This is a genomic window from Pseudomonas sp. J380, from assembly GCF_009827115.1.
GTDB lineage: Bacteria > Pseudomonadota > Gammaproteobacteria > Pseudomonadales > Pseudomonadaceae > Aquipseudomonas > Aquipseudomonas paracarnis.
Genome location: NZ_CP043060.1, coordinates 1,429,888 through 1,487,558 on the forward strand (window position 1 = coordinate 1,429,888; position 57,671 = coordinate 1,487,558).

At 60.5% G+C, this 57,671-nt stretch carries 49 protein-coding genes (2 of these 49 only partly in view); 23 read left to right on the forward strand and 26 right to left on the reverse strand.

Going from position 1 to position 57,671, the window contains the following annotated elements:
* Together FXO12_RS06450 and rpiB are read right to left on the reverse strand one after the other, a co-directional pair.
* On the reverse strand, window positions 1-100 hold the beginning of the coding sequence (locus FXO12_RS06450; RefSeq protein ID WP_054918572.1) for a sugar-binding transcriptional regulator. 881 nt of this gene lie to the left of the window's left edge; 100 of the gene's 981 nt are visible here — the first part of the coding sequence; its start codon is at window positions 98-100; the stop codon falls past the left edge of the window.
* A gap of 63 nt (window positions 101-163) precedes the next feature.
* A complete protein-coding gene (rpiB, locus tag FXO12_RS06455; protein WP_034125746.1) occupies window positions 164-625 on the reverse strand; it encodes a ribose 5-phosphate isomerase B in 462 nt (153 codons plus the stop codon).
* A gap of 262 nt (window positions 626-887) precedes the next feature.
* On the opposite strand from rpiB, the gene FXO12_RS06460 reads away from it, so the two are divergent.
* The 7 genes from FXO12_RS06460 (at window position 888) to dhaL (ending at window position 8,157) form a co-directional block, all read left to right on the forward strand.
* On the forward strand, window positions 888-2,375 hold the full coding sequence (locus tag FXO12_RS06460) for a sugar ABC transporter ATP-binding protein (RefSeq protein WP_057977439.1): 1,488 nt from the start codon (window positions 888-890) through the stop codon (window positions 2,373-2,375).
* Window positions 2,372-3,349, forward strand: coding sequence for an ABC transporter permease (locus FXO12_RS06465; RefSeq protein WP_014718193.1), 978 nt, complete (start codon window positions 2,372-2,374; stop codon window positions 3,347-3,349). Before FXO12_RS06460 ends, FXO12_RS06465 begins: the two co-directional genes overlap by 4 nt.
* Before the next feature lie 34 nt (window positions 3,350-3,383).
* A complete protein-coding gene (locus FXO12_RS06470) occupies window positions 3,384-4,391 on the forward strand; it encodes a substrate-binding domain-containing protein (protein WP_034125748.1) in 1,008 nt (335 codons plus the stop codon).
* Between the two features lie 121 nt (window positions 4,392-4,512).
* Entirely contained in the window at window positions 4,513-5,268 is a 756-nt protein-coding gene (locus FXO12_RS06475; RefSeq protein WP_054918576.1) for an SDR family oxidoreductase, read from the forward strand.
* A gap of 27 nt (window positions 5,269-5,295) precedes the next feature.
* A complete protein-coding gene (locus tag FXO12_RS06480) occupies window positions 5,296-6,411 on the forward strand; it encodes an erythritol/L-threitol dehydrogenase (RefSeq protein WP_019817618.1) in 1,116 nt (371 codons plus the stop codon).
* Window positions 6,412-6,507: 96 nt separating this feature from the next.
* Complete coding sequence (locus FXO12_RS06485; RefSeq protein ID WP_057977187.1) at window positions 6,508-7,509, forward strand: dihydroxyacetone kinase subunit DhaK; 1,002 nt, start codon at window positions 6,508-6,510, stop codon at window positions 7,507-7,509.
* A 3-nt stretch (window positions 7,510-7,512) separates the two neighbouring features.
* The gene (dhaL, locus tag FXO12_RS06490; protein WP_057977185.1) at window positions 7,513-8,157 is read left to right on the forward strand and encodes a dihydroxyacetone kinase subunit DhaL; all 645 of its coding nucleotides are present in this window, start codon (window positions 7,513-7,515) and stop codon (window positions 8,155-8,157) included.
* Between the two features lie 148 nt (window positions 8,158-8,305).
* Here the strand turns inward: dhaL and sohB are convergent, their stop codons facing one another.
* On the reverse strand, window positions 8,306-9,331 hold the full coding sequence (gene sohB / locus FXO12_RS06495) for a protease SohB (protein ID WP_057977182.1): 1,026 nt from the start codon (window positions 9,329-9,331) through the stop codon (window positions 8,306-8,308).
* Between the two features lie 194 nt (window positions 9,332-9,525).
* Between sohB and FXO12_RS06500 the strand changes: the two genes are divergently transcribed.
* Window positions 9,526-10,236: a histidine phosphatase family protein gene (locus FXO12_RS06500; RefSeq protein WP_034135852.1), complete on the forward strand. Its 711-nt coding sequence runs from the start codon at window positions 9,526-9,528 to the stop codon at window positions 10,234-10,236.
* Between the two features lie 56 nt (window positions 10,237-10,292).
* The gene (locus FXO12_RS06505) at window positions 10,293-10,607 is read left to right on the forward strand and encodes an SCP2 sterol-binding domain-containing protein (protein ID WP_034125754.1); all 315 of its coding nucleotides are present in this window, start codon (window positions 10,293-10,295) and stop codon (window positions 10,605-10,607) included.
* Window positions 10,608-10,799: 192 nt separating this feature from the next.
* On the opposite strand, the gene FXO12_RS06510 is transcribed toward FXO12_RS06505, so the two are convergent.
* On the reverse strand, window positions 10,800-13,436 hold the full coding sequence (locus FXO12_RS06510) for a hypothetical protein (RefSeq protein ID WP_057977180.1): 2,637 nt from the start codon (window positions 13,434-13,436) through the stop codon (window positions 10,800-10,802).
* Between the two features lie 198 nt (window positions 13,437-13,634).
* On the opposite strand from FXO12_RS06510, the gene FXO12_RS06515 reads away from it, so the two are divergent.
* Window positions 13,635-15,011, forward strand: a complete 1,377-nt coding sequence (locus tag FXO12_RS06515) for a VOC family protein (RefSeq protein ID WP_054918586.1) — start codon at window positions 13,635-13,637, stop codon at window positions 15,009-15,011.
* A 511-nt stretch (window positions 15,012-15,522) separates the two neighbouring features.
* Here FXO12_RS06515 and FXO12_RS06520 read toward each other — a convergent pair.
* The 3 genes from FXO12_RS06520 to FXO12_RS06525 form a co-directional block, all read right to left on the reverse strand.
* Window positions 15,523-16,365 (reverse strand): IS3 family transposase, encoded by an 843-nt coding sequence (locus FXO12_RS06520; protein WP_057978989.1) that lies wholly within the window; start codon window positions 16,363-16,365, stop codon window positions 15,523-15,525.
* Window positions 16,362-16,670 carry a transposase gene (locus FXO12_RS28925; RefSeq protein WP_057978987.1) on the reverse strand — a complete coding sequence of 103 codons (309 nt, stop codon included), beginning with the start codon at window positions 16,668-16,670 and terminating at the stop codon, window positions 16,362-16,364. Before FXO12_RS28925 ends, FXO12_RS06520 begins: the two co-directional genes overlap by 4 nt.
* 369 nt (window positions 16,671-17,039) lie before the next feature.
* Window positions 17,040-17,264 carry a YdcH family protein gene (locus FXO12_RS06525; protein WP_034125758.1) on the reverse strand — a complete coding sequence of 75 codons (225 nt, stop codon included), beginning with the start codon at window positions 17,262-17,264 and terminating at the stop codon, window positions 17,040-17,042.
* A 175-nt stretch (window positions 17,265-17,439) separates the two neighbouring features.
* Here FXO12_RS06525 and tkt point away from each other — a divergent pair, with 175 nt between their 5' ends.
* On the forward strand, window positions 17,440-19,494 hold the full coding sequence (gene tkt / locus FXO12_RS06530; protein WP_057977178.1) for a transketolase: 2,055 nt from the start codon (window positions 17,440-17,442) through the stop codon (window positions 19,492-19,494).
* A gap of 30 nt (window positions 19,495-19,524) precedes the next feature.
* Here the strand turns inward: tkt and FXO12_RS06535 are convergent, their stop codons facing one another.
* Window positions 19,525-20,436 (reverse strand): LysR substrate-binding domain-containing protein, encoded by a 912-nt coding sequence (locus tag FXO12_RS06535; RefSeq protein ID WP_057977176.1) that lies wholly within the window; start codon window positions 20,434-20,436, stop codon window positions 19,525-19,527.
* 250 nt (window positions 20,437-20,686) lie between these two features.
* Here FXO12_RS06535 and FXO12_RS06540 point away from each other — a divergent pair, with 250 nt between their 5' ends.
* Window positions 20,687-22,114, forward strand: coding sequence for a cytosine permease (locus tag FXO12_RS06540; RefSeq protein WP_060772657.1), 1,428 nt, complete (start codon window positions 20,687-20,689; stop codon window positions 22,112-22,114).
* A gap of 117 nt (window positions 22,115-22,231) precedes the next feature.
* On the opposite strand, the gene FXO12_RS06545 is transcribed toward FXO12_RS06540, so the two are convergent.
* Window positions 22,232-24,769, reverse strand: coding sequence for an ATP-binding protein (locus FXO12_RS06545; protein ID WP_087716107.1), 2,538 nt, complete (start codon window positions 24,767-24,769; stop codon window positions 22,232-22,234).
* 169 nt (window positions 24,770-24,938) lie between these two features.
* Window positions 24,939-25,385 (reverse strand): hypothetical protein, encoded by a 447-nt coding sequence (locus FXO12_RS06550; protein ID WP_057977170.1) that lies wholly within the window; start codon window positions 25,383-25,385, stop codon window positions 24,939-24,941.
* Between the two features lie 436 nt (window positions 25,386-25,821).
* On the opposite strand from FXO12_RS06550, the gene FXO12_RS06555 reads away from it, so the two are divergent.
* Both FXO12_RS06555 and FXO12_RS06560 read left to right on the forward strand, forming a co-directional pair.
* Window positions 25,822-26,115: a hypothetical protein gene (locus FXO12_RS06555; protein ID WP_057977168.1), complete on the forward strand. Its 294-nt coding sequence runs from the start codon at window positions 25,822-25,824 to the stop codon at window positions 26,113-26,115.
* Window positions 26,116-27,011: 896 nt separating this feature from the next.
* Window positions 27,012-27,503, forward strand: a complete 492-nt coding sequence (locus FXO12_RS06560) for a GNAT family N-acetyltransferase (protein ID WP_057977166.1) — start codon at window positions 27,012-27,014, stop codon at window positions 27,501-27,503.
* Window positions 27,504-27,547: 44 nt separating this feature from the next.
* Here the strand turns inward: FXO12_RS06560 and FXO12_RS06565 are convergent, their stop codons facing one another.
* Window positions 27,548-28,741, reverse strand: a complete 1,194-nt coding sequence (locus FXO12_RS06565; protein ID WP_057977164.1) for a YgcG family protein — start codon at window positions 28,739-28,741, stop codon at window positions 27,548-27,550.
* Between the two features lie 132 nt (window positions 28,742-28,873).
* Between FXO12_RS06565 and FXO12_RS06570 the strand changes: the two genes are divergently transcribed.
* Both FXO12_RS06570 and FXO12_RS06575 read left to right on the forward strand, forming a co-directional pair.
* Entirely contained in the window at window positions 28,874-29,689 is an 816-nt protein-coding gene (locus tag FXO12_RS06570) for an alpha/beta fold hydrolase (protein ID WP_054918600.1), read from the forward strand.
* On the forward strand, window positions 29,679-30,815 hold the full coding sequence (locus FXO12_RS06575) for a PAS domain-containing sensor histidine kinase (protein WP_034125767.1): 1,137 nt from the start codon (window positions 29,679-29,681) through the stop codon (window positions 30,813-30,815). Before FXO12_RS06570 ends, FXO12_RS06575 begins: the two co-directional genes overlap by 11 nt.
* Here FXO12_RS06575 and dapF read toward each other — a convergent pair.
* Window positions 30,812-31,615 (reverse strand): diaminopimelate epimerase, encoded by an 804-nt coding sequence (gene dapF, locus FXO12_RS06580; protein ID WP_054918602.1) that lies wholly within the window; start codon window positions 31,613-31,615, stop codon window positions 30,812-30,814. The two genes, FXO12_RS06575 and dapF, sit on opposite strands and share 4 nt — an antisense overlap.
* A 161-nt stretch (window positions 31,616-31,776) precedes the next feature.
* Between dapF and FXO12_RS06585 the strand changes: the two genes are divergently transcribed.
* On the forward strand, window positions 31,777-32,274 hold the full coding sequence (locus FXO12_RS06585; RefSeq protein WP_054918604.1) for an AAA family ATPase: 498 nt from the start codon (window positions 31,777-31,779) through the stop codon (window positions 32,272-32,274).
* A 145-nt stretch (window positions 32,275-32,419) separates the two neighbouring features.
* Here the strand turns inward: FXO12_RS06585 and FXO12_RS06590 are convergent, their stop codons facing one another.
* From FXO12_RS06590 to FXO12_RS06600, 3 genes are read right to left on the reverse strand one after another with little or no spacing between them, the layout of a single operon-like run.
* Entirely contained in the window at window positions 32,420-32,830 is a 411-nt protein-coding gene (locus FXO12_RS06590) for an SRPBCC family protein (RefSeq protein WP_054918606.1), read from the reverse strand.
* Between the two features lie 25 nt (window positions 32,831-32,855).
* Complete coding sequence (locus tag FXO12_RS06595) at window positions 32,856-33,653, reverse strand: SDR family NAD(P)-dependent oxidoreductase (protein ID WP_020301857.1); 798 nt, start codon at window positions 33,651-33,653, stop codon at window positions 32,856-32,858.
* Window positions 33,654-33,664: 11 nt separating this feature from the next.
* The gene (locus FXO12_RS06600) at window positions 33,665-34,675 is read right to left on the reverse strand and encodes an aldo/keto reductase (protein WP_054918610.1); all 1,011 of its coding nucleotides are present in this window, start codon (window positions 34,673-34,675) and stop codon (window positions 33,665-33,667) included.
* A gap of 112 nt (window positions 34,676-34,787) precedes the next feature.
* Between FXO12_RS06600 and FXO12_RS06605 the strand changes: the two genes are divergently transcribed.
* The gene (locus FXO12_RS06605) at window positions 34,788-35,672 is read left to right on the forward strand and encodes a LysR substrate-binding domain-containing protein (protein ID WP_054918612.1); all 885 of its coding nucleotides are present in this window, start codon (window positions 34,788-34,790) and stop codon (window positions 35,670-35,672) included.
* Between the two features lie 130 nt (window positions 35,673-35,802).
* On the opposite strand, the gene FXO12_RS06610 is transcribed toward FXO12_RS06605, so the two are convergent.
* From FXO12_RS06610 to FXO12_RS06620, 3 genes are read right to left on the reverse strand one after another with little or no spacing between them, the layout of a single operon-like run.
* Window positions 35,803-37,095, reverse strand: a complete 1,293-nt coding sequence (locus FXO12_RS06610) for an FAD-binding oxidoreductase (RefSeq protein WP_034125775.1) — start codon at window positions 37,093-37,095, stop codon at window positions 35,803-35,805.
* Window positions 37,092-38,180, reverse strand: coding sequence for a polyamine ABC transporter substrate-binding protein (locus FXO12_RS06615; RefSeq protein WP_054896568.1), 1,089 nt, complete (start codon window positions 38,178-38,180; stop codon window positions 37,092-37,094). Before FXO12_RS06615 ends, FXO12_RS06610 begins: the two co-directional genes overlap by 4 nt.
* 25 nt (window positions 38,181-38,205) lie before the next feature.
* Entirely contained in the window at window positions 38,206-39,564 is a 1,359-nt protein-coding gene (locus tag FXO12_RS06620; RefSeq protein WP_014718136.1) for a glutamine synthetase family protein, read from the reverse strand.
* 137 nt (window positions 39,565-39,701) lie between these two features.
* Between FXO12_RS06620 and FXO12_RS06625 the strand changes: the two genes are divergently transcribed.
* The gene (locus FXO12_RS06625) at window positions 39,702-40,598 is read left to right on the forward strand and encodes a helix-turn-helix domain-containing protein (RefSeq protein ID WP_057977162.1); all 897 of its coding nucleotides are present in this window, start codon (window positions 39,702-39,704) and stop codon (window positions 40,596-40,598) included.
* A 59-nt stretch (window positions 40,599-40,657) separates the two neighbouring features.
* On the opposite strand, the gene FXO12_RS06630 is transcribed toward FXO12_RS06625, so the two are convergent.
* Genes FXO12_RS06630 through FXO12_RS06640 form a run of 3 tightly spaced genes read right to left on the reverse strand, consistent with a single transcriptional unit; the run spans window position 40,658 to window position 43,792 of the window.
* Window positions 40,658-41,761, reverse strand: coding sequence for an acetoin dehydrogenase dihydrolipoyllysine-residue acetyltransferase subunit (locus tag FXO12_RS06630; protein WP_057977159.1), 1,104 nt, complete (start codon window positions 41,759-41,761; stop codon window positions 40,658-40,660).
* Entirely contained in the window at window positions 41,758-42,777 is a 1,020-nt protein-coding gene (locus tag FXO12_RS06635) for an alpha-ketoacid dehydrogenase subunit beta (protein WP_057977157.1), read from the reverse strand. The genes FXO12_RS06630 and FXO12_RS06635 overlap by 4 nt, the downstream gene beginning before the upstream one ends.
* Window positions 42,778-42,814: 37 nt before the next feature.
* Complete coding sequence (locus FXO12_RS06640; protein WP_057977155.1) at window positions 42,815-43,792, reverse strand: thiamine pyrophosphate-dependent dehydrogenase E1 component subunit alpha; 978 nt, start codon at window positions 43,790-43,792, stop codon at window positions 42,815-42,817.
* A 307-nt stretch (window positions 43,793-44,099) separates the two neighbouring features.
* Between FXO12_RS06640 and FXO12_RS06645 the strand changes: the two genes are divergently transcribed.
* The gene (locus FXO12_RS06645; RefSeq protein WP_054896573.1) at window positions 44,100-45,962 is read left to right on the forward strand and encodes a sigma-54-dependent Fis family transcriptional regulator; all 1,863 of its coding nucleotides are present in this window, start codon (window positions 44,100-44,102) and stop codon (window positions 45,960-45,962) included.
* Window positions 45,963-46,004: 42 nt separating this feature from the next.
* On the opposite strand, the gene FXO12_RS06650 is transcribed toward FXO12_RS06645, so the two are convergent.
* Window positions 46,005-46,784, reverse strand: a complete 780-nt coding sequence (locus tag FXO12_RS06650) for an acetoin reductase (protein ID WP_054896574.1) — start codon at window positions 46,782-46,784, stop codon at window positions 46,005-46,007.
* A gap of 191 nt (window positions 46,785-46,975) precedes the next feature.
* Between FXO12_RS06650 and FXO12_RS06655 the strand changes: the two genes are divergently transcribed.
* A complete protein-coding gene (locus FXO12_RS06655) occupies window positions 46,976-49,138 on the forward strand; it encodes a TonB-dependent siderophore receptor (RefSeq protein ID WP_054918621.1) in 2,163 nt (720 codons plus the stop codon).
* A 128-nt stretch (window positions 49,139-49,266) separates the two neighbouring features.
* On the opposite strand, the gene FXO12_RS06660 is transcribed toward FXO12_RS06655, so the two are convergent.
* The 4 genes from FXO12_RS06660 to FXO12_RS06675 form a co-directional block, all read right to left on the reverse strand.
* Entirely contained in the window at window positions 49,267-49,704 is a 438-nt protein-coding gene (locus tag FXO12_RS06660; RefSeq protein WP_054896576.1) for a carboxymuconolactone decarboxylase family protein, read from the reverse strand.
* A gap of 93 nt (window positions 49,705-49,797) precedes the next feature.
* Window positions 49,798-51,243 (reverse strand): mechanosensitive ion channel family protein, encoded by a 1,446-nt coding sequence (locus FXO12_RS06665; RefSeq protein WP_057977153.1) that lies wholly within the window; start codon window positions 51,241-51,243, stop codon window positions 49,798-49,800.
* Window positions 51,244-51,409: 166 nt separating this feature from the next.
* Window positions 51,410-52,276, reverse strand: coding sequence for a pirin family protein (locus FXO12_RS06670; protein ID WP_057977150.1), 867 nt, complete (start codon window positions 52,274-52,276; stop codon window positions 51,410-51,412).
* Window positions 52,277-52,352: 76 nt separating this feature from the next.
* Entirely contained in the window at window positions 52,353-53,558 is a 1,206-nt protein-coding gene (locus tag FXO12_RS06675) for a multidrug effflux MFS transporter (RefSeq protein WP_054918624.1), read from the reverse strand.
* 100 nt (window positions 53,559-53,658) lie between these two features.
* Here FXO12_RS06675 and FXO12_RS06680 point away from each other — a divergent pair, with 100 nt between their 5' ends.
* Window positions 53,659-54,765: an efflux RND transporter periplasmic adaptor subunit gene (locus tag FXO12_RS06680; protein WP_057977191.1), complete on the forward strand. Its 1,107-nt coding sequence runs from the start codon at window positions 53,659-53,661 to the stop codon at window positions 54,763-54,765.
* Between the two features lie 2 nt (window positions 54,766-54,767).
* Window positions 54,768-57,671, forward strand: partial view of an efflux RND transporter permease subunit gene (locus FXO12_RS06685; protein WP_057977148.1) — the 5' portion only. 171 nt of this gene lie beyond the right edge of the window; the window shows 2,904 of its 3,075 coding nt (coding positions 1-2,904); it begins with the start codon at window positions 54,768-54,770; its stop codon lies off the right edge, out of view.

Here is a 57,671-nt window from a genome sequence, read left to right on the forward strand (position 1 = left end):
TGGCAATGGCCTCCTGAGTGACGTTCTCAAGGTAATAGAGCATCGCCACTTCGGTCATCTGATCGATATCACTGGCCATGCGCTGGGTACTGTCACTCATTGGGACGGGCTTCCGTTTCGGCGTCAAAGGCGCATTCTCCCGACTCTTGCCCCGCGCCGTCCACTACTGATGCCCATCGCGCTCGATCGCATTGATGCGCTCGACCTTGGCCCCGGACCGCGCCGCTTCGAACTCCGAGGCCAAAAACGCACTGACGATGCTTTTGGCCAACTCCGCGCCGATGACCCGCGCACCGATGGAGAGGATTTGCGCATCGTTGCTCTTGCGCGCCCGCTCCGCCGAGTAGGTGTCATGGGCCTGGGCCGCACGGATGCCCAGCACCTTGTTGGCCGAGATGGCCATGCCTATGCCGGTGCCGCATACCAGCACGCCGAGGCGCTGTTGCCCGGCATTGATGGCGGTGGCCACGGCCAGGGCGATGTCCGGGTACAGCACCGGCACCGTTGAATGCGTACCGAAGTCGGTCACCGGGTATCCCAACGCCTCGATATGGCGCTTCAACAACTCTTTGAGCTCAAAACCCGCTTCATCACATCCGATAGCCACCGGGAAAGGTGTGTTCATGGCGCCAAACTCCACTGATCAAATGATCACTTAGTGAAATATCTCTCACCCATTTCGCAAGCATTCACCCCTTACTGTCAAGCGAGATTTAACTGACCTGCCAGTCAAAGCCCTATACCAAGGCAATAACCGCGTCAAAGATGAGAATCACACCTTTTAAGTGAAAGAGATTGACTGATCAGAATTTCATTTGATACACATATGATCACAGCGAAACATGACTGTGCGACCTAATAAGAATTCACAGCACGAGGACACGCCGATGGCCACGCCATTACTGCTCCAGGCTGAACACGTCGCCAAGGCTTACGCCGGGGTACCAGCCCTGCGCGACGGGCGCCTTTCTCTGCGCGCCGGCAGCGTCCACGCCCTGTGCGGCGGCAACGGTGCCGGCAAGTCAACCTTCCTGAGCATCCTGATGGGCATCACCCAGCGTGACGCCGGCAGCATTCTGCTCAACGGCGCACCGGTGCAGTTCAATCGCCCGAGTGAAGCCTTGGCGGCGGGGATCGCAATGATCACCCAGGAGCTCGAACCCATCCCCTACATGACCGTCGCCGAAAACATCTGGCTGGGCCGCGAACCGCGCCGCGCCGGTTGCATCGTCGACAGCAAGGCCCTCAACCGCCGCACCCGCGAACTGCTCGAAAGCCTGGAGTTCGACGTCGACGCCACCAGCCCCATGCACCGCTTGAGCGTGGCGCAGATGCAATTGGTGGAAATCGCCAAGGCGTTCAGCCATGACTGCCAAGTGATGATCATGGACGAGCCCACCTCGGCCATCGGCGAGCGCGAGGCCGAAACCCTGTTCAAGGCGATTCGCCGCCTTACCGCACGCGGTGCCGGCATCGTGTACGTGTCCCATCGACTGAGCGAACTGGCGCAGATCGCCGATGACTACAGCATCTTCCGTGATGGCGCCTTTGTCGAAAGCGGGCGCATGGCCGATATCGACCGCGACCACCTGGTGCGCGGCATTGTCGGCCAGGAACTGACGCGCATCGACCACAAGGTGGGCCGCGAATGCGCGGCCAGCACCTGCCTGCAGGTCGACAACCTGAGCCGCAACGGTGAGTTCCACGACATCAGCCTGCAGCTGCGCCGTGGCGAGATCCTCGGCATTTATGGGTTGATGGGCTCCGGGCGCAGTGAATTCCTCAATTGCATCTACGGCCTGACCGTGGCGGATGCCGGCAGCGTTACCTTGCAAGGCAAGCCCATGCCCATCGGGCAGCCCAAGGCGACCATCGACGCCGGCATGTCGCTGGTCACCGAAGACCGCAAGGACAGCGGCCTGGTGCTGACCGGCAGCATCCTGTCGAACATTGCACTGTCGGCCTATAAGCGCTTGTCGAGTTGGTCGCTGATCAACGCACGTAAAGAAGCGCAACTGGCCGAGGAGATGGTCAAGCGCTTGCAGATCAAGACCAGCTCCCTGGAGCTGCCGGTAGCATCAATGAGCGGCGGCAACCAGCAAAAGGTGGTGCTCGCCAAATGCCTGTCCACCGAGCCGGTATGCCTGCTCTGCGATGAACCCACCCGCGGCATCGACGAAGGCGCCAAACAGGAGATCTACCACCTGCTCGACCAGTTCGTGCGCGCCGGTGGCGCAGCCATTGTGGTGTCGTCGGAAGCACCGGAACTGCTGCACTTGAGCGACCGCATCGCCGTCTTCAAAGGCGGCCGGCTGGTCACTATCAGCACCGACACCGCCCTTTCCCAGGAAGCCTTGTTGAGTCTTGCCTCATGAATGCCAAAACCATCGTTGCCCCCGTTACCGCCGCGCCGCGCAACCGCCTGCGCCTGTCCCTCGACCGCTTCGGCCTGCCGCTGGTGTTTATCCTGCTGTGCGTGGTGATGGCGTTTTCCAGTGAGTACTTCATGACCTGGCGCAACTGGATGGACATCCTGCGCCAGACCTCCATCAACGGCATTCTCGCCGTGGGCATGACCTATGTGATCCTGACCAAGGGCATCGACCTGTCGGTGGGGTCGATCCTGGCCTTCGCCGGGTTGTGCAGCGCCATGGTCGCCACCCAGGGTTATGGCCTGTTGGCGGCGGTCAGCGCGGGGATGTTTGCCGGCGCGATGCTCGGGGTGGTCAATGGTTTCATGATCGCCAACCTGTCGATCCCGCCGTTCGTGGCCACCCTCGGCATGCTCAGCATCGCGCGGGGCATGACCTTTATTCTCAACGACGGCAGCCCGATCACCGACCTGCCCGACGCCTACCTGGCCTTGGGCATCGGCAAGGTCGGCCCGGTGGGCGTGCCGATCATCATCTTCGCAGTGGTCGCGCTTATTTTCTGGATGGTGCTGCGCTACACCACCTACGGCCGTTATGTGTACGCGGTGGGCGGCAATGAAAAAAGCGCGCGCACATCGGGCATTGGCGTGCGCAAGGTGATGTTCTCGGTGTACGTGGTCTCGGGCCTGCTCGCCGGGTTGGCCGGCGTGGTGCTGTCGGCACGCACCACCTCTGCCCTGCCCCAGGCCGGGGTTTCCTACGAGCTGGACGCGATTGCCGCAGTGGTGATCGGTGGCACCAGTTTGTCCGGCGGTACCGGCAGCATTGTCGGCACCTTGTTCGGGGCACTGTTGATCGGCGTGATCAATAACGGCCTGAACCTGCTCGGCGTGTCCTCCTATTACCAGCAGGTCGCCAAGGGCCTGATCATCGTGTTTGCAGTACTGATCGACGTGTGGCGCAAGAAGAAACGCTGAAGAACGACCCATAACAATAACTGGAGTTCTACTTATGAAACTGGGTACCACCCTGGCCGCTGCGGCGGCCCTCTCCCTGCTCGCCAGCAGTATCGCCCTGGCCGCCGACGGCAAGACCTACAAGATCGGCGCAGCCGTCTATGGCCTCAAGGGTCAGTTCATGCAGAACTGGGTCCGCGAGCTCAAGGAACATCCGGCCGTCAAGGATGGCACCGTGCAGTTGACCGTGTTCGACGGCAACTACGACGCCCTGACCCAGAACAACCAGATCGAAAACATGGTGACCCAACGCTACGACGCGATTCTGTTCGTACCGATTGATACCAAGGCCGGCGTCGGTACCGTCAAGGCCGCCATGAGCAACGACGTGGTGGTCATCGCCTCCAATACGAAAGTAGCCGATGCCAGCGTGCCGTATGTGGGCAACGACGACGTGGAAGGCGGCCGCCTGCAGGCCCAGGCCATGGTCGACAAGCTCAATGGCAAGGGCAATGTGGTGATCATCCAGGGCCCGATTGGCCAGTCGGCGCAGATCGACCGGGAAAAAGGCGAGCTGGAAGTGCTGGGCAAACACCCGGACATCAAGATCATCGAAAAGAAAACCGCCAACTGGGACCGCGCCCAGGCCATGACGCTCACCGAAGACTGGCTCAACGCCCACCCCAAGGGCATCAATGGCGTGATCGCCCAGAATGACGACATGGCCCTGGGCGCCGTGCAGGCGCTGAAGTCCCATGGCCTCACCTCCAAGGATGTGCCTGTGACCTCTATCGACGGCATGCCGGATGCGATCCAGGCGGCGAAAAAGGACGAAGTCACCACCTTCCTACAGGATGCCCAGGCCCAGTCCCAAGGCGCGCTGGACGTAGCGTTGCGTGCCTTGGCCGGCAAGGACTACAAGCCGCAATCGGTGATTTGGGAGCGCTATGCCAAAGACGTGAAATGGGGTGACGGCACGGCCAAGAATTACATTCTGCCCTGGGTGCCGGTGACCAATGCCAATGCGGACGCGCTGTACAAGCAAGTCAGCGGCGGTAAGTAGTTTGATCGTTCCCACGCTCCGCGTGGGAACGCATCCCGTGACGCTCCGCGTCACTTAACATCGGAACGCAGAGCGTTCCACGCGGCATTCCCACGCAGAGCGTGAGAACGAGGAGTCATTCATGTCTGGTTTCTGGAACCAAGCCTTCGACCTCAGCGGCCGTTGCGCGGTGATCACCGGTGGCGCCGCCGGCATCGGCCTGGCCTGCGCCACCTTGCTGGCGGAACGCGGCGCAAGGGTGGCGCTGCTGGACCGCGACCCGGCCGTGGTCGAGGCGGCCGCCAGCCTGGGTGCCGGGCACCTTGGCATTGCCGTCGACCTCGGGAGGATCGACCAGATACAACCGACCGTCGACAAGGTGTTCGCGCATTTCCAGCGCCTGGATTACCTGATCAACAGTGCAGGCGTGGTGCTGCTGGACAAGGCCATCGAGGTCAGCGAAAGCGCCTGGGACACCACCCTGGACATCAACCTCAAGGCCAGTTTTTTCATGGCTCAGGCCTGCGCCAGGCACATGATCGCCCAGGGCGGCGGGCGCATCGTCAACCTGGCGTCCCAGGCCGCCGTGATTGGCCTGGACCGTCACGTCGCCTACTGCGCCAGCAAGGCCGCCATCGTCGGCATGACCAAGGTATTGGCCATGGAGTGGGCGCCGCAGATCAACGTCAACGCCATCTCTCCGACCATCGTCGAAACCGCCCTGGGCAAAAAAGCCTGGGCGGGCGAGGTGGGTGAGCGGGCCAAATTGCAGATTCCAGCAGGTCGCTTTGCCCAGCCGGAAGAAATCGCCGGGCTGGCGCTGTACCTGCTCAGCGACGCCGCACAGATGATCACCGGTGCCAACATGGTGATCGACGGCGGCTACAGCATTCAGTAATTCATCGTTATGTCGTGAGGTTTTGTCATGTCCACCGTCACCGAACGCACACCTGAACAACTCGCCCCGAGCATCCCGAAAACCATGCAGGCTGTGGTCTGCCACGGCCCGGAAGATTACCGCCTGGAAACCGTCGACGTGCCCACACCCGGCCCCGACGAGATCCTGACCAAAGTCGAGCTGTGCGGCATTTGTATGGGCGATATCAAGACCTATCGCGGCGCGCCGTCGTTCTGGGGCGATGCCGAGCAACCGCGCTACGTGAAGCCGCCGATGATCCCCGGGCATGAGTTCGTGTGCCGCGTAGTCGCCCTTGGCCCAGGCGCCGAGAAACGCGGCGTGGCCGTGGGCGACCGCGTGATCTCCGAGCAGATCGTGCCATGCTGGGGCTGCCGCTTCTGCAACCACGGCCAGTACTGGATGTGCCAGAAGCACGACCTGTATGGCTTCCAGAACAATGTGCAGGGCGCCATGGCGCAATACATGATCTTCACCAAGGAAGGCATCATCCACAAAGTGCCGGAATCCATCGCCCCCGATGAAGCGATCCTGATCGAACCCCTGGCCTGCTCGCTACACGCGGCGGAACGCGCCAACGTCGACCATGACGATATCGTGGTGGTCGCCGGCGCCGGCACCCTGGGCCTGGGCATCATCGGCGCGGTGCGGTTGCGCAACCCGAAAAAACTCATCGTGCTGGACATGAAACCCGAACGCGCCGCCCTCGCCCTGCGCCTAGGCGCCGATGAAGTGTGGAACCCGGCCGAGGTGGATGTGTTGGCGAAGATCCGCGAAATCACCGATGGCTACGGCTGCGACATTTATATCGAGGCGACCGGGCATCACAAGGCGGTGAACCAAGGCCTGGCGATGCTGCGCAAGCTGGGACGCTTTGTGGAATTCAGCGTGTTCAATGACGAGGCCACGGTGGATTGGTCGATCATCGGTGACCGCAAGGAGCTGGATATCCTCGGCTCGCACCTGGGGCCGTATATGTACCCAAGGGCCATAGACTTTATCGGCAACCGCAAGATCGATATGCGCGACGTGGTGACCCACAAGTTTGCGCTGGCGGACTTCAAGGAAGCCTTTGCAGTCATGGAACGCGGCGATAAATCGCTGAAGGTTGTGCTCGAACCCTGATCTCAGTAACAACACAAAACCCTGTGGGAGCCGGCTTGCCTGCTCCCACAATGGAAGGGTGTCGCCCCTTAGAACAAGAACACAGGAACCCGCGTTATGAGTCGAGTCATCAACGATCCCGACCAAGTGGTCGAAGACATGCTGCGCGGCATCCTGGTCGCGCACCCCGAACTGCGCCAGTACGAAAGCAACCCACGGGTCATTGTCAGGGCCAGACCGTCCGCCCAGGGCCGCGTCGGCATTGTCACCGGCGGCGGCTCCGGGCATGAACCGGCGTTCCTCGGCTATGTTGGCCCGGGCCTGGTGGATGCGGTGGCCGTCGGCGAGATTTTTTCCTCGCCCACCGCCAAAAGCTTTTTCGACGCCTTCCGCGCCGCCGACCATGGCGCAGGCGTGGCCTGCCTGTATGGCAACTACGCGGGCGACAACATGAACGTGAAGCTGGCAATGAAAATGGCCGCCAGCAAAGACATGCGCATCCGCACCGTGGTCGCCAACGACGACGTGGCCTCCGCGCCCAAGGCCGATATTGCCAAGCGTCGCGGCGTGGCCGGGGAGATCTTCATGTGGAAGATCGGCGGTGCCGCCGCTGCCCAGCATTACGACCTGGACGGCGTGATTCGGGTGGCGCAGAAAACCGTCGACCACTGCCGCTCGATTGGTATCGGCCTTACGCCCTGCACGATCGCTGCCGTGGGCAAGCCGAACTTCCAGATTCCCGACGGCCAGATGGAGCTGGGTATCGGCCATCATGGCGAACCGGGCATCGAAGTCATCCCGATTGAACCGGCCGCCGCCATGGCCGAGCGCATGCTGGCGCCGATCCTCGCCGACCGCGATTTCAGCCAGGACGACAGCGTGGTGGTGCTGGTCTCAGGCCTGGGCGCCACCCCGGTGATGGAGTTGTATATTTTCTACGCAGAGGTGGAAAAACAGCTCAAGGCCAAAGGTTTGAAGATTCACCGTTGCTACGTGGGCAACTACTTCACGTCCCTGGAGATGATGGGCGTGACCTTGACCCTGCTCGGCCTCGACGCCGAGCTGAAAACCCTGATCGACCAACCCTGCCGCTCCATCGGCATGACCCAGGCGGAGTGAACCATGAGCCAGCATTTTTCCACCCATGACGGTAGCGCCATTGTCGCCGACCTGGTCAGCGTGATCGTGGCAAACCGGGAGTACCTCAGCGAAGTCGACGGCGCTATAGGCGATGGCGACCATGGCATCAACATGGCCAAGGGCTTTGCCCATTGCGGCCGCACGATCGAAGGCCGCCAACTGACCCTGGCCGAAGCCCTGGATGAACTGACCCTGAGCCTGATGGAAGGCATCGGCGGCTCCATGGGACCCTTGTATGGCAGCCTGTTTATCGGCATGGCCGACGAAGTGCGCGGCAGTGAAGACATCGACGCCGCCACCTTCGCCCACCTGCTGCGCGGCGGCTTGACCTCGTTGCAGGACATCACCGAAGCGGGCGTGGGCGACAAGTGCTTGATGGACACGTTGATCCCGGCGGTGGAAGCCTTTGAACGGGCGCATGCAGCGGCGCGTTCTTTCAGCGATGCACTCGACGCGATGAAAAGCGCTGCTTCTCAGGGGCGGGATTCGACCAAGGACCTGGTGGCCAAGATTGGCCGAGCGAGTCGTTTGGGTGAGCGTTCCCTCGGCGTTCTGGATGCCGGGGCCGTATCGTGCTGCCTGATCCTTACGCAGTTGGCGGACTCGATTAAACCCCGTTTGACCTGACATGATCGTTCCCACGCTCCGCGTGGGAATGCAGCCTTGGACGCTCCGCGTCCCACCTACGCCAGGGTGACGCAGAGCGTCACTGGTGGCATTCCCACGCGGAGCGTGGGAACGATCGACAAGGGATTACCTGGTTTTCAGTACTGGGTTACCAGAACCGCTGCTGGGTCAAGCGACTCCACCAGGTCAACAGCACTCGGTCCACCGAGCCGCTGGCCGCCAGGCCCACGCGCTCCTGCAGGCTCTTACGCTCGGCATAGTGCAGGTGGAACACTTCGGCGGTCTTGGCCTTGGTAGCCAGGTATTCATCGCTGGTTTGCAGCTCATCAACCAGTTGTTTGTCGAGAGCGGCAACCCCCAACCACACTTCGCCAGTGGCCACCTCGTCAATCGCCAACTGCGGGCGGTAACGCGCGACGAAGTTCTTGAACAGCTGATGCGTGATGTCCAGGTCTTCCTGGAACTTCTCCCGGCCCTTCTCGGTGTTTTCGCCGAACACTGTGAGCGTGCGCTTGTATTCACCGGCGGTCAGCACTTCAAAGTCGATGTCGTGCTTTTTAAGCAGGCGATTGACGTTGGGCAACTGCGCCACCACGCCAATGGAACCGAGGATGGCGAAGGGTGCACTGATGATCTTCTCGCCGATGCAGGCCATCATGTAGCCGCCGCTGGCCGCGACTTTGTCGATGCACACGGTCAACGGTACGCCGGCCTGGCGGATACGCGCCAGTTGCGAAGAGGCCAGGCCATAGCTGTGCACCATGCCGCCGCCGCTTTCCAGGCGCAGCACCACTTCATCCTTGGGCGTGGCCAGGCTCAGCAGTGCGGTGATTTCATGGCGCAGGCTTTCGGTGGCCGAGGCCTTGATGTCACCGTCGAAATCCAGCACGAATACCCTCGGCTTGGGCTCGGGCTTCTTCTTGTCTTTCTTCTTTTCAGCTTTGCTTTCGGACTTGCGCAGGGCCTTGAGCTGGTCCTTGTCGAGCAAGCTGGACTCCAGGCGCTCACGCAAGCCCTTGTAGAAATCATTCAGCTTGCTGACCTGCAATTGGCCGGCGGATTTACGACGACCTTTGCTGCGCAGTGCTGCAAAGCTGATCAGTACCACCAGAATAGCGACCACCAGGGTGACGGTCTTCGCCAGAAAGCTCGCGTATTCGGCCAAAAAATCCATATGTCTCCTTAAAAAATGCACTGCGCCAGGCGCGGATGGCCCCAGCATACCGACGCCACTGCGAAGGAGCCAGTGATCAAACCGCCAACAGGCGGGCTCCAACGCGCTTTTAAAACAAGCGTATGTTTTTTCATTGACAGCTCGCAGGCATCCTCATAACCTCGCCAGACTTTCAACGTACCGGGAAAACGGACGTGGGCAGCATTTATCTGATTCGACATGGCCAGGCTTCCTTCGGTGCAGACGACTATGACGTCCTCTCGCCCATTGGCGTGGAACAAGCGCAAGTGCTCGGTCGCCACCTGGCAGACCTGGGCATTGCGTTTGACCGCTGCATCGCCGGCGACCTGCGTCGCCAGCAGCACACTGCCAGCGCCACGTTCGACCAGTACAGCGCCCTGGGCTTGCCGGTTCCGGCATTGGAAACAGACAGCGCGTTCAACGAGTTCGACGGCGAGGCAATCATTCGCGGCCTGTTACCCGACCTGCTCAGCAGTGAGCCGGATGCCGTGCACATCCTGCGCAATGGCCCGCAGAACCGCAGCGAGTTCCAACGCATTTTCGCCCTGATCATCGAACGCTGGCTGGCCGGCACCTATGATCCGCCCGGGCTGGAAAGCTGGCTGGGGTTTGTCGAGCGGGTCCAGGGTGGTTTGCAGCGGATCCTTGAAGCCGCCAACCACACCGACAAAATCGCCGTATTCACCTCCGGCGGCACCATCACCGCCCTGCTCCACCTGATTACCCGAATGCCTGCCGCCCAGGCCTTCGAAATGAACTGGCAAATTGTTAACACCTCGCTCAACCAATTGAAGTTCCGTGGTCGCGAGGTGGCACTGGCTTCCTTCAACAGTCACGCCCACTTGCAACTGTTGAAGGCGCCGCAGCTCATCACTTTCCGATGAACTGCGGCCAACCGTGACCCCAAGGTCACTGGACTCTACCCTTAAGGATCGAAACCATGACTGACGTAGCTAAAGCAGTAGAAGCAATGAAAGCCAAATTCAACCCAAGCGCTGCCGAAGGCTTGGACCTGGTGTTCGGTTTCCGTATCGACGACAGCAAGAATTTCTCGCTGGTGGTCAAGGACAAGACCTGCGAGCTCAAAGAAGGCGAAAACCCTGACGCTCAGGTCACCCTGGTGATGGACAGCGAGACCCTGGAAGGCATCGTCGACGGCTCCACCGACGGCATGCAAGCGTTCATGGGCGGCAAGCTGCGCACCGAAGGCGACATGATGCTGGCGATGAAGCTGAGCGAGCTGTTCCCTTCCTGATTCACGGGTAACCCTGAATCCTGATCCCGCCTCCCCAGGCGGGATTTTTTTGCCTGCATTCTCGCGGTGAATGAAGATCCCCTGTGGGAGCTGGCTTGCCTGCGATGGCATCTACTCCATTTGCCGGACGCACCGCGGTGCCTGTATCGCAGGCAAGCCAGCTCCCACAGAAAAGCAAATCCGTAGGACTGCTCAGGTTTTTGACTGTAGCAACAACGCCACCAACGCGCTCCACCCGGTCTGGTGTGAAGCCCCCAACCCTCGCCCTGTCTCACCATGAAAATACTCATGGAACAACACCAGGTCACGACTGGCCGGGTCTTCCTGCAACTGCGCATACCCCGCCATCGACGGCCGCACACCGTTTTCATCTTTGAGAAACAGCCGCGTCAGCCGCTCGCTGAGGCTGTCAGCCACTTCCTCGAGAGACGCCAGATACCCACTGCCCGTCGGGTACTCCACGGAAAAATGCTCCGCGTAATAGCGATGAAATTCGCGCAACGATTCAATCAGCATGTAATTGACCGGCATCCACAGCGGCCCGCGCCAATTGGAGTTGCCGCCGTACAAACGTGAGTCGGATTCACCGGGTTGGTAACTGGCGCACAAGGTGTCGCCATTCATCTTCAACGCCAGGGGCTGCTCGGCGAACGCCTTGGATAGGGCGCGCACGCCAAAGGCCGACAAGAACTCCTGGTCATCCAGCATGCGTCGCAGCAAATCCTTGGTGCGTTCACCGCGCAGCAGCGCCAGCAACAGGCGGTTGCCCTGCCCCGGTTCGGTCCAGCGCGAAACCAACCTGGCCAGGTCCGGCCGATGATGCATAAAGCCCAGCAGGCGCTCGCGCAAGCCTTCCAGGCCCTCGTGCTCGCGCTGTTCCAGCACAAGCACCGCGAACAGCGGCATTAACCCGACGATGGAGCGCAGGCGCACCGGTTCGCTCTGGCCATCAGGACGGTGCAGTACGTCGTAGAAAAACTGGTCCTGCTCATCCCACAAGCCTTCGGCGCTGTCATCGACGCGGTTGATAGCACCGGCGATGTAGAGGAAATGCTCGAAAAACTTCACGGCAATGTCCACGTACACCACATTGCGCTTGGCCAACTCCAGGCCGATGCGCATCAGGTCCAGGGCATAGGCCGCCACCCAGGCGGTGCCATCGGCCTGGTCCAACTGGTAACCCGGCGGCAACGTGGCCGAGCGGTCGAACAAGGCGATATTGTCCAGGCCCAGAAAACCGCCCTGGAACAGGTTGCGGCCCTCGGCGTCCTTGCGGTTGACCCACCAGGAGAAATTCAACAGCAGCTTGTGAAAGATGCGCTCCAGGAAATCCATGTCGCCCACGCCGGTCAACGCCTTGTCCTGCTGATATACGCGCCAGCTGGCCCAGGCATGCACGGGCGGGTTGGCGTCGTCAAAGCGCCACTCGTAGGCCGGCAATTGGCCGTTGGGGTGCATGAAGCGGTCCTTTACCAGCAGCAACAGCTGTTGCTTGGCGTAACCGGGGTCGATCAGCGCGATGGCCACCGCCTGGAAGCCTTGATCCCAAGAGGCATACCAGGGGTATTCCCAAGTGTCGGGCATGGACAAGATGTCGAAGTTGCTCAGGTGCCGCCAATGGGTATTGCGGATAAGCAGACGCTCGGGCGGTGGCGCGGGCTGGGCCGGGTCGCCGTCAAGCCACTGGTTCACGTCGAAATAGTACAGTTGCTTGGACCACAGCAGGCCGGCCAGGGCCTGGCGTTGCACATTGCGCGCATCGTCATCGGCAAGGCCCTGTTGCAAGACCGCGTAGAAGTCATCGGCCTCCTGGCGGCGCTGTTCGAATAGCTTGCGCGCATTGACATCGGGCGCGTCCAGAGGCGCAAAACGCAGGTAAAGGTTTTTGCTTTCCTGGCCCGCCAGTTCAAGGGTGAAATGCGCGGCCACCTTGGTGCCGGCGTCCCGGCGAACGGCCGACTCAACCCCGCCCACCACGTAATCATTAATGCCATCCTTGAATGGCCCCGGCGCCGGTTGCCCGTCCAGTTTGGGCCGATTGGTTTGGTTTTCGCAGAACAGCCACTGCAACCCGTCCTGGCCCCAGGCACTGAGGTGGCGATCATCGAGCTCATGATGACGCGCCAGAACCCGCTCGCCGTCCAACCTCAAGCTGGGCTTGGGTGCATCGAAGGTCCAGCTCCAGTCATTGCGCGCCCAGAGCTGGGGCAGCACCTGCAGGCGTGTGGGTTGGTCCGAACGGTTATGCACGGTGACGCGCATGAAAATATCGTCGGGCTGATGCTTGGCGTATTCGACACTGACGTCGCAGTAGTGGTTGTCTGCGAACACACCGGTATCAAGGATTTCATACTCGGCATCCGCCAGCCCACGACGGGCGTTTTCGGCGATCAGGTCAGCGTAGGGAAAGGCCGCATGGGGATATTTGTAGAGCATGCGCATGTAGGCATGGCTCGGCACGCCATCGACGAAAAAGTACAGTTCCTTGACGTCTTCACCGTGGTTGCCTTCGGCGTTGTCGAGGCCGAACAGACGTTCCTTGAGGATTGCGTCACGCTCGTTCCACAGCGCCAGGCCCAGGCACCAGCGTTGAGCCTTGTCACTGAAACCGGCCAATCCATCCTCGCCCCATCGATAGGCGCGGCTGCGTGCATGCTCATGAGGGAAGTAGGCCCAGGCGTCACCGTCGGCGCTGTAGTCTTCGCGCACCGTGCCCCATTGGCGTTCACTCAGGTACGGGCCCCACTCGCGCCACTGCTCGGCGCCTGGCGTTGCCAGGCGCTGGCCTTCGAGGGTGTCCAGCAGGTTGGTTGCGGGTTTGGCCGTCATTGGGTCCTCCTTCACCTACACAGTGGAGCGCAGTGTAGAGCCCAATGACGCCCGCTTGCACATGAAGACTTGGACGCAGGATCAACTCATTCATTTGCAGAATGAAGTCCAGAAGAATCTTCGTTTGCAAGGCGGCAGGCTGCTCAACAAAATCAGGCAAAGGCCACTTTCATCGCTCCAGTCATCAGGAATTTTTCTATGCACGCCACTGCACATGTCAGCCCTGACGAGATCCGCAAGGGCTTTTCCAAGGCCATGTCCGACATGTATCGAGAGGAAGTTCCTTTATATGGGGCGTTGCTGGAATTGGTGGCCGAGACCAACGCACATGTGCTCGACAGCGAACCGGGCCTGGCGCACCAGCTGCAGCGTACCGGCGAAATCCAGCGCCTGGGCATGGAACGCCACGGCGCCATCCGCTTGGGCACCGCTGCGGAACTGGCGACTATCAGCCGTTTGTTTGCGGTGATGGGCATGCAACCGGTGGGGTACTACGACCTCACCCCCGCTGGCGTACCTGTTCACTCCACCGCCTTTCGCGCCGTGCATGAACACGCGCTGCAAACCAGCCCGTTTCGCGTGTTCACTTCGTTGCTGCGCCTGGAACTGATCGAAAACCCCGACCTGCGCGCCTTCGCCGAAAGCGCCCTGGCCAAGCGCTCGATCTTCACCGGCGAGGCCTTGGCATTGATCGACCAGGCAGAGACCCAAGGCGGCTTGAATGCCAGCGATGCCGAGGCCTTTATCCGCCAGGCCCTGGAGACGTTCCGCTGGCACCACACTGCCACGGTCACCGGCGCCCAATATCAGCAACTGAGCGACCAGCACCGCCTGATCGCCGACGTCGTCGCGTTCAAAGGCCCGCACATCAACCACCTGACGCCACGCACCCTGGACATCGACCAGGTGCAGGCGGCGATGCCCGGCAAAGGTATCACTCCCAAAGCCGTGATCGAAGGCCCACCCCGGCGCCAGTGCCCGATACTGCTGCGCCAGACCAGCTTCAAGGCCCTGGACGAACCCATCGCCTTCACCGATGCCCACGGCAGCCACAGCGCACGCTTCGGCGAAATCGAACAGCGCGGCGTCGCACTTACCCCTAAAGGCCGCGCCCTGTACGACCAACTGCTGAACGCCGCCCGCGACGAACTCGGCACATTCCCCAATGAAGCCAACGCCGAGCGCTATGTGCAATTGATGGAGCAGCACTTCCACGCCTTCCCCGATAACTACCCGCAGATGCGCGAGCAGGGCTTGGCGTATTTTCGCTACTTCGTCACCGATAAAGGCCTGACGGCACGCGGCCAGGCCGATCAGCCGCGCACATTGGAGGCGCTGGTCGGTGCCGGTCATGTGGCGGTGGAGCCGTTGGTGTATGAGGACTTTTTGCCGGTCAGTGCGGCGGGGATCTTCCAGTCAAACCTGGGGGATGGGGCGCAGAGTCACTACGCGGGCAACTCCAACCGAGATGCCTTCGAACAGGCGCTGGGGCGCAGGACGATTGATGAGCTGCAGTTGTATGAGCAGACGCAGCAGCGTTCCATGGATATATGCGTTGAAACGCTGTTGAAATGACTGGATGCAAGACCGAACGCCAAGAGTCACGGCGTTGATGGTAACCACGATGCGAAGCGAGCCGCTTTTGATCTTGATCTGCTTTTGATCTTGATCTTAAGCGCCCCATCAAACCACGCTGGCCGAAATTCGACAGGGATTTGGGGGGTAAACCGGCAGGGATGCCGGTTTAGCCGCCCCCATGGATGGCGCGTGGCGGCGGCCCCCCAAATCACTGGCGGATTACGGGCACACCGAGCCTAAGCGAGGTGCCGAGTGGTGGGGCAAGAGCCTTTTGCTTACTTTTGGGCTTTTCAAAAGTGAGCCGCTGTAAAAGCGGAACCCTAAGTGGCCGTTACCGCAGGAATGGATATACACCCGGTATACCTGCGTCGCCTGTCAGGCCGCCTTCGCGAGCAAGCCCGCTCCCACAGTTGGATCGCGGTGTGTCAGGTAGGTAGACGTCGGCTGGGAGGCAGTCATCGCAGGCAAGCTGAACTGGTCAAGTAATCCCGGACACCGATTACGGTGTTTATGCCGCTTTTTGCTCCATGGCTATTGGCGACAGGTAGTTGTTGTAGCTGTGGAGCCTGATTCGATTGTATCGCATGAAGAAGCTGGTCATATCCTGCCTGGCTTCTTCAACTGTCGTATAACCCTTGGTGGGCACCCACTCTGACTTGAGCGTCCCGAAGAAACGCTCTGTTGGCGCGTTGTCCCAGCACTGCCCCCTGCGGCTCATGCTTTGCGTTATCCCATGTTCCAGCAGCTCAGACTGAAAGCGCTGGCTGGTGTATTGGCAGCCTTGATCCGAATGAAAGATCAAGCCTGCATGTTTGCCTCGAACCTCCACCGCCATTCTCAGCGCCTTGCTAACCAGGTCGGCGTCATTGATCAGGGAAAACGCCCAGCCAATGATTCGGCGGGCGAACAGATCAATGACCGCTGCCAAGTGATACCAGCGTTTACCAACCATCAGGCTGGTAACGTCGCCGCACCAGACCTGATTAATTGCGGCTGGCTCGAAGTTACGCTCGAGCAAGTTCTTGGCCACAAATGCTTCGACTCCTCTAGAGCGATACTGATGGCGGCGGCGCTGCCTGCTGGCCAGATTTGCCTCCGCCATGAGTTTTCCGGCCAGATGCCGTCCCACCTTGATCTGCTGGGCCTTCAAGTGCTGAGAGATCATCCGCGCGCCTGAACTTCCCCGGCTTTCGTCATGCAGTTGCACGACTTTTGCTCTGAGTGCGTCACGCTTGGTATTCGGCGCTGAGCGACGCTTAAGCCAGTCATAAAACGCGCTACGGGAAACGCCCAGCGCACTGCAAAGCAGGCAGGTCGGATATGAACTCGACTCTCTCAGTTCCTCGATCAGGAAAAACGATCGGGATCCGACATCAAGAGAGCCGTAGCCTTTTTTAAGATTTCAGCCTCGGTCTCCAGACGCTTGATCTTGGCTCGCAGCTGCTGCAGCTCTCGCTGTTCTTCGCTGATTGCCTTGGTACCAACCACTGGCTGCCCTTTCAGGCGTTCTTTACGAACCTGATCAACCCAGCGGCGCAGAGCCGTAGGGCCAACTTCCATCGATGCACATACGTCGGGAACTGAGCAATTATCATCAAGAACCATGCTTGCAGCACGTTGCTTGAACTCGCGGGTGTAGGTCTTTCGCTCTTGCATGGAAACCTCCTGATTGGGCGAATCATATCGCCCTTAAGAGGTGTCCGGGAGCATTAGGCCAGTTCAAGCCAGCTCCCACAGACGGCATTTGCAGCCGACCGATTCGGCCCTGTGTTGCATGAATTCTGAGGATGCCCACCCGGCTCAAACAACGCAATCCTTGCGCCGCAACAAGCCCCAGAGCCGAGTGGACGGGGCGCATCATAAGGAGAGAAGCGGCACTTGTCCTCCAGACAATTCTGAACAAATGTGCACATTCCGTGTGTGTGGCGAGGGAGCTTGCTCCCGTTCGGCTGCGCAGCCGCCGCCAATGGGGGCGCTTCGCACCCCAGCGGAAGCAAGCTCCCTCGCCACAGGTTACGGGTTTGCTTAACCCAGCCGCTGCGCAATTTCGTCTTTGATCGACAGCCGCTTCTTCTTCAGGTTCTCCACCTCTTCATCGCTGGCACTGGCTTTTTCCGCTTTTAGCACCTTGGCGTCGGCGTCGTCGTATTGAGTGAGCAGTGAGTCCAACCGGTTGTCTTGCGCCCTGCGCTTGTGAACGTCTTCCTTGCTCAATCCCAAGTCCTGATACAGGTCGTGTTTCACTGGCATGGCGTACCTCCACAGATTGATCGATGGTCTACGCCCTTGAAGCTAGCCCATTCCAACAAGCCTTGTCATGTTTGAAGTCAAGAACGACCCGTTCGTCGCGGCGCACGCGATGGGATCAAACCTTTGCCCCGCCCTGCCCTCCACTGTAGATCGCCACCCCAGGGAGAACGGTTTTATGAATCACGTTGCCACTGCTGCCGACACCCAATGCATCAATACCCTACGCACCTTGGCCATGGATGCCGTGCAGAAGGCCAATTCGGGTCACCCTGGCACGCCCATGGGCCTGGCGCCCGTGGGGTACACACTGTGGAGTCGCTTCCTGCGTTATCACCCCGAACACCCCGACTGGCCCAACCGTGACCGTTTTGTGTTGTCGGTGGGGCATGCCTCGATGTTGCTGTATTCGCTATTGCACCTGGCCGGCGTGGTAGAGATCGACGCCCACGGCCAGCGTTCCGGCCAACCGGCCGTCAGCCTCGAGGATATCAAGCAGTTCCGGCAGATGGGCTCCAAGACCCCTGGCCACCCCGAGTACCGCATGACCACAGGCGTAGAAACCACCACGGGCCCGTTGGGCCAGGGCTGCGCCAACAGCGTGGGCATGGCCATGGCTGAGCGTTGGCTGGCTCAGCGCTTCAACCGCGACGGCCAGGTGCTGTTTGACTACGACGTCTACACCCTGTGCGGTGACGGCGACATGATGGAAGGCATCAGCAGCGAAGCCGCGTCCCTGGCCGGGCACTTGAAGCTCGATAACCTGTGCTGGATCTATGACAACAACACCATCAGCATCGAGGGCCACACTGAGCTGGCGTTCAGTGAAGACGTGATCCAACGCTTCCAGGCGTATGGCTGGCACACCGTGCATGTCACCGACGCCAATGACTTGCAGGCCTTGAGCGTGGCGCTGGAAACCTTCAAGGCCAACACCGGCGCGCCCACCTTGATCGTCGTGGACAGCGTGATCGGCTACGGCTCACCGCACAAACACAATACCGCTGCTGCCCATGGGGAGCCGTTGGGGGACGATGAAATTCGCCTGACCAAGGCCGCCTATGGCTGGCCGCAGGATTCGAGCTTCCTGGTGCCGCAAGAGGCTCGCACAGTGTTGCGCGATGCCCTTTACGAACGTGCCGAGCCGTTGTACGCCGAATGGAACCAGACCCTGGCCTCCCTCGAGCCGCAACGGGCCGATGAACTGCAACGCATGCGCGCCGGGGAAATGCCCGAGCAATGGCAAGCGCACCTGCCAGACTTTGCCGCCGATGCCAAAGGCGTCGCCAGCCGTGCCTCAGGCGGCGAAGCGTTGAATGCCTTCGCCCAACAGATCCCCTGGCTGCTGGGCGGCTCGGCGGATTTGTCGCCCTCGACCAAGACCAACCTCACCTTCGACGACGCCGGGCGTTTCAGCGCGGATGATTACAGCGGGCGCAACCTGCACTTCGGTATCCGCGAACACGCCATGGGCGCAATCGCCAACGGCATGGCGCTGTCCTACCTGCGCCCGTATACCTCGACCTTCCTGGTATTCAGCGATTACATGAAACCGCCGATCCGCCTGGCGGCGATCATGGAATTACCCGTGATCTTCGTGTTTACCCATGACTCCATCGGCGTCGGCGAGGATGGACCGACACATCAGCCTATCGAACACCTCACCCAACTGCGGGCCACGCCGGGGCTGTTGACCTTGCGCCCGGGCGATGCCAATGAAACGCTGGAATTGTGGAAAGTCGCCTTGGCCCAGACTCATCGGCCCAGCTGTGTCGTGCTGTCACGCCAGCCGCTGCCCACCCTGGATCGCACCCAGTACGCGGCGGCCTGCGGTGCGGCCAAAGGTGCCTACGTGCTGGCCAGTGCGCAAGAGCCTGAGGTCATCCTGATAGGAACAGGCAGCGAAGTCAGCCTGGCGGTCGCCGCGTATGAGCAGCTCAAAGGTGAAGGCATTGCCGCCAGCGTGGTATCGATGCCCAGTTGGGAGCTGTTTGAAGACCAGGATCAAGCCTACCGCGACAGCGTGTTGCCGCCCGCAGTGAAAGCCCGCGTGGTGGTGGAACAGGCAGGTCCCTTGGGCTGGGACCGCTATGTCGGGCAGACCGGCGCCAAGGTGGTGATGAACAGCTTTGGCGCCTCGGCACCGCTGGCAAAGTTGCAGGAGAAATTCGGGTTTACCCTGGACAATGTGGTGAAGCTGGCCAAGCAACAGCTCCAGTTGGCCGAGCACTGACCCGCATAAGCGCGCGGGGCTGGTTCGCAGTCACGCCAGTAACCGCGCAAGTTCTTCACGGCAATAGTCGACAAACAATTGCACCGGCTTGGTCAGCGGTGCACGGCGCAACCACACGGCCGACAACCCGGACCCCGTGACCGTTTCAGCCAAGGGAATGCACACCACCTTCTGCCCATCATAGGTGTACTCGCTGAAGGGTCTGGTCACCAGGACCGAGAACCCGAACCCGCGCCCCACCATGCCCCGCACCATTTCGATGGAGGGCGAGCTGAATACGATATTCGGGGTCAGCCCGCGCTCTTCGAAGATGCTCACGAAGTAGGTACGGCTGGGCAACACGTCCAGCAAAATCATTGGCTCCAGCACCAGGTCGGCCAGGGACACCCTGGCCTGCTGGGCGAAGCGGTGATCGGCCGGCAGCAACGCATAGGGCTGTTGGGGCGGCATCAGTGGCGTGGTCTCGATAGTGCCGCCCAGGTCGTGCTCAAACAACATCGCCACGTCGATACTGCCTGCGGTCAGCGCCTGCACCAATTCCTGCTGCTCGCCATCGCGGATGCGGATCTCCACCCCTGGCCAGCGTGCCTTGAAGCCGGCGATCAAGCGTGGCAGGTACAACGGCGCCACGGTTTCAAAGCAGCCGATGTCGATCTGCCCGGCCACCACGTCATTATCCGCCAGGGCGTTCTGCTCGAACTCATGGGCCACCCGCAACAGCTCCAACGCCTTGCGATAAAAGCGCGCGCCACTGGGCGTAAGGGAAACGCCCTGGGCGTGGTGGCGGATAAACAGCTGCACGCCAAAGCTGTCTTCCAGCTGTTTGATCGCCGTAGACACCGACGGCTGGGCGATATACAGCTTGCGCGACGCCTCGGCGACGCTGCCGCATTCGGCCGTGGTCACAAAATATCTGAGCTGGCGCAGGTTGTAGGCAGCCATCGGCACCTCCATAAACGTGGGTTTTCGCCCCAAACAGGTGCGCAGATACACCGGTTTTTCAAGCCATTGAAGCCCATGCAACATACCGGAGCATAAAACCACGTGAGATATTTTTTTTAAGGTCTATAGCAACAAACTTACTAATTTACCTGCCTGCGCCCATTACAGATGATCACTCCAACAACAAAGCGCCGCCCGTGCAGCGCATAGCGAAGTACGTCCACGTACTCACCTTGCCTTGGAGCTCGTCATGGTTACCACTGCAACATCCTCCGCCCCGCTCATCGAAAAACACACGATTGGATACGTGCCTCCGGAAGATCGCCATGGAAAGGTAAGAGACCTGTTCACCCTGTGGTTCGGCGGCAACATCGCGCCGTTGCCTATCGTCACTGGCGCACTGGGTGTGCAACTGTTCCACCTCAACCTGGTGTGGGGCATTGTCGCCATTCTTGTCGGCCATTTGGTCGGCGGTGTGTTGATGGCATTGCACTCGGCCCAGGGCCCGCAGATGGGCATCCCGCAGATGATCCAGAGCCGTGCTCAGTTCGGCTCCCTCGGCGCGTTGCTGGTGGTGGTGATTGCTGGGGTGATGTACATCGGCTTCTTCGCCTCCAACATTGTGCTGGCCGGTAAATCCCTGCATGGCGTGGTGGACGCCGTGCCTGTGCCGGTGGGCATCGTCATCGGCGCCATCGGTTCCGGGATCATCGGCATCATCGGCTATCGCTTCATCCACGTACTCAACCGCATCGGCACCTGGGTACTGGGCGCCGGCATCGTGCTGGGCTTTGGCTACATCTTCACCCATGTACAGACCACGGATTTCCTCAGCCGTGGCAGCTTCAACATCTCGGGTTGGCTGGCCACCGTTTCCCTGGCCGCGCTGTGGCAGATCGCCTTTGCGCCGTACGTGTCGGACTACTCACGCTACCTGCCAGCCGACGTGCCGGTGGCTGCCACCTTCTGGACCACCTACCTGGGCTCGGCCCTGGGGTCGAGCCTGGCGTTCATCTTCGGCGCCGTGGCAGTGCTCGCCACGCCGGTAGGCATGGACACCATGGACGCCGTCAAACTCGCCACCGGCGCCATCGGCCCGTTGATGCTGGTACTGTTCCTGCTCAGCGTGATCAGCCACAACGCCCTCAACCTGTACGGCGCGGTGCTGTCGATCATCACCCTGGTACAGACCTTCGCCTACCGCTGGATCCCGACCGCGAAAAGCCGTGCAGTGATCTCCATCATCGTGCTGGCCGCCTGTTCGATTGCGGCGGTGTTTGCCTCCCAAGACTTCATCGGCCACTTCGTCGACATGGTGCTGGTGCTGCTGGTGGTGCTGGTGCCCTGGACGGCGATCAACCTGATCGACTTCTATGCCATTCACAAAGGCCAATACGACATCGCCTCGATCTTCCGCGTGGATGGCGGCATCTACGGCAAGTACAACCCCCAGGCGCTGCTGGCCTATGCGGTGGGGATCGTGGTGCAGATTCCGTTCATGAACACGCCGCTGTACGTGGGGCCGATTTCGCAGCACATCAACGGCGCGGACTTGTCGTGGGTGGTGGGGCTGGCGGTGACCTCGCCGTTGTACTTCTGGTTGGCGAGTCGGGACAGTGCGTATAAGCGCCGGATGGAGGGGGAAAAATTTGCGATAGGTAATACGGAAGCCTTGTAGTTTATTAAGTTAGAGCTCACCCGATTTCAATACGTATGCGGGTGAGCGCTCAAAACAGAAAAATAGTTAACACACCAACTAAACAGAGTTTTTGAATAAAATTCCAAAAACCCGAAACTATTTAGGTATCATTTTCTGAAATCTGCCAAAAACCGTTCCACCTTCGTGTCTCCACCCATCCTGACCAGTCAGATGCTCCACGCTAACCCCCCAAACCTCGGCAATAATTTCCACTAACAAACCCAGCATCACATTATTTTGAAAACGAGGCCATATATTTAAAAACGAATCTCTCTTATAGTGAACCTCTCTAGTATAACCAGGCCCACCCCCTAACTCCCCAAGCAAAAACGCAGCCTCACCAGTAACGTTTTCTGTTCCTCGAGTCCAGAGCTTCATAGCGGTCCACGGCTGAGCATCATATGCTATAAACACAATGTCATTAGCACCCAACAACTCACGCAACTTTAACGTATCACAAACCGAAACTTCACCAGGCAACGAAATATTGCTTATCCACTTAATTTTTGAACCCGTTAAAACTTGCTTTCCGTAGGTAGACACAGCATTAGCAACCACTTGAATTTTCTCAAGCATTAACCCCTCAGAACAATACGCTTCAAAACCAGAGACCAACTCGGACATAACAGCCAAACTTGCCTGCTGCAGAACACTTGAGCAATCAAAATCCAGTGCTCGCCTCCGACTTACGTCAGGCGTGACATCTTCAACCTCAATTACGCCGACGAACCCTGGCGTAGCGATAACTTGAAGTGAAAGTCCTTTTAAACACAGCACACTCTTACTAGCGGGAGAAACAACGAGCCTGACCTTATCGGTAGTAAACTCTGGCGCACCGCCGCCCCAAACCTTACCATAATAATTTTCTGAATCACGTTCATCATGATATCTTGACGACACCTGCACACCGCGCAAATCGTTGATGATTAATAAAACCTGCTCTTTAAATTCACTCGCTGACAAATCAAAAAGCCAGCCCGGCTGCAGCAAATACTCTTTACCAAACACTGTTGTTTTAATTGATGTACTAAGCATAGGTGCATACGACCTAACTAATCGCTCAATAAATCCTAACCGAGCCACAACCGAATCGCGAAGCCGTATCTTCACACTCGTACCGCTTTTAGCACTAAATGGAGCTCCTCGCAACTCCCCTCGCCGCCCAACACCGTGCAGCTTTAATACAGTCCGGTCTCCTGCCACCCTATTTGACGTAACCTCAATCTCGTCGCCGAGCATAAAGACGGACAGGAATCCTATACCGAATTTTCCCGCATGTGAGAAACCACGTGCCGTTGCGTTTGGAAAATCAGTAAAGAACTGAGATTCCCAGTAATTTGACGCGATTGAAATCAAATAGTCTGTCATCACCCTAGCGCTCATCCCCACGCCAAAATCAGATACTACAAGATAAAATCTCTCATCCTCTTGATAGTAGTCGACCTTTATAGGAAGTTTCGCAACATGCTCATCCCACTCATCTGATGCAGTATGATACTTCAACCTAACTGCATCATTAGCATTCTGCAGAAGCTCTCTAACGGCCGCCATAGGGTCAGGCCCATACAAAGATTCACCCGCGAGCAGCTTGACTAGCCGGTCAATTGATCCAGTCCTTAAGTTAACCTCAATAGGCATAAAACTATCAGGTTTAACGTACATCGATGCTTCTTCAGGGCTTGAGGCGCCTAATACCCCTTGAAGACTAAAACGAGACAAACTCGAAGTTCGTCGCTTCAGGTACCTTTGGACAGAGCGAATTTCGGCATCTAGACTTGAAAGCATTTCATAATACAGCCACCAAGAATCCACATTGGAAATTGATCCAGCTGATCTATACATCAACTCATGCCCGTCTCTGACAGGGCCATCTATATTCTCCTGCGCAAGCCAATGTATTAGGCTGTCAGTAGCCATAGGAGATCTGAACGCTCTTTCAATTGAAAGAGCACGATCCCTATTTATATGAGCAAAATCAACCACTCTCAAAATTGACGCAACGTACCCTAAGTCCCCGCTCCGGCCACCCGGCAAAGGAAGCACTCCGAGCCGGCCAAGCTCAACGTCAACTTTATCTATATCCCAATGATGACTTGCAGCTATTTGACCGCAGGTCGTCCCCCAAGCGTCCCGAAAATCTTTAGACTCAAACAGATAATACTCTGTCCCAGGAACCTTACTTACTGAAAGTTCATGAGCCGCCGCAGCGTGCATTTTCCTAACCGCAAAACTCAAAGCCTGCGCATTTATTTCTCCTTTTTTTTTCTCGTTTTCAGGGAGACAAGACACGAAAGAATTATAATGATTAGACTTTAAGCAACGATCCCGCCCCTCGAGCGTAGCGGCATAGGCCATACCCAAATCATGCAAATAAAACGCGCTTGCCAGCAAAAATGCTTCAGCACAAGTCAGCTGCTCTATCTCTCCAACAGTTAAAACACTATCTGTCACCACCCAAAGAGCGTCCATATGCCTGACGGAATGATCGGTGAACGATGGCACACTATTCGAAATAGTGCTTGCAAGTGCAGATGCAATTCCTCTCATACCACACAATGCATCGCAGAGCTCTTTATCACTTGAGAGCTTATTGTAAAGTCCAGTCTTTCTTATTTCAGAAGAAAGCTCACTCATAACTGCCCCCCCAAAAAGTCGAAATTAATGCCACATAAAAAATACAAAATCAAAAAATCCATTTTAGCCACCCATGTTAGAATCTCAAAACCAAAAGATCAAAGCGCTCACCGACTAATACAGCTTATCCGCAACGCAGCTGCTCATCCATCTCAAAACTAAAATAAATTCAAGCCTCCGGAATAATACACCTCACATACATATATACCCCACCCAACCCAATTAAAAAAACGACTAGTGCAAAATATGTTTCATACCAAGTAAACAAACTTAACACTCTAACCTTGGGGCGACAAACACCGAAGACCTTCAACTCCACCCCATCCTCATCCCTCTTATACTTTAGCCACGCAAAGACCCCTCCACACAATAAGGAAAACACGAAAGCACTTATTATGATGAATATCGCCATCAAACAATACGTTGAAAACAAAGAAAGATCAGAGCTTATCTTTTTTTCATGAGCTGACAACAGCACATTATACTGTGCAACAGCGACACCCAGCATTAACGCTTGATAAATCGCCGCGATTTTAAATGTAGCCTCATTTAGAGATTGCTTCCTAGCCAAGATATATTTGTAGCGCTCCAAAATTACCGCGTTCTTTAAGTCCATCTAATCCACTCGCTGAGAACAACCAGGCCAAAGCCATCATTATGATATGCCAGTGTAGCCCAACTGCTCTCCCAAAAAACACCTCCCGATAGCCTGCTCCGACTTACTCGATGCGTCGAAGACTTACGGAAGTAAATCGAACGTGATTTCGAGAGTTGTATTGCATGCGGCTATCTCGCCCCTTATAGTTCGCATCATCGTAGACCTCGGTCCGCGACAGGGTTTCGCAGCCCTACAACGATTTACACCGACACCGTCAGACATGGCACAGCCGACCTCGGCTGCCGGATGTTTTATGGCGGTTGTGCGTGGGAGACTTTCGGGTCTGCCGGGTTTTGGTGTAAATCGTCCGGTCTGCGAACCCGCGCACAGCTGCCACCCAATCTGTTTCGCAGCAGAGCCGGTGGTAATTCTTCTTAATTTGAGGATTTACACCATGACAACTCAGCACCTGCCCCGCCGCTTCACCCCCATGTCCCAAACCGCAACCGACTATCCGGTACTGCTGATCGACAGCGACGCGCCGCTCAGCGAGTTGCACGCCTGCGCCAGCGAACGCCTCAACGCCGCACTCGCCTACCTGCACTTGATGGCCTGCTCCAACGTATCGGACTATGCCGAGCACGATATCAACACCGTCGCCAATACCGCCCGGATCATGGTCCAGGATGTGGCGGATGTGTTTACGGTGATTGAAAAGCGCGGCCTTGATTCACCTGCTGTGGCTTGATGGACTGTAAGTTGTGAGAAAACCCGCCTCGGCGGGTTTTCTGGTTTTTGCGAAGCTCAACTCTACCCGCATCGCCTTCTGTAGGAGCGAGCTTGCTCGCGAAAAACGCCAACGATAACGCGTGTTTCCTGAATATACGCGGCGTCTGTGAGTTTTTCGCGAGCAAGCTCGCTCCTACCCAGGCGGTAACCACGATGCGAAGCGATCCGCTCTTGCTCTTGATCTGCTTTTGATCTTGATCTTAAGCGCCCCGTCAAACCACGCTGGCCGGAATTCGACAGGGATTTGGGGGGTAAACCGGCAGGGATGCCGGTTTAGCCGCCCCGCGCCATGGATGGCGCGTGGCGGCGGCCCCCCAAATCACTGGCGGATTACGGGCACACCGAGCCCAAGCGAGGTGCCGAGTGGTGGGGCAAGAGCGTTTTGCTTACTTTTGCGCTTTTCAAAAGTGAGCCGCTGTCAGAGCGGAACCCTAAGTGGCCGTTACCGCAGCAATGGATATGTACACAATCCAATGGTGATGACCGCCAGGCCGCCTTCGCGAGCAAGCCCGCTCCCACAGCTTGATCGTTCGGGTCTCTGGTGGATAGGCGTCGGCTGGTCGGTCGTCATCGCAGGCAAGCCAGCTCCCACATTGGAATCGCGGGGGTGTCAGTTAGATAGGCGTCGCCTGTTAGGACGCCTTCGCAGGCAAGCCAGCTCCCACATTTGGATTGCGTAGGGTCAGGTAGATAGGTGTCGGCCTTCAGGCCGTCATCGCAGGCAAGCCGCACAGTTTGATTGCGGGGCACCGAAGTTGAACCTCACGCTTCACCCGTCAGGGCCGGCCTTGCGGTGCCAAAGGTGCAACGTTTCTCTATGATGTGGCCTTTCACTGACCCCCCTTGGAACCGCCCATGCCCACCCTCACCCTGCGCAACGCCCTGCCCACCGACGCCGCACGCTGCTTTGAAATCGAAACCACCGCCTACGAGGGCGACGAAGCCGCAACGCTTGAAAAGATCGTCACGCGCATCGCGCAGTATCCCGAAGGCTTTTTGATCCTGGAGGAAGATGGCGCAGTGGTGGGGTTCATCAACTCGGGCTGTGCCCATGAGGTAGTAATGTCGGACGAGGCCTTCAAGGAGTTGGTGGGCCATGCGGCCGAGGCGCCGAATGTGGTGATCATGTCGGTGGTGGTCGACCCGGCCCATCAAGGCAAGGGCTATGCGAAAAGACTGATGACCGAGTTCGTGCAACGCATGCAAGCAATGGGCAAACAGACAATCCACCTGATGTGCAAGGAACAGCATGTGCCGTTGTACAAGCGTATGGGTTATACCTATGTACGACCTTCGCCGTCGGAGCACGGCGGTATGGCGTGGCATGAGATGGTGTTAACGCTCTGATCCGCGCCGGTAAGTGTCTAAATGCCGAACATCCGCTGAATGGCTTACCAACTCCCGGAAGCCCCACCGCCGCCACTGGAACCACCGCCACCCGACGAACTGCTGCTGGAGCTGGAGCTGCTGGAACTTGAACTGGACCCACCGCCCGAGCCAGAGCCCTCGCCAACCTTGCCAAAGATAATCAGCGCAACAAACGATGCGATAGGAAATGCCAGCAACCAGGCGTCGCGATCGCCGTCCATCACCTGCCCCGCCACTCCGTACACGGCCACCGCCGCCAGCAGTCGTACGATAAAACCTGCGCGGCTGGTGCGCCAGGTCTCCCTCATGAGCAGCCCCAGCACTAGGTACAACCCTAGCACCACCAAGGCGCCCAGTGGCCACAGCAACCAATAGGTGAAACTGACGGCCGCGTACTGGTTTGCCACCACCAACCCGAGGATGTAAGCCAGCAACCCGATCACGCCGTAAAACAGCGTGCGCACCTGCCACAACGCGCCAAATAACGCGCCGCCAATCAACAAGGTCAGCGGCATTGCAAAGAGGAACATCGGCCAGTCCCGACCACCGGCCAATACCGTCAGCAACAGCGTGGCCGCAACTGCGATGATCAAAGCTCTGCGCCAGTGCAACTTGCCAGCGGCGATCAGTGTACCGGCGAGCGCCCCCAGGACAAACGCCGCCAATATCGCGAAAAATTGCGGGTTGATCCCCGGCCCGGCCACTTCAGGCAGGTCGCCGCCGTCCACCAGGACCACCAGCGCGCTCACGCCTTGCTGGATGCCACCGGCAAAATCGCCCTGACGAAACGCTGGAGTGAGACGTTCTTCAATGATGCGATGGGCCAGCAGGTCAGTGACGATGCCTTCCAGGCCATAACCCACCTCGATGCGCACTGTGCGGTCGGCTTTGGCCACCACCAGCAGGATGCCGTCGTTGACGTCCTTGCGCCCCAGTTTCCAGGCACGAAACAGTTGGTTGGCGTAGCCTTCGATATCGGCGCTGCCGGTGGTTGGCACCAGCAATACCGCCACTTGCGCGCCTTTGCGTTGTTCAAGGTCGGCGAGTTGTTGCTTGAGGCGCAGCACGGTGCCCGAATCGAGGGTATTGGTCAGGTCAATGACCCGCTGATCAAGGGCAACCCCAATCGGCGAGGTGTCCGCATGCGCGGTGATAAACAGGCTGGAAAATACCAGGGCCAGTAGGCTGAACACCGATTGCCGCACAAGCACGATCATGTATGGTTACCTGAAGTCTCTCCCTGAAGGCGCCGACTTTACCTTATCTGCACGCAAACGCGTGACCCAGGGCCTGCGACTATCTAAACTGCCCACTACGCTGCATAGCAATTAGCCATCCACGAGAACTCCATGGACCTACGTCACCGCAACAATGTACATGTGATGGGCAACGGTCCCTCGACGCTGGTGTTTTCCCACGGCTTTGGTTGCAACCAGGCTATGTGGAATGCCTTGGCACCGCACTTTTTCGAGCGCTTTCGCGTGGTGCTGTATGACCTGGTCGGCGCCGGCCTGTCGGACGTGAGTGCGTTCGACAAAGCCAAATACAGCCGCCTGGATGGCTATGCCCATGACCTGAACGAGATTATCGACGCCTACGCCCAAGGCCCGGTGATTCTGGTGGGCCACTCGGTCAGCGCGATGATCGGCACCCTCGCCGACCGTTTCATCCCGCAGCGCATTGCCGCGCACGTGATGATTGGCCCATCGCCGCGCTATATCGATACCGAGGAATATGTCGGCGGTTTCAAGCGCGACGACATCGACGACCTGCTCGACACCCTCGACAGCAACTACCTGGGCTGGTCCAGCGCCATGGCCCCGGTGATCATGGGCGCCCCGACGCAGCCGCACCTGAGCGAGGCGCTCACCGACAGCTTCTGTCGCACCGAGCCGGACATCGCCAAGCAGTTCGCCCGCGTGACCTTCCTGTCGGATAACCGCCAGGATGTGTTCGGCCTGACCACCCCGGTGCTGATCCTGCAATCGACCGACGACCTGATCGCCCCCGTGGCCGTGGGTGAATACCTGCACACCGTGTTACCTAACAGCACTTATTGCCTGGTCGAGAATGTCGGCCATTGCCCGCATATGAGCGCCCCCCAGGCGTGTGCCGCGGCGATGGACCGGTTCCTGGCCCCTTGGGCGGCTGCCGATGCCCGTTGACCCGCTGTTTGACAGCGCGGCCTGTGCCCTGGCGGTGACCCAGGAAGATGGCACGATCCTGCACGTCAACCCGCGCTTGTGCGATTGGCTGGGCTTCACTGCGGCCCAACTGCTGGGCCGGCGTTTCCAGGACCTGCTGGCCATGGGCGGGCGGATTTTCTACCAGACGCACCTGGCGCCAATGCTGCGCATGCACGGCAGCGTCACCGAGGTGAAACTCGACATCCGCCATTGCAACGGGCACAAAGTCACGGTCTTGCTCAATGCCAACCAGCGCCAGCAGCCGGACGGCGTGGTGTATGACCTGGCGCTGTTCGGCACCACCGACCGTGACAAGTACGAGCGCGAACTGCTCAATGCGCGCAAGCAGGCCGAAGCCCTGCTGCAGGAAAAAACCGCCACGGAACTGGCCCTGCAACAGGCCCAGGCCGAGCTGAGCGAGGCCTACGCCATTGCCCAGCGCCGGGCGTTGTTTGCCGAACAGATGGTGGCGATTGTCAGCCACGACCTGAAAAACCCTCTGACGGCGATCCGCATGGCCGCCGACTTTCTCCAGCGCGGCGAGCGCACGGCCAAGGAGCGCCAGCTACTGGGGCATATCGGCCAGTCATCCGAACGCGCCCATCGCATGATTGCCGATCTGCTGGACTTCACCCAGGCCCGGGTCGGCCAGGGCATTACCATCAAGCCGCAACCGCTGGACCTGCATGGCGTTATTCATCGCAGCGTCGACGAACTGCGGGTGGCCTTCCCCAAGGCCACGCTGGTGCATCACGCCGAGGGCCAGGGCGACGCGTGCCTGGACGCCGACCGTGTGCAACAGATGATCGGTAACCTGGTGGCCAACAGCGTGGCCTATGGCGACTTGCTGCAGCCGATTACCATCACCTCACGCCTGGGCGACAACACCTGCGCGGTCGCGGTGCACAACCACGGCCCGGCGATTCCCCAAACCCTGCTGGCCGGATTGTTCGAACCCATGACCCGCGGCACCGACCAGGGCAGCGACGTGCGCAGCGTAGGCCTGGGCCTGTATATCGTGCGCGAACTGGCCAAAGTACATGGCGGCGACGTGGCGGTGAGTTCCTGTGCGAGCGCCGGTACCACGTTTACCGTGAAGTTCTAGTACAGGTACGCGGTGCCCTGCATGATCGGCTCGACACCGCCGGTCAATATCACCCCGCCCTGCCCGTCCCATTGCACCGTGACCGCGCCGCCGTCGCACTGGACCTCCACACGCTCATCGAGCAGCCCTCGCCGGATGCCGTTGACGACCGCCCCGCAACAGCATGAACCGGACCCCAGCGGCACACCGCCGCCACGCTCCCAGATACGCAGGCGGATATGGCCGCGGTCCAGCACTTGCACGAAATGCACATTGGTCCTGGCCGGAAACAGCGGGTGAACTTCCAGGGTCGAGCCCATGGCCTCAATATCGAGCGCAGTCACATCCTCTACAAAAAACGTGCAATGCGGGTTGCCCATGCTGCACGCTGCCGGCTGGCCGTCGATAGGCAACACGCAGGTGTCCACCGCCTTGGCCAAGGGTACCGACGCCCAGCCCAGCGAGGGTGCGCCCATGTCCACCGACACCCGCTGCCCATCAGCACGTGTGCATGTCAGTAAACCGCGGTCGCTAAGCAGCACGATGGTCTCGGCGCCTGCCTCATGCATCAGGCGATCGGCCACGCCACGAGTCGCGCTGCCGCAGGTTTGCAGGCGTGTTCCGTCCGGGTTCCAGAACTGAACGCGCGCGGCGGCCTGCTCACAGTCGAGCACCACCGCCAGTTGATTGAAACCGATGCCGGTGCGGCGGTTACCCAGGTGGCGGGCAATCTGCGCATTAACGGGGTTATCCTCGCCACGGCGGTCGATGATAATGAAGTCGTCGCCGTGGGCGTGCATCTTCACGAACGGCAGGGTCATGGGCGCTCCTGTGGGTGAAATGAATCACGCGGTTCTAATACCACTATAGGAGCGAGCTTGCTCGCGAAAAACTCACAGGCACCGCGTTTATTCAGGCAGTACGCGTTTTTGTTGGCGTTTTTCGCGAGCAAGCTCGCTCCTACATATGGGGTTGATGGGTCATGCTTATTGTATTCAGCGGCTTGCCTGGCAGTGGCAAGACCACGATTGCCAGGGAGCTGGCGCGACAGTTGGGCGCGGTTTACCTGCGTATCGATGTGATTGAGCAGGCGCTGCGGGAGGCTGCGGTGTTGGTGGGCGATGTGGGGGCCAGCGGCTACGGTGTGGCGAATGCGCTGGCGCTGAGTAACCTGCGCCTGGGACAGCGGGTGATCGCCGATTGTGTGAACCCGGTGAAGGAAAGCCGCGATGCCTGGCAAGCGGTGGCGACAGCGGCCGGCGTGGCACTGATCAATATCGAGGTGGTGTGTACCGATCAGCAGGCGCATCGGCGTCGAGTCGAAGGGCGTGTGGGCGATATTCCCGGGCTGGTGCCACCGACCTGGGAATCGGTACAGGCACATGAGTATGAACGCTGGGAGGTACCACCGTTCAGGCTGGATACGGCGCAGATGACGCCGGCAGAGGCTGTCGCGGCAGCCTTGCTCCATATAGGCTAAAACCCAACCCTGTGGCGAGGGAGCTTGCTCCCGCTGGGGAGCTTGCTCCCGCTGGGGAGCTTGCTCCCGCTGGGGAGCGAAGCGGCCCCGCTCTTTGTGGGACTGCTACGCAGTCCAGCGGGAGCAAGCTCCCTCACCACAATCTTTAGAAGTTACCGCGCAGCGCCTCAAGCCCGCCTTCGTAAATACCGGCAAACAATTCCTCGACTTGCGCATCGGTGGTACCCGCTGCCGGCGTGAACACGCCGGACCAGGTCACTTTCGCCGAGGTGTCCGTCAACGCTTCAACCTGCAAGGTCGACAGGTAGGCACTCACCGGAAACGGCGACGCTTCAATGGTGTAGCTGTAGGTGCGCGCCACGTTGTCGAAAGTCTGCAAGCGCTCGACAATCGTGCCGCCGTCAGCGGCGGTCAGGTGACGCACACGACCACCCTCGCTCGGCTCGCTCTTGGCAATCAAAGGCAGCCAGTCGGGCAGGCTGTTGAAGCCGCCAATTAGTTGCCAGACCTGGTCGGCCGACACCGCAATTTCAATCACAGAAGACGCTGTTGCCACGATCAATACTCCAGTCAGGAAAAAATCAGATTGCCATGCTGTCGACAACGCCACCGTCGACCCGCAGCGCGGCACCGGTCGTCGCCGAAGACAGCGGTGAAGCAATGTACGCCACCAGGTTCGCCACTTCATCCACATTGGCCGCGCGCTGGATGATCGAGGTGGGCCGCGCATGGCGCACAAACACATCCGCTTCCTCGCGGGCACTGCGCCCGGATTCGGCCGTAGCGTCCTTGAGCATGTGTTCCAGGCCATCGGTAAAGGTCGGCCCCGGCAAGATAGCATTCACCGTCACCCCAGTACCCGCCAGGCGCTTGGCCAGGCCGTGGGACACCGCCAGGTTGGCGCTTTTGGTCACCCCGTAGTTGATCATGTCGGCCGGCGTCGCCACGCCAGACTCCGACGACACGAAGATCACCCGGCCCCAGCCCTGCTCGACCATGCCCGGCACATAATGCCGCGCCAGGCGCACACCGGAGATCACATTGACCTCATAGAAGCGCGCCCACTCACTGTCCGGCGCGTCGAAGAAATCCACCGCGTCGAAGATGCCCAGGTTGTTGACCAGAATGTCGGCGCGGGGTTCGGCGGCGAAGAGTTTCTGTGCGCCTTCAACGGTGCCGAGGTCGGCCACCACACCACGCAGTTGAGCAGCGGGAACCGCCTGGCGAATGCTCGCCAAGGCGTCGTCCACCTTGCCTGCATCACGCCCGATCACCACCACCGTGGCACCGGATTGCGCCAGGGCCTGGCTGATGCCCAGGCCGATACCGGCGGTGCTGCCGCTGACAATAGCCACTTTGCCGCTTACATCAATCTTCATGCTCAAGCTCCTTAACGTGAGAGAGGCAAAGGTGCACGGTCCGAGATCAAGCGGGCCTCGCGCAACGCCTGCCAGAAGGCTGCTGGAATCTGTTCAGACAACGCCGCGACGTCTTCGGCAATCCGCCCCGGACGACTGGCACCGGGAATCACCGCCGCCACCGCCGGATGCGCCAGTGAAAACTGTAGCGCAGCGGCCTTGATACTGACGCCAAACGCCTGGGCAATCGCCTTGATGTGCTCGACCTTGGCAATGATCGCCGGACCGGCTTGCTGGTATTCAAAGTGCGCACCGCCAGCGAGGATGCCGGAGCTGTACGGGCCACCGACGACGATCTCGACCTGCTGGGCGTGGGCTGCGTCCATCAGGCGCTGCAAGGCGCGGTCGTGGTCCAGCAGCGTATAGCGACCCGCCAGCAGAAAGCCGTCGGGCTGGGCTTCGGCCAGGTCCAGGGTCAACTCGCAAGGCTCGACACGATTGACGCCCAGCCCCCAGGCCTTGATCACTCCTTGCTCGCGCAAACGGGTGAGTACTTTGAAGGCACCAGTGCGGGCCTGGTTGAAGTATTCCAGCCATTGGTCGCCGTAAAAATCCTGGGCGATGTCGTGAACCCACACGATGTCCAGGCGATCGGTTTGCAGGCGTGTCAGGCTGTCTTCAATGGAGCGCAGGGTGGCGTCGGCGCTGTAGTCATTGATTATTTTATTGGGCCGGCCGTGTTCGAATACGCCGCTTTTTTCCCCAAGGTCACGGGCGGTTTCTTCGACTTCATCGAGAATTACCCGGCCAACCTTGGTGCTGAGCACGTAGTCATCGCGGTGATAGTTGGACAGGGCCTGGCCCAAGCGGATTTCCGACAGGCCCGAGCCGTAGAACGGCGCGGTATCGAAGTAACGCACGCCGTGGCTCCAGGCGGCCTCGACGGTGGCCTGGGCTTCTTCTTCGGGGATAGCGCGAAACATATTGCCCAAGGGGGCGGTGCCAAAGCCCAGTACGCCGGGCAGTGTGTCTTTCAAGCTCATGGTGGTTCCTCAATCGGTGCGAGGTCGCTGTGACCGTTGAGCAGATGCTAGATTGCGCAGATCAGACCGTCCAAGACATACTGCGACCAACTTGAGTCCTTGCAGGTCTTACATGATTGATCTACGCCAGTTGCGCTACTTCGAAGTGGTGGCCGAAGAAGAACACGTCGGCCGCGCCGCCGAGCGCTTGCACATTTCCCAATCGCCCCTGAGTCGGCAGATCGCCCAGCTCGAGGAACGCCTGGGCCTTACCCTGTTCGAACGCAGCCAGCAGCGTATCCGCTTGACCCGCGACGGCCAGACTTTCCTGGCCGAAACCAAGGCACTGCTGACCCACGCCAACCGCCTGGAGTCTCTGGGCAAGCGCCTGGGCCGCGGCGAAGAAGGCGGTTTGTGCATCGGTTATATCGAAAACGCCATGCACGCCGGTGTCTTGCCCAATGCCTTGCGCATACTGCGCGACGACCGGCCCGCCGTGCATATCAAGCTGTACAACCTGCCCTCCCTGGAACAACTGGAAGGTTTGCGCCAACGCAGCCTGGACATCGCCCTGGTGAGCGAACCACCTGCCGCCGACGACCCGGACCTGACCGCCTGGCAAGTCCTCGATGACCCGATGCTGCTGGCCCTGCCTGAACAGCATCCGCTGGCTCAACACCCTGAACTGTTGCCCGAACACCTGGCCGACCAACAATGGATCGGCGTGCAGCGCAAACCTGGCGCCAACCCGGCCGATGATTTCGTCGCCGCCTGCATCCGCGCCGGTTTCATCCCGCAGATCCCCATGGAGGCCAGCGAGCCCTTTACTGCATTGGGCCTGGTCGCGTCGGGGCTAGGGGTGGCGATGGTGCAAAAGGGCCTGAGCCGCAACGCTCCACCGGGCGTGGTATTGCGCGAACTGCCGTGGCTGGCCTACACCACACCGCTGTGGGCGGCATGGCACCGCGTTAACTTGAGGCCGTTGGTGGAAACCTTTCGCAAAGTGCTGACCGACTGATCGTTCCCACGCTCCGGTGATCGTTCCCACGCTCCGCGTGGGAATGCATCCCATGACGCTCCGCGTCACTAAACGGCGGGACGCGGAGCGTCCGCGGCGGCGTTCCCACGCAGAGCGTGGGAACGATCAATCAGAGTGCTTCGCGCAACCGATACCACAACATCCCCAACGCCAGCAGTGGCGAGCGCAGCGCCTTGCCACCGGGAAAGGTCATGTGCGGCACCTGGCTGAAAATATCCAGGCCCTGGCTTGCACCCGCGTGTATCCCTTCGGCCAGCAACCGTGCGCACCAGTGCGTCACGTTCAAGCCGTGACCGGAATAGCCTTGGGCATAGAACACGTTGGGGTACTGCTTGAGGCGCCCGACCTGGGGAAAACGGTTGGCGGTAATGCCGATCTTGCCGCCCCACTGGAATTCAATAGCCGTGTTGGCCAACTGCGGGAACACCTTGAGCATTTTCGGGCGCATGTACGCGGCGATGTCCTGGGGGTCGCGCCCCGAGTAGTGGCAGGCGCCACCGAACAACAGACGCCGGTCGGCGGTCAGCCGGTAGTAATCCAGGCCGACTTTCTGGTCGCACAGCGCCAGGTTCTGTGGGATCAACTGCTGGGCCACGGGCTCAGGCAGAGGCTCGGTGGCGATGATGTAGCTGCCCGCCGGCAGTACCTTGCCGCTCAAGCGCGGCTCCAGCTCTTCAAGATGGGCATTGCATGCCAGCACCAGGTTGGCTGCGCGCACGCTTCCGCCTGTGCAGCGCACCCGCACCGTTTCGCCATGGATCAGCTCCAGCACCGGGCTGTGCTCAAAGATACGCACCCCGAGGGCTTCGGCCGCCTGCGCTTCACCCAATATCAGGTTGAGCGGGTGCAGATGTCCGGAACCCATGTCGACCAGGCCGCCGGCATACATAGCAGAGCCCACCACCTGTGCCATGTCTTGTGGGCCGACCAGCCGCGTTTCGTGGGCATACCCCACGGCCGCCAGGTGCGCCTGTTCGCCCTTGAACGCCGCGAACTGCGCCGGAGTATTGGCGAGTTCGCAAAACCCCCAGCGCAGGTCACAGTCGATGCCGTGCTCGGCAATGCGCTGGCCCACCAGGGCGACCGAGTCGATACCGGCCCGCTCCATATAGCGCACGCCCTCCTCGCCCACGTATTTGGCGAACCCGGAGACATCATGGCCAATGCCACGGATCAATTGCCCACCGTTGCGCCCGCTTGCGCCCCAACCGATGCAGCGCGCTTCCAGCAGCACCACCGAGAGCCCGCGCTGGGCCAGTTCGATGGCGGTGTTGACCCCGGTAAAGCCGCCGCCGATCACACACACATCGGCGCTCAGGTCTGCCTCAAGTGCGGGCCGCTGCGCCATGGCATTCGCCGAAGCGCGGTAATAGGACGGGGCGTGTTCATTGGGCTGCATCATCGGTTGGACTTCACTTTGCTCCAGGCGCGGGTCATCACGCGCATGGTCGCCGGCGTAGGCGTGGTGGAGATATAGAGTTTGTCGAGTACGTCCTGGGGCGGGTACACCTCAGGATTGTTCACCAGCTCCGCAGGCATGAACGGCTTGGCGGCCGGGTTGGCGTTGGCATAGCCCACCGAGGTGCTGACCTTGGCAATCACCTCAGGCTCAAGCAGGTCGTTGATGAACGCATGGGCTTCTTTAGGGTTGCTCGCATCGGCCGGAATCGCCAACAGGTCGAACCACAGGTTGGAGCCTTCCTTGGGGATCGAGTACGCAATGTTCACCCCGTTCTTGGCTTCCTTGGCGCGGTTGGCGGCCTGGAACACGTCGCCGGAATAACCGAAGGCCACGCAGATATTGCCGTTGGCCAGATCCGAGATGTACTTGGAAGAGTGGAAATAGGTGATGTACGGCCGCAGCGTCAGCAGCTTGGCTTCGGCCTGCTTGTAGTCCTCGGCATTCTCGCTGCGTGGGTCCTTGCCCATGTAGTTGAGGATCGCCGGGAACAGCTCATCCGCTGAATCGAGGAAGGCCACGCCGCACTCATGCAGCTTCTTGATATTTTCCGGTTCAAACAGCACCGCCCACGAATCGATGCGGTCGATACCCAGCACTTGCTTGACCTTGTCGACGTTGTAGCCAATGCCATTGGTGCCCCACAGGTATGGCACCGAGTGCGCATTACCGGGGTCGTTCTGTTCCAGTAACTTCAGCAGCTTGGGGTCCAGGTTTTTGAAGTTGGGCAACTGCGCACGGTCAAGCTTGAGAAACGCACCGGCCTTCACCTGGCGTGCCAGGAAATGGTTGGACGGCACCACCACGTCATACCCGGTGCGCCCGGCCAGCAACTTGCCCTCCAGGGTTTCGTTGGAGTCGAACACATCGTAGATCACCTTGATGCCGGTCTTGGCCTGGAAGTCCGCCAAGGTGGTCTCGCCAATGTAATCGGTCCAGTTGTAGACACTCACCGTCGGCGCCGCCTGGCCGGCACTGCTGAACGCCGCGACCAGGGCCAGTGGAAGAAGCTTGTTCACAAGACGCATATCGTCACCCCTCTTATGCTTGTTTTCAGACGCTCAACAGCAGGAACTCACGCTCCCACGAACTGATCACCCGCTTGAAATTCTCATGCTCGGCACGCTTGACCGCGACATAGCCGCGCACGAACTTCTCCCCCAGGTACTGCTTGACCGTGTCGCAATCCTCCATGCGCGCCAGCGCATCTTCGAGGGTGAACGGCAGGCGCAGGTTGCGGCGTTCATAGGCGCGGCCTTCCACCGGGGCACTGGGTTCGATGTGCTCGATCATGCCCAGGTAGCCACACAACAAGCTGGCAGCAATCGCCAGGTAAGGATTGGCATCGGCGCCCGGCAGGCGGTTTTCCACGCGCATCGCCTCCGGGCTGGAAGTGGGCACGCGCAAGCCGACGGTGCGGTTCTCTTCGCCCCATTCGACGTTGACCGGCGCCGAGGTATCGGGCAGGAAGCGGCGGAACGAGTTCACATTGGGCGCGAACATCGGCAACAGCTTGGGGATGTACTTCTGCAAGCCGCCGATGTGATGCAGGAACAACGGGCTCATGTTGCCGTCGGCATCGACGAACACCGGTTTGCCGGTGGCAATCTCCACCACGCTCTGGTGCAGGTGCATGGCACTGCCGGGTTCGTCGGCCACCGGCTTGGCCATAAAGGTGGCGGCCACGTTGTGCTTGAGCGCGGCCTCGCGCAAGGTGCGCTTGAACACCGTGATCTGGTCGGCCAGGTCCAGGGCGTCGCCATGACGGAAGTTGATTTCCATCTGCGCGGGGCCGTCTTCGTGGATCAGCGTATCCAGGTCCAGGCCCTGGGCTTCGCACCAGTCATAGACATCTTCGAACAGCGGGTCGAATTCGTTGGCGGCATCGATCGAGAACGACTGGCGCCCGGTTTCGGCACGGCCCGAGCGGCCGATGGGAGTTTTCAACGGCAGGTCCGGATCTTCGCAGCGCTGGGTCAGGTAGAACTCCATTTCCGGCGCGACAATCGGCTGCCAGCCTTGGTCGGTGTAGAGCTGCAGGACTTTCTTCAACACATTGCGCGGCGACAGTTCGATGGGGTTGCCCTGTTTGTCGAAGGTGTCGTGGATCACGATGGCGGTGGGTTCGATGGCCCACGGCACCACGTAAGTGGCGTTGGCGACCGGGCGGCAGATCATGTCGATATCGGCCGGGTCCAGCAGGTCGTAATAGATATCGTCGTCGACAAAGTCCCCGGTTACCGTTTGCAGCAACACACTTTCCGGCAGGCGCATGCCTCGCTCATGCAGGAACTTGTTGGTGGGTGCGATCTTGCCGCGTGCGATGCCAGTCAAGTCACTGATCACGCATTCGACTTCGGTAATCTTGTGTTCTTTCAGCCAGGTGGACAGCTGATCGAAGGGGGCGTTCATAAGGACCTCGTCTTGGGTGGGATGCGACGCCGGCTTGTACTCCCAGCGCATTGAGGTCTATCTTGGGCCAGCCTTGAAACGGCATCTATCCACTTTGCACGCGGCACAACGCACCAATAGAGTGCGCACGGATCACCATGACACAGGCAACCGCTTTGCGCGTACAGGCCTTCGCCACCGGCGATGTGGCCGCCCAATGCAGTGCGACACCCGGCTGGGTGCAGCAGTACCAGCAGATGTCCCCCGGGCATTTTGCCGGGCGGGTGCGCTACCTCGACCTGCACGGGGTGCAGGTGTACGAAGAGTGCATGAACACCCGGGTGGAGCAGCATTTCAACGCACCTGCCGGCGCCCTGGCGTTTTGTTTCGACGCCAGTGACAACGCGCTGTACCTGCTCAATGGCGAAAGCCGCAACACCTGGATCACCCCGGTAAACTACCGCGAAGTGGCAGTGGTGTTCGGCCCGCAGTTCGTCCAGCGCCAGGGCCTGGATATAGCCAAACTCGAAGGCTTGTTCATGGCACCGCTGACCTGTCGGCAAAATGCGCTGTTCACTCGCTGGCTGAGCGGCACCCTTACGCGCCTGTCGGCACTGACCGACCCCATCAGCCGCGATGCCCTCACCCAGCAACTGCTCGACGACTGCCTGTTTATCCTCGATAACGCCTGCGTGTGCCTGGACGGCAGTTCATTGCAAAAGCGCAATGAAGAACGCCAATTGATGGCGCGCATCGGCGAATGGGCGGCGGATGCACCGGATGAAACCGCCAACCTGTTGGAACTGGCGCAGATTGCGGGTGTGCCGTTGCGCCAATTGCAGCAAGGGTTCAAGACCTACACGGGGATGAGCCCGGCGCAGTGGTTAAGGTTGCGTCGGTTGAACGGGGCGCGGCGGGAGTTGCTGAGCACGACCGACACCACGGTGGCCGAGGTCGCGATGAATTGGTCGTTCTGGCATTTGGGGCGGTTTTCAAACAGCTACCGGGCGCTTTTTCAGGAGCTGCCCAGCGAAACCCTGAAACGCTCCAGCTGAAAAAACACGCTTGACCTTGTGGGAGGGACAGACCAAACCGTCCCTCCCTTGAACCTCAATCAGGGCTGCGCGTTCAAAAAAGTGGAGATCAGTTGATTGACCTGCTCCGCCGCCTCCAGCTGCACCATATGCCCCTGCCCCGGCAATACATGCACCTGAGCCTGCAGCCCTTGGGCGTGACTTGCCGGGATGATCGCGTCGTCACTGCCCCAGATCACCAGGCTCGGCTGGCGGCCCACCTCGCTGCGAAGATCCAGCATCTGCCGCCCGCCATCGAACAGCCTGTGATCGAGCTGGCGCAACGCTTGATCCACCCCTTCCAGGCGCTTGAATTTGAGCATGTCCTCCAGCATCTGCCGCGTCACCAGCGCAGGGTTACTGAACAGTTGAGTCAATGGCGGCTTGAGCGCGTTACGGTTGTTGGCTTCGACAAAACCTCGCAGGTAATCGCCGTTGATATCGGCACCCAGACCGGCGCTGGCGATCAAGGTGATGGAGGCGATACGTGCAGGCGCCAGGCTGGCGACGGTGAGGGTCACCAGCCCACCCATGGAGTGGCCGGCCAAATGCACACGGTCGAGCGCCAAATGGTCGAGCAATGCCAGTACGGCGTGACTGAGTTCGGCAGCGTCTCCCGTTTGCAGAGACTTGCCCGACTCCCCGTGCCCCGGCAGGTCCAGGGCAATCACCCGGCGTTCGGCGGCCAGGGCCGGTTGATTGAACAGCCAGTTGTTCAGATCGCCCCCGAAGCCGTGCACCAACACCAGCGGCGTGCCGCCCTCGCCCATGTCCAGATAACGCAGCAAGCGCCCGCCTACCTCGACTTTTTGTGCGCTGGGGCCGGCCTCTTCGGCTTCGGCGGCACTGGAGACGAACCCGGCGTTGAAGCTTTCGATCACGCTATCGATCTGAGCCTCTGTCGCCTCGCCCTCCACCACAATTCCCAGTAGAGCGCCCACCGGCAGGGTTTCATCACTGAGCGCCAGTACCCGACGCAGCACGCCGCTAAAAGGCGCCTCGACACTGCTGGAGATCTTGTCGGTCTCCACGTCCAGCACCTCCTCGCCCTTTTCCACTCGGTCGCCGGGTTGTTTGAGCCAGACATCGATGCGGCCCTCGGTCATCGACAGGCCCCATTTGGGCATGGTCAGGGTATGAATCATGCGGAAGTCCTCTTGTCGGCGATCTTCATCACGGCGGCCTCGATCTTCGCGGCGTTGGGGATGTACAGGTCTTCCAGAGCATCGGAAAACGGCACCGGGGTGTGCGGCGCGGTGACCATCTCGATGGGAGCGCGCAGGAAAGCGAACCCCCGCTGGGCCACCAGGGCACTGATGTCGGTGGCGACCGAGCAGCGCGGGTTGGATTCGTCGATCACCACCAGGCGCCCGGTTTTCTCGACGCTTTCAAGGATGCTGTCTTCATCCAGCGGGCTGGTGGTGCGCAGGTCCAGCACTTCACAATCAATGCCTTGACGCGCCAGGTTGGCCGCAGCCTCCAGGGCGATATGCAGCATGCGGCCGTAGGTCACCAGCGTCACATTCTTGCCCTCACGCACAAAGTTGGCTTCGCCAAACGGGACCGTGTACAGCTCTTGCGGTACGTCGCCCTGCATGCCGTAGAGCATTTTGTGCTCAAGGAAAATCACCGGGTCATTGTCGCGGATTGCCTGGATCAACATGCCCTTGGCGTCGTAGGGCGTGGCCGGGCATACCACCTTGAGGCCGGGGATATGCGTCCACATGGAGGTGAGCATTTGCGAATGCTGGGCAGCCGCCCGCAAACCGGCGCCGTACATGGCACGGATCACCAGCGGTGTAGTGGTTTTGCCACCGAACATATAGCGGAACTTGGCAGCCTGGTTGAGCAACTGGTCCAGGCAGCAGCCGATGAAGTCGACGAACATCAATTCGCATACTGGGCGCATGCCACGGGTAGCGGCGCCCACCGCCATGCCCACGTAGCCGACCTCAGACAACGGTGCGTCCAGCACGCGCCCGGGAAATTGCGGGTGCAAGCCCTTGGTCACGCCGAGCACGCCGCCCCATGCGTCCTGCTCACCGGGGGAACCGGTGCCACCGGCCACATCCTGACCGATGATGAATACGCTCTGGTCACGGCCCATCTCTTGAGCCAAGGCCTCATTGATCGCCTGCTGATAGCTGATTTTACGAGCCATTAGATTCTCTCCACGTCTTGTTTTTATAGGGTTGGTATCAGCGGTAGGCCACGTAAACGTCGCTTAGCAGGTCGGCGGCCTGGGGCTTGGGATCGGTTTTGGCCAGGCGCACGGCGTCTTCGATCAACTGAGCCACTTCACCGTCGATGCGCTCGAACTGCGCTGCGTCCAGCCAGCCTTCGGCATGGCAGCGCTGACGGAACAAGGCCAGGCAATCGGCGCTTTCGCGCAGGTTTTTCACTTCGTCAGCGCCGCGATAGGTTTGCGCATCGCCCTCGAAGTGCCCGTAGAAACGGCTCAGCTTGACCTCGACCAGTGTCGGCCCGTCGCCTTGGCGCGCCCGCTCCACAGCAACGCCGAGCGCTTCATGCACAGCGAAAAAATCATTGCCGTCGACGATCACCCCCGGCATACCAAACCCGGCGGCGCGCTCGGCGATGTCTTTGCATGCCACCGACCAACCGGCGCCAGTGGCCTCGGCATAACCGTTGTTTTCGGCGACAAACAGACACGGCAGCTGCATGATCGACGCCAGGTTCATCGCTTCGAACACGGCACCTTCGTTGGAGCCACCGTCGCCAAAAAACGCCACTGCCACGCCCTGGCTCCCCTTGAGTTTGGCAGCCAGCGCCGCCCCCGCGGCCAACGGTGCGCCGGCACCGACAATGCCGTTGGCGCCGAGCATGCCTTTCTCCTGGTCGGCGATGTGCATGGAGCCGCCCTTGCCGCCACACACGCCGGTTTTCTTGCCATAGATTTCGGCCATCATGCCGAACACGTCGACGCCCTTGGCGATGCAGTGTCCGTGGCCGCGGTGGTTGGACGCGATGCAATCATCGTCATTGAGATGCGCCATGACACCAGCGGCGCAGGCTTCCTGGCCGGCATACAGGTGAACGAAACCGGGGATCTCGCCGGTGGCGAACTCCACATGCAGGCGTTCTTCGAAATCGCGGATGGTGCGCATCACGGTGTAGGCATGCAGTAACTGATCGGTGCACAGGTGGGTGGACATCTTGTTGTTCTCCAGGTTGTCTCGACGCACAAAAGACTGGCTGCAGCCAGTGCCAAGCTGTTCAGCACAGCTTGTGCCAACCGTCGAAAAAACCTGGCAAAGCCTTGATCCAGAGCCGCGCCACACAGCGATGCCCAGGCAAGTGGTCGGCTAAATGTGAGACGCAACCACGCAGTTCGACCCTTGAGTCTCAGCGGCATGAGACGCAGCGTCTCAATGCAGGCGTTGGTCAGGGTGCCCTTGTCCGTAGGCGCACATGCGCGCTTAATGACGCGCATAACAACAAAGCTTGAGAACCGGAGGCTTTATGCTCGCCATGAACTCCAGGGAGCATGTCGACTGTGTCAGCCGCGTGGTCCGCAATGCCGAGCGCCTGCCCCAGGCGCCCGTACCGTCGCTGATCTTCGATTCGTGGCGGCGGTCCATGGAGCAACACCGCCTGGACCCCGGCTCCCTGCAAGGTCCACGTATCCTCAGCGAACCCTTGCTCAAGGAGTGCCGCGAGCGCGCCGAGCTGTTCATGCGCATCGCCGGCGAAGAAGTCGCACAGTTGCACCATCGCGTGCGCCATGCCGACTACTGCGTGATGCTCACCGACGCCCAGGGCCAGACCATTGATCACCGTGTCGATGCGAACATTCGCACCGACTGCCGCAAGGCCGGTCTTTACCTGGGCACCTGCTGGTCGGAAGCCGAGGAAGGCACCTGCGGCGTGGCCACGGTGCTGACCAGTAAAACAGCGGTGACGGTGCACAAGCGTGATCACTTTCGCGCAGCGTTTATCGGCCTGACGTGTTCGGCTGCGCCCATCTTCGACCCGCAGGGCCACCTGCTGGGTGTGCTGGATGTCTCGGCGCTCAAGTCGCCGGATGACCGCGGCAGCCAGCACCTGATACGGCAGATGGTGGCGCAGAGCGCCCAGGCCATCGAAAACGCTTTTTTCATGCACAGCGCCCGGCAGCACTGGGTGTTACAAGCCCATAGCACTCCAGGCTTTGTCGACAGCCAACCCGACCTGCTGCTGGCCTGGGACCAGGACGGACGTCTGCACGCCTTGAACAGCAAGGCGCGTCAAGCCCTGCGCTTGCGCTTTGGCCAGCTGCCTGAGCATATCGGCGAAGTGTTCGATGTGGATGCATTGCGTGCAGCCACTGATCAGTCAACCCGGCAGTTGCACTGGCTGGGCAAGCCCGACGCGGTACACGTGAGGGTCAATGCACCCCGACGCCCCTCGGTTCGGGCGCTGCCAGAGACTCAAGTCGACCCGCGGATCCAGGAGCACCTGCGCTTGGCTGCGCGGGTCAAGGACCGCAACCTGCCCGTGCTGGTGCAAGGTGAAACCGGCGTCGGCAAAGAAGTCTTCGCCCGCCAGTTGCATGAGCACAGCACGCGCCGGGACGGGCCGTTTGTGGCGGTGAACTGCGCGGCGATTCCCGAAAGCCTGATTGAAAGCGAGCTGTTCGGCTATTCGCCCGGCGCCTTCACCGGAGCGTCCAGCAAAGGCATGAGCGGGCTGCTACTGAAAGCCGACGGCGGTACGTTGTTCCTCGACGAAATCGGCGATATGCCGCTGGCGTTGCAGACACGGTTGCTGAGGGTGCTGGCCGAGGGTGAAGTCGCGCCGTTGGGCGCAGCGAAAACCCGCGTGGTGAACATTCAGGTGATCTGCGCCAGCCACCGCGATTTGGCGGCGCTGGTCAGCGCGGGCCGATTCCGTGAAGACCTGTACTTTCGCCTGGGTTGTGCGCGTTTCTGCCTGCCACCGTTGCGCGAACGCACCGATAAGCTGGCCCTGATCAATCGGCTGTTGGAGCAAGAGGCGCGTAACAGTGGCGTGTCGTTGGGCATCGGCCAGGCCGCACTGCAATTGCTGCTGGGTTATGCGTGGCCGGGCAATGTGCGGCAACTGCGGCATGTGCTGGCGTACGCCTGTGCGGTGTGCGAAGGGACTACGCTGCAAGTGGCGGATTTGCCGATTGATATCCGGGGCGAGCAGCCTCAAGGGCTGGCCGAACAGAGCGCCAGCCCCGAGCGTCAAATGGTTCTGGATGCGTTGATTCGCCATCGCTGGAAACCCTCACCTGCGGCACAGGCCCTGGGGATTTCAAGGGCAACCCTGTACCGACGCGTGAACCAGCTGGGTATTGATATGCCCGGCAAAACCCACTGATACAAGGGGTCGACACCCACGCAGGCGAGTCGACCCACGCTGTCAGCGGTAGACCAGGCCACCGTCGATCAACGGCGCCTGCCCGGTCATATAATCTGCGTCCGGGCCTGCCAGAAATGCCACAAACCCCGCCACATCCTCCGGCGTTTGCGCACGGCCCAAGGCGATGCCATCCACGTACTGCTTGTAGGTTGCGCCCACCTGCGCCCCGGTAATCTCGGCCATGCGCTTGTCGATCTCAACCCACATATCGGTGCCCACCACACCGGGGCAATAGGCGTTTACCGTGATACCCGCGCTCGCCAGTTCCTTGGCCGCCGCCTGGGTCAAGGCGCGCACCGCGAATTTGCTCGCCGAGTAGACCCCTAACAACGCAAAGCCTTCATGCCCTGCGATTGAACAAGCATTGATGATCTTGCCCTTCTGCTTGAGCGCCTTGAATTTGTTGGCGGCCGCCTGGATCCCCCAAAGCACGCCCTTGACGTTGATATCCAGGGTGCGCTCGACCTGCTGCGGGCTGACATCGAGCAATGAGTCGATCTGCGCCACTCCGGCGTTATTGACGATGATGTCGAATCCGCCCAGCGTATGGTGGGCATGCTCTACCGCAGCCGTCACCTGTTCGCGTCTGGATACATCAGCGATGAACACAGAGGCTTTGCGGCCGGTGGCGACGATTTCGGCGGCCACGGCGTTGAGCTTGGCGCCGTCAATGTCCACCAACGCGACATCGGCGCCGTCCTGTGCAAGGCGCATGGCAATAGCCCGGCCTATGCCCTGCCCGGCGCCGGTGACCAGCGCGACTTTACCTGCGATACCCATGACAATCTCCTGAAACGATGAGGGGAGCCTTGTCTATCGCAAGCCGGCGCCTGGCTGTCGAGCCGCAACAGGATCGGCATCGGAGCTGAGACGGGTTGTCTCGCCGTGCGAACCTTGCGCGAAAGCTTGTAAAAGGCCGCGCTTATGCCTAGCTTAGGCGCCCCCCGCCCAGCGCTTTAAGGCCTTTACCCATGGTTTTGCGTTTTCGCCCCGTCGTCACTTCACGTTTCGCCCTCGGCCTGTTGCTCAGTGGCGGCATCGGCAGCAGCCTGGCCGCCGAGATCGAGTTGCCGACGGTAAAGGTCCAGGGCCAGGATGAGTCGGGCTACCGCAGTGAAACCGCGTCGGTGGGCGGCTTTGATGAAGCGCCGCTGTTGGACACCCCCGCCTCGATCACCGTGATCAACGCCGCGCTGATCAAGGACCAGCAGGCACGCTTGCTCAGTGAAGTGCTGCGCAACGATGCCTCGGTGGGCGACAGTTACGCGCCCATCGGCTATTACGAAAACTTCGTGGTGCGCGGCTTCTCGCTCAATGCAGCCAGCAGCTACAAGATCAATGGGCGCACCATCACCGGCGAGCAGAACGTGGCGCTGGAAAACAAGCAGCAGGTGGAAGTGTTCAAGGGCCTGGCCGGTTTGCAGAGCGGTATTTCCGAGCCCAGCGGGGTGATCAATTACGTGACCAAACGCCCCCAGGATGTGCGCTCGGTGACGGTGTCCACCGATGATCGTGGCAGTGGTTACATCGCCACCGATGTCGGCGGCTGGTTTGGCAGCGAGCAGCAGTTCGGCCTGCGCGCCAACGTCGCCCATGAAGACCTCAATTCCTATGTGGAACACGCCAACGGCCAGCGCGATTTCGTGTCCCTGGCCTTTGACTGGAACATCAGCCCCGACGCCGTGCTGCAACTGGACGCCGAATACCAGAACAAGCAACAGCGTTCGGTACCGGGGTATCAACTGCTGGGCGGCACCGAAGTGCCCCACGGTGCTTCACCGAAGAAGCTGTTGGGGCACCAGACGGGCGGCAAGCAGGTCGGGATTGATTCGCTGAACCTCAACGGCAAGTTCGAGTACCGTTTCAGCGATCAATGGAAAGGCAGTGTCAGCGCGGCGCGTAGCAAGGTGGTGATTGATGACTACAGCTCGTTTGCCTGGGGTTGCTATGGTTCAGCCAGTTGCAGTTCCGCAAGCGTGCCGAACTACTTCAGCCCCGAAGGCAACTACGACGTCTACGACTACCGCAGCCCGGATGACACTCGCCGCGACGATGAAATCCAGGCGGCCATGACCGGCCTCTTCGACACCGCCGGCATCGGCCATGAACTGACCTTTGGCAGCAGCGCGTTTCGCCGAGTGATCGACAAACGCAAGTCGGTCAATGAATTCATCGGCACCGCCAATACCAACGAAGAGGTGCCGAGCTTTCCCCCGACCGACAAGCCGTTGAACGACAGCCACCGCAACCTCGACAGCCGCCAGTACGGGCTGTTCGTCACCGACCGCATCCGCTTCAACGAGCACTGGCAAACCCTCCTCGGCGGCCGTGAAGTGCGCCTGGACGAAAAAGCCTTCGACAGCGTCACCGGCAACCAGACGCGCCACACCCAACAGTACGTGTTCCTGCCCCAGGCCTCGTTGATCTACAAGCCAGTGGACAACGTTTCGCTGTACACCAGCTACAGCAAGGGCCTGTCCCTGGGCGGCACCGCGCCGTGGTTTGCAAGCAATGCCGATGAAACACTCGCCCCCACCGTCTCGCGCCAGATCGAAGCCGGGGTGAAATACGACTGGCGCCGTATCAGCTTCGCCGCCGCTGTATTCCAGACGCGCCAGGCTTACCAGTACGCCAAGCCCGAAGGTGGCACGTTCAACTACGTGCAGCAGGGCCAGCAAAAAAACACCGGCATTGAATTGTCCGCCAACGGCTGGGCCACCGACCGTCTGCAGATCGCCACCAGCGTGGCCGCGATCCGAGCGCGGGTGAGCGGCAGCGGCACGCCGGAATACGAAGGCCACCAGGCGATCAACGTGCCCAAGCTGCGCGCCAGCGTGTACGCCGACTACGCCCTGCCCTGGGTCAACGGCCTGGCGGTATTGGGCGGCGTGCAATACAGCGCCAAGAAGTCTGCCAATCGCACCGGCAACGTGGAAGTGGGCGACTACGCGGTGGTCAACGTCGGTAGCCGCTACACCACCAAGGTCGATGGCTACGAGACCGTGTTTCGCCTGAGCGTCGATAACCTGTTCGACAAGCGCTACTGGCGCGACGCCGGCGAATACATGGGCGATGACTACCTGTTCCAGGGCGCACCGCTGACGGCGCGCCTGAGTGCTTCAGTAAACTTCTGAACCCCCGACTCTGTGGCGAGGGAGCTTGCTCCCGCTGGGGTGCGAAGCGCCCCCCAAAATCCGGCTCCAGCTTCGCTGTCGAGCGGGAGCAAGCTCCCTCGCCACAAAAAGCAGCAACTCTCCGATCGTTACTTGGGCATCTTGCGAAAGCCCACCGCCAGGCGGTTCCAGCTGTTGATGGTGGCGATGGCGACGCTCAGGTCGACTTGCTCCTGTGGGCTGAACTGCGCAGCCAAGGCGTTGAAGTCTTCGTCGGGGGCGTGGGTGTGGCTGAGCAGGGTCAGGCTTTCGGCCCAGGCCAGGGCAGCACGCTCGCGCGGCGTGAAGAACGGGGTTTCACGCCAGGCCGACAGGGTGTACAGGCGCCGCTCGGTTTCGCCGCCCTTGCGTGCATCGGCGGTGTGCATGTCCAGGCAGAACGCGCAGCCGTTGATCTGCGAAACGCGCAGGCGCACCAGTTCCAGCAGTGGCAGTTCGATGGAAAGTTTGCCGACCGCCGCTTCCAGGGCGAGCATGGCTTTCATGGCGTCTGGGGAAGCGGTGTAGAAATCGGTACGGGTTTGCATGGTGAATCTCCAGAACGTTGGGATAGGTGCGCAGAGTAGTCAGCGCAGCGTTCTGGAGAAATAGCCAATCCGGGCGAAGAACAGGTGACCAATCTACAGGCCGCGGTTCCTCAGCCACTGGATGAAGCCCTTCTTGACCGGTACCACGGGCGCGTCTTCGGTCAGGGCCTGGGCGGCATGGCGGCGGAAGTCCAGCAGCGCCTTCATGGCTTCGCCGATATCATGCCGGGCGTCCAGGCACGGCTTGAGGTATTCATTTTCGATGCGGTAGAGTGTGCAGTAGGTCTTGGCCGAAAAATCCGCCAGCGCCGCCTGGTCGGAGAGAATGCCGGACTCACCGATCACCTCCCCAGGGCCCATGCGCCCAGCCTCGAACTTGTGCCCGTCCTTGATCAACAGCACCGAGACCACGCCGGACTCGATGATAAACAGGTGATCGCTGACCTCCCCCGCCGCCAGGATCATTTCGCCGGCGCGGTAGGTGTGCAGGGTCATGTTCTGGCTGAAGGTGTCTTTTTCTTCCTGGCGCAAGGTCGAGAAGATCGACGAGCGCTCCAGCAAGGCACGGGCGCCAGACACCGCAGGCGGCGTGCTGCCTTCGGTGGCGGACAACAGCCCCACGCCCGCCGCCTGCAAATGCCGGTAGGCCAGGTCGTAAAGCTGGTTGCGGGTTTCGCGCTTGAGGCCCATGGCCGGCACAAAGCCGCTGATCTCATATTCCACGCCACTGCCGGTGGACGCCTTGAACGCGACGCTGGGCGCCGGCTGGGCCAGCAACGGCCGGCAGCCCTGCATCGCACGCTCCAGCGCTTCGATCACGGTTTGCGGGCGCGCATGGGGGCTGACTTGCAGGCTGACCGCCAGGCCGAACATGTCTGCCGGGCGCGAAAAGTTGATGATCTTGGCCTTGGCCGCCAGGGAGTTGGGGATCACCGCCAGGCTGCCCTGGGAGGTTTGCAGGCGCGTGGCGCGCCAGTCGATATCGGTGACACGGCCTTCGGTGCCGTCGATGGAGATCCAGTCATCGATCTGGTAAGGCTTGGTGGTATTGAGGACGATCCCGGAAAACACATCGCTCAGGGTGCTTTGCAAGGCCAGGCCGACGATGATCGCCACGGCGCCGGAGGTGGCCAGCACGCCCTTGACCGGCAGGTCGAGCACGTAGGCCATGGCGGCGATGATCGCAATGAGGAAAATCACTGCGCCCATCAGGTCCTGCAACAAACGCCCGGTATGGCCGACCCGCTGCATCATCACCGCGCCGAGCAATACCGTGAGGGTGCGCGCGGCGAACAACCACCAGCCGATCTGCAGCGCCGTGGCGGCCAGATGCAAGGTGGTGTCATCGGCATAGGGCGCCGCTTGCATGGGGTTCATGCCGTCGTTGAACAACACGGCACTGAACACCGCGAAAATCACCAGCCGCGCTGCGAGTTTCCAGTTAGCCAGGTTGGCGGAAATAAGGCGCCACACGGCGATGTCGATCAGGATCAACGCCACGGCGCACAGCATCGGGTGATCAGCGATAAATGAGGGCATCCAGGCGACTCCAGGGCGAATGCCGAGAAGATCGCATGAAATCAGAAACCTGGAAACAAAATGTAGGAGCTGGCTTGCCTGCGATGCAAACACCGCGGTGTATCAGCTACACCAGGGTGATGCTATCGCAGGCAAGCCAGCTCCCACAGGAGGTTGCGGTGAACCGTCAGGCGTGCATCTGCCCGAATTTGCCCGACTGAAAGTCGGCAAATGCCTGGTGAATCTCCTGCTCGGTGTTCATCACGAACGGACCGTGGCCGACGATGGGCTCGTCGATGGGTTCGCCGCTGAGCAGCAGCACCTTGGCGTCGTCGTTGGACTCCAGGGTCAGTTGCTTACCGTCGCGCTCGAACAGCGCCAATTGCCCCTGGCGTGCGACCTCCTCGCCATTGATCAACAACGTGCCGCTGAGCACCACCAAGGCGGTGTTACGCCCGGCGTGCAGGTCCAGCGTGACCGCTTTACCGGCGTTGAGGCGCAAGTCCCATACGTCTATCGGCGTGAAGGTGCGGGCCGGGCCTTGAGTACCGGCAAATTTCCCGGCGATCAGCCGCAGGTGGCCGGCGTCGTTTGCCAATGGCAGCACCGGAATGTCGCCATCGACGATGGTCTGGTAACCGGCATCCGCCATTTTGTCCTTGGCCGGCAGGTTGACCCACAGTTGCACCATCTCCAGTACGCCGCCACTACGGGCGAAGTCTTGGGAGTGAAACTCTTCGTGCAGGATCCCTTTGGCTGCGGTCATCCATTGCACATCGCCCGGGCCGATTTTGCCGCCGGCACCGGTAGAATCGCGGTGCTCGACTTCGCCGTCGTAGACGATGGTCACGGTTTCAAAACCGCGATGCGGGTGCTGGCCGACGCCGCGACGTTGTTCAGTCGGGGTGAATTCGGCTGGACCTGCGTGATCCAGCAACAGGAATGGGCTGATGTGCTTGCCCATGGTGTCGTAGGAAAACAGCGTGCGTACCGGGAAGCCGTCGCCGACCCAGTGGGCGCGGGGGCTGGTGTAGATACCAATCAGCTTTTTCATGGTGTACCTCCAAAGTGAGTACACCTTAAATCGCCTCACCCTTGAGCACTAGCCGGTAAAAATGGCCCTGATCGTTCTATATATAGGACAGCGTTTTAACCTGGCGTTGGCGCAGCAGTTGAAAGGCAACCAGTGCCGACAGTGCAAACCCGGCCTGGATAACGATCATCGGCGCGGCACTGCCATCGCGTAACTGGCTCAGCAACAACCCGCTGCACGTGGCGCCGAACATCTGTGCAAATCCCATGAGCCCGGCGGCTAAACCCGCACGATGCGCATTGGGCATCACGGCCCCGGTAACGGAACCGGGCAGCACCAGGCCGCCGCCGAGCGTGACCAGGGCGATGGGAATATCCAGCCCTACTACCGACAACCCGAACACTCCGTAAATCGCCAGGGCTGCCACCCCGCCCACCGCCACCATCGTCACACCCATCGCCACAATGCGCTGCGGCCCCAGGCGCTGAATGTTACGCCGGGTATAAGTGGAGCCGACGATCAGCATCGACACAATCAGCCCGAAGTTGAGCCCGTATTCAAGGCTGCTGAACCCCAGCAGATTGATAAACACCGCCGATGAACCCGCGATCACCGCAAACATCGCGCCATAGGTACACGCCAGGGCCACCGCGTAAGCACGGTACTGGCGCCCCTTGAGCAGATCCAGATACTGCCCGCCGAGGGTGCGCCAGTGTGCGGCCCTGGGATCGAGGTGATGATTGCTCTCGCGAAAGAACAGCAGCGCCAGCAATAACACCAGGCTACCGATCACCAACGCCAGGGCGATGGGCGCACGCCACCCCAGTAATTTGATCAGTAAGCCCCCTGCTATCGGCGCAACGACGATGGCATACAACATGCCGATCATCGTCAGCGCCAGGGCCGGGCCTGCCTCGGCTTTCCACACATCGCGCACCACGGTGCGCGCTAGTACCAGCGCGGCGCACGCGCCCAGGCCTTGCAACACCCGGGCGGCGATAAACTGCTGGATGTCGGTGACCAGCAGCATCGCCAGCGTCGCCACTACGTAGAGCGTCAGGCCCCCGATCAAGACTGGCCGCCGGCCGATGCGATCCGACAGCGGCCCGAACAGTAGCTGCCCCAGGCCAAACGCAGCAACGAATGCCGACAGCGCCATCAGTGCCGAGCCTTGCGGCGCCTGCAGCGCGTGCTCGATGGCACCCAGGCCGGGGATGATCAGTTGCGTCGAGACTTCACCCAATGCGGTGAGGGCAACCAGCAAGAACAGCAAGCTGCGTGAGGGTGCCGGGGCGTTTGCCATGGGGAGTATCCGGGGGCTGGATTAATTTATATTTCGACCATAATATGAGCGAAAAATTATGTCCATAATTTTTTGCCCTATGGTCACCCTGGAGTTCGTCATGCCCCCTCTCCCCCTGCGCCTTCTCACGCCACTGGCTCTGCTGGTGGTCCTCAGTGGTTGTAACAGCAAGGCCGACAGCGCCGCCCAGGCGCCCACATCGCGCCCGGTGCTGGCCGCCACAGTCGAAGCAGCCGGCACCCAGCAAAGCGCCTATACCGGCGTGGTGGCGGCACGCACTGAAAGCGACCTGGGCTTTCGGGTCAGCGGCAAGGTGATCGAGCGCAAGGTCGACCCCGGCCAGCACGTCTCCCGTGGTGACACCCTGTTGGTGCTGGACATCGGCGACTTCGAACTGGCGCTTCGCTCGGCCAAGAACCGCGTCAACGCCGCCCAGGCCCAACTGCGCCAGCGTCGTGACGATGAAAACCGCTACCAGCGCCTGGCCAGCACCGGCGCGGTGTCGCGGCAGATATTCGACCAGTCGGCCACCAACCTGCGCGTCGCCCAGGCCGAACTGGCCGCAGCGCAATCGGATGCCAGCCAGATCGAAAACCGTCGCACTTATTCGGTACTCAAGGCCGATGGCGACGGCATCATCACCGACGTGCTGGCCGATCGCGGCCAAGTGGTGGCCGAAGGGCAAATCGTGGCGCGCCTGGCCCATGACGGCGCCCGCGAAGCCATCGTCAACCTGCCGGAGAACCGGCGTGACCTGGCCGCGCAAAAAGCCCTGGCGTTTCCCTTTGGCGCAGCGGACCAGGCCGTGACCGCCACCCTGCGTGAACTGTCCGCCAGCGCCGACCCGGTCACCCGCACCTACCGCGCACGTTACGTGCTGCAGGGTTCGGTCGAGCGTTTCGCCCTCGGCTCCACCATCACCGTGCGCCTGCAAGGCAACGGCCAGCCCCTGCAAACCCGCGTGCCGATTGGCGCCTTGCAGGATGCGGGGCAAGGCACGGGCGTCTGGCTGATTGGCGATGATCAAAAGATCAGCTTTGCCCCGGTGAAGGTCGCCGGCCTCGGCCAAGAAGACGCCTTGCTCGACAGCGGCGTAACACCCGGCCAAACCATCGTCGCCCTCGGCGCTCACCTGCTGCACAGCGGCGATACGGTGCGCTTGCTGCCCGCCCAGGCGCTGGCCCTCAACCGTGAGCAGGATCAATGAGTATGCGCGGGATCAACCTCTCCGAACTGGCCGTCAAGCACCGCGCCGTCACCTTGTTCTTGCTGATTGCGATCCTCGTTGCCGGGGTCTTCGCGTTCGGCAAACTGGGGCGAGCCGAAGACCCTTCGTTTACCGTCAAGGTCATGACCATCACCGCCGCCTGGCCCGGCGCCACCGCCCAGGAGATGCAGGAGCAAGTAGCCGACCGCCTGGAAAAGCGCCTGCAGGAACTGGACTACTACGATCGCGTCGAGACCATCGCCCAGCCAGGCTTTGTGTCGATGCGCATGACCTTCCTGGAGTCCACGCGCCCGAGCGAGATTCAGGAGCTGTTCTACCAGACCCGCAAAAAACTCAGCGACGAAGCCACGCGCCTGCCCAAGGGCGTGATCGGGCCGTTTTTCAACGATGAATATTCCGACGTGTACTTTGCGTTGTACGCCCTGGAAGCCGAACACCTGCCCCATCGCCAACAAGTGCAAATGGCCGAGGAGCTGCGCCAGGGTTTGCTCAACCTGCCAGGGGTGAAGAAGGTCAATATCCTTGGCGAGCAGGCCCAGCGCGTGTTTGTCGAGTTCTCCTATGAGCGCCTGGCGACCCTGGGCATCAGGCCCGAACAGATCTTCGCCGCCCTCGCCGCACAAAACGCCGTGGCGCCCTCAGGCTTCGTCGAAACGGCGGGCGCCCGCGCTTATATCCGCATCGACGGCGCGTTCGACAGCCTGGCCTTGATCGAGAACGTGCCCCTGCAAGTCAATGGCCGCGTATTGCGCATCGCCGATGTGGCCACCGTGAGCCGCGGTTATGAAGACCCGCCCAGTTATCGCATCCGTCATCAGGGCGACCCGGCGTTGATGCTGGGCGTGATCATGGAGAAGCACTGGAACGGCCTGGAACTGGACAAGAGCCTGCAAGCCGAAGAAGCGCGGATCCAGGCCGACCTGCCCCTGGGCGTGAATTTCGCCAAGGTCTCCGACCAGGCGAAAAACATCAGCCTGGCGGTGAATGAGTTCATGCTCAAATTCTTCGTCGCCCTGGCGGTGGTGATGCTGATCAGCCTATTGGCCCTGGGCTTTCGCGTGGGGCTGGTGGTGGCGGCGGCTGTGCCGCTTACGCTGTCGATCGTGTTCGTGATCATGCTGGTCACCGGCCGTGAATTCGACCGCGTGACCCTCGGCGCATTGATTATTTCCCTGGGCCTGTTGGTGGACGACGCGATCATTGCCATCGAAATGATGGTGGTCAAACTCGAAGAAGGCTTTGACCGCATCCACGCGGCCACCTACGCCTGGAGTTCCACAGCGGCGCCGATGCTGACCGGCACCCTGGTCACCATCATCGGTTTTCTGCCGGTTGGGTTTGCGCGTTCCGGGGCGGGTGAATACGCCGGCAATATCTTCTGGATCGTGGGTTTCGCCCTGATTTCATCCTGGCTAGTGGCCGTGGTGTTCACGCCTTACCTGGGCGTGAAGTTGTTGCCGCAGATCAAGCCAGTGCCCGGCGGGCATGATGCGATTTATGCCGGGCGCTACTACCAGACACTGCGCAGCCTGGTGGAGGCCTGCGTGCGCGGGCGCTGGCTGGTGACCGGGCTGGTGGTGGCCGCGTTCGTGGTGTGCGGCCTGGGTATGGCGGTGGTGAAGAAACAGTTCTTCCCGGACTCCGACCGCTCGGAGCTGATTCTGGAAGTGTATATGCCTCCCGGCAGCGCCTTCAAAAGCACCGAAGCCGTGGCGGCGCAGGTGGAGAAGGCGCTGTTGCAAGAGCCACAGACCAGTATGGTCGACACCTATGTGGGGGGCGGTGCACCGCGGTTTTTCCTGTCGTTGAACCCTGAAATGCCCGACCCGGCGTTCGCCAAATTGATTGTGCAAACCCCGGACTCTCACGCCCGCGACGCACTGAAACTGCGGATGCGCGAGCGCATTGCAGCAGGCGAATTTCCGTCGGCGCGGGTACGGGTCACGCAGCTCGTCTTCGGCCCGCCGGTGCCGTTCCCGGTGGTGTTTCGCGTCTCCGGGCCGGACCTGAATGTGCTGCGCGGGCTGTCTGAAGACGTGCGTCAGGTCGTGGCCGGCAACACGCTGACCAGGGACACCTTCCTCGAATGGGGCGAACGTGCCAGCGGTTATCGCCTGGTGCTGGACCAGGATCGCTTGCGCTTGCTGGGTTTTACCCCCGACGAGGTCAAGTCCCAACTCAACGCCCTGCTCAGCGGCAACCCGATCACCGAAGTGCGCGAAGGCAACCGCACCGTCTCAGTGGTGGCCCGCGCCCAAGGCAGCCAACGCGAAGACCTGGCCAACCTCAACAACATGACGCTGACCAACAGCGCCGGTACGTCGGTGCCGCTGGCCCAGGTCGGGCATTTCCAGGCGGTAATGGAAGAGCCGATCCTCAAGCGCCGCGACCGCGCCACCACCGTGGAGGTACGCGCCGACATCATCGACGGCGTACAACCGCCCGATGTGGAAATGGCGGTGTACAAAGACCTGCAACCGCTGATCGCCAAGCTGCCCAGCGGTTACAAAATCGACATCGGCGGCCCGGTTGAGGAAAGCGCCAAGGCCAACGTGGCCCTGGCGGCGCTGTTTCCGATCATGATCCTGCTGACCCTCACGGTGATCATGTTCCAGGTGCGCTCGTTCGGCGTGATGTTCATGGTCTTCGCCACCGCGCCTTTGGGCCTGATTGGTGCAGTGCCGACTTTGTTGCTGTTCAACCAGCCGTTCGGCTTCAACGCGATCCTGGGCCTGATTGGCATCGGCGGCATTCTGATGCGCAATACGCTGATCTTCACCGACCAGATCCGCCAGAACCAGGACCACGGCATGGCGATTCGCGAGGCCATTATCGAAGCCACGGTGCGGCGCGCGCGGCCGGTGATCCTTACGGCACTGGCGGCG

Excerpts from the sequence above, each read along its gene's own strand:
- FXO12_RS06565 (WP_057977164.1), bottom strand. The coding sequence starts at position 28,741 with ATGATCGTGCTTGTGCGGCAATCGGTGTTCAGCCTACTGGCCCTGGTA.
- FXO12_RS06600 (WP_054918610.1), bottom strand. The coding sequence starts at position 34,675 with ATGAGCTTGAAAGACACACTGCCCGGCGTACTGGGCTTTGGCACCGCC.
- FXO12_RS06560 (WP_057977166.1), top strand. The coding sequence starts at position 27,012 with ATGCCCACCCTCACCCTGCGCAACGCCCTGCCCACCGACGCCGCACGC.
- FXO12_RS06510 (WP_057977180.1), bottom strand. The coding sequence starts at position 13,436 with ATGACGGCCAAACCCGCAACCAACCTGCTGGACACCCTCGAAGGCCAG.
- FXO12_RS06535 (WP_057977176.1), bottom strand. The coding sequence starts at position 20,436 with ATGGCTGCCTACAACCTGCGCCAGCTCAGATATTTTGTGACCACGGCC.
- FXO12_RS06545 (WP_087716107.1), bottom strand. The coding sequence starts at position 24,769 with ATGAGTGAGCTTTCTTCTGAAATAAGAAAGACTGGACTTTACAATAAG.
- FXO12_RS06650 (WP_054896574.1), bottom strand. The coding sequence starts at position 46,784 with ATGGGTATCGCAGGTAAAGTCGCGCTGGTCACCGGCGCCGGGCAGGGC.
- tkt (WP_057977178.1), top strand. The coding sequence starts at position 17,440 with ATGAATCACGTTGCCACTGCTGCCGACACCCAATGCATCAATACCCTA.
- FXO12_RS06485 (WP_057977187.1), top strand. The coding sequence starts at position 6,508 with ATGAGTCGAGTCATCAACGATCCCGACCAAGTGGTCGAAGACATGCTG.
- sohB (WP_057977182.1), bottom strand. The coding sequence starts at position 9,331 with ATGGATTTTTTGGCCGAATACGCGAGCTTTCTGGCGAAGACCGTCACC.
- FXO12_RS06460 (WP_057977439.1), top strand. The coding sequence starts at position 888 with ATGGCCACGCCATTACTGCTCCAGGCTGAACACGTCGCCAAGGCTTAC.
- FXO12_RS06525 (WP_034125758.1), bottom strand. The coding sequence starts at position 17,264 with ATGCCAGTGAAACACGACCTGTATCAGGACTTGGGATTGAGCAAGGAA.
- FXO12_RS06605 (WP_054918612.1), top strand. The coding sequence starts at position 34,788 with ATGATTGATCTACGCCAGTTGCGCTACTTCGAAGTGGTGGCCGAAGAA.
- FXO12_RS06480 (WP_019817618.1), top strand. The coding sequence starts at position 5,296 with ATGTCCACCGTCACCGAACGCACACCTGAACAACTCGCCCCGAGCATC.
- FXO12_RS06660 (WP_054896576.1), bottom strand. The coding sequence starts at position 49,704 with ATGCAAACCCGTACCGATTTCTACACCGCTTCCCCAGACGCCATGAAA.
- FXO12_RS06475 (WP_054918576.1), top strand. The coding sequence starts at position 4,513 with ATGTCTGGTTTCTGGAACCAAGCCTTCGACCTCAGCGGCCGTTGCGCG.
- FXO12_RS06615 (WP_054896568.1), bottom strand. The coding sequence starts at position 38,180 with ATGCGTCTTGTGAACAAGCTTCTTCCACTGGCCCTGGTCGCGGCGTTC.
- FXO12_RS06610 (WP_034125775.1), bottom strand. The coding sequence starts at position 37,095 with ATGATGCAGCCCAATGAACACGCCCCGTCCTATTACCGCGCTTCGGCG.
- FXO12_RS06540 (WP_060772657.1), top strand. The coding sequence starts at position 20,687 with ATGGTTACCACTGCAACATCCTCCGCCCCGCTCATCGAAAAACACACG.
- FXO12_RS06555 (WP_057977168.1), top strand. The coding sequence starts at position 25,822 with ATGACAACTCAGCACCTGCCCCGCCGCTTCACCCCCATGTCCCAAACC.
- FXO12_RS06630 (WP_057977159.1), bottom strand. The coding sequence starts at position 41,761 with ATGATTCATACCCTGACCATGCCCAAATGGGGCCTGTCGATGACCGAG.
- FXO12_RS06625 (WP_057977162.1), top strand. The coding sequence starts at position 39,702 with ATGACACAGGCAACCGCTTTGCGCGTACAGGCCTTCGCCACCGGCGAT.
- FXO12_RS06665 (WP_057977153.1), bottom strand. The coding sequence starts at position 51,243 with ATGCCCTCATTTATCGCTGATCACCCGATGCTGTGCGCCGTGGCGTTG.
- FXO12_RS06505 (WP_034125754.1), top strand. The coding sequence starts at position 10,293 with ATGACTGACGTAGCTAAAGCAGTAGAAGCAATGAAAGCCAAATTCAAC.
- dapF (WP_054918602.1), bottom strand. The coding sequence starts at position 31,615 with ATGACCCTGCCGTTCGTGAAGATGCACGCCCACGGCGACGACTTCATT.
- FXO12_RS06680 (WP_057977191.1), top strand. The coding sequence starts at position 53,659 with ATGCCCCCTCTCCCCCTGCGCCTTCTCACGCCACTGGCTCTGCTGGTG.
- FXO12_RS06655 (WP_054918621.1), top strand. The coding sequence starts at position 46,976 with ATGGTTTTGCGTTTTCGCCCCGTCGTCACTTCACGTTTCGCCCTCGGC.
- FXO12_RS06465 (WP_014718193.1), top strand. The coding sequence starts at position 2,372 with ATGAATGCCAAAACCATCGTTGCCCCCGTTACCGCCGCGCCGCGCAAC.
- FXO12_RS06595 (WP_020301857.1), bottom strand. The coding sequence starts at position 33,653 with ATGAAGATTGATGTAAGCGGCAAAGTGGCTATTGTCAGCGGCAGCACC.
- FXO12_RS06585 (WP_054918604.1), top strand. The coding sequence starts at position 31,777 with ATGCTTATTGTATTCAGCGGCTTGCCTGGCAGTGGCAAGACCACGATT.
- FXO12_RS06570 (WP_054918600.1), top strand. The coding sequence starts at position 28,874 with ATGGACCTACGTCACCGCAACAATGTACATGTGATGGGCAACGGTCCC.
- FXO12_RS06635 (WP_057977157.1), bottom strand. The coding sequence starts at position 42,777 with ATGGCTCGTAAAATCAGCTATCAGCAGGCGATCAATGAGGCCTTGGCT.
- FXO12_RS06645 (WP_054896573.1), top strand. The coding sequence starts at position 44,100 with ATGCTCGCCATGAACTCCAGGGAGCATGTCGACTGTGTCAGCCGCGTG.
- FXO12_RS06575 (WP_034125767.1), top strand. The coding sequence starts at position 29,679 with ATGCCCGTTGACCCGCTGTTTGACAGCGCGGCCTGTGCCCTGGCGGTG.
- FXO12_RS06550 (WP_057977170.1), bottom strand. The coding sequence starts at position 25,385 with ATGGACTTAAAGAACGCGGTAATTTTGGAGCGCTACAAATATATCTTG.
- rpiB (WP_034125746.1), bottom strand. The coding sequence starts at position 625 with ATGAACACACCTTTCCCGGTGGCTATCGGATGTGATGAAGCGGGTTTT.
- FXO12_RS06640 (WP_057977155.1), bottom strand. The coding sequence starts at position 43,792 with ATGTCCACCCACCTGTGCACCGATCAGTTACTGCATGCCTACACCGTG.
- dhaL (WP_057977185.1), top strand. The coding sequence starts at position 7,513 with ATGAGCCAGCATTTTTCCACCCATGACGGTAGCGCCATTGTCGCCGAC.
- FXO12_RS06470 (WP_034125748.1), top strand. The coding sequence starts at position 3,384 with ATGAAACTGGGTACCACCCTGGCCGCTGCGGCGGCCCTCTCCCTGCTC.
- FXO12_RS06620 (WP_014718136.1), bottom strand. The coding sequence starts at position 39,564 with ATGAACGCCCCCTTCGATCAGCTGTCCACCTGGCTGAAAGAACACAAG.
- FXO12_RS06675 (WP_054918624.1), bottom strand. The coding sequence starts at position 53,558 with ATGGCAAACGCCCCGGCACCCTCACGCAGCTTGCTGTTCTTGCTGGTT.
- FXO12_RS06670 (WP_057977150.1), bottom strand. The coding sequence starts at position 52,276 with ATGAAAAAGCTGATTGGTATCTACACCAGCCCCCGCGCCCACTGGGTC.
- FXO12_RS28925 (WP_057978987.1), bottom strand. The coding sequence starts at position 16,670 with ATGCAAGAGCGAAAGACCTACACCCGCGAGTTCAAGCAACGTGCTGCA.
- FXO12_RS06515 (WP_054918586.1), top strand. The coding sequence starts at position 13,635 with ATGCACGCCACTGCACATGTCAGCCCTGACGAGATCCGCAAGGGCTTT.